The sequence below is a fragment of the Micromonospora sp. WMMD712 genome (genome assembly GCF_029581295.1).
GTDB classification, from domain to species: domain Bacteria; phylum Actinomycetota; class Actinomycetes; order Mycobacteriales; family Micromonosporaceae; genus Micromonospora; species Micromonospora carbonacea.
The window spans coordinates 1,393,141-1,450,811 of record NZ_CP120743.1 but is presented as its reverse complement, the minus strand read 5'-3'; the positions used below and the strand labels follow the sequence as shown (position 1 = coordinate 1,450,811).

Annotated in this window: 46 protein-coding genes and 1 riboswitch (2 of these 47 only partly in view); of the genes, 20 read left to right on the top strand and 26 right to left on the bottom strand. The window is 74.8% G+C overall.

What is annotated here, in order from left to right:
• Positions 1-3,122, top strand: the 3' portion of a protein-coding gene (locus O7633_RS05925; RefSeq protein ID WP_282326624.1) for a glycoside hydrolase family 2 TIM barrel-domain containing protein. 10 nt of this gene lie to the left of the window's left edge; the window shows 3,122 of its 3,132 coding nt (coding positions 11-3,132); the start codon falls outside the window, past its left edge; the stop codon is at positions 3,120-3,122.
• Between the two features lie 98 nt (positions 3,123-3,220).
• Here the strand turns inward: O7633_RS05925 and O7633_RS05920 are convergent, their stop codons facing one another.
• The 3 genes from O7633_RS05920 to O7633_RS05910 all read right to left on the bottom strand — a co-directional run bounded on the left by O7633_RS05920 (position 3,221) and on the right by O7633_RS05910 (position 5,207).
• A complete protein-coding gene (locus tag O7633_RS05920; RefSeq protein WP_282326622.1) occupies positions 3,221-3,745 on the bottom strand; it encodes a sigma-70 family RNA polymerase sigma factor in 525 nt (174 codons plus the stop codon).
• A 149-nt stretch (positions 3,746-3,894) separates the two neighbouring features.
• Entirely contained in the window at positions 3,895-4,656 is a 762-nt protein-coding gene (locus O7633_RS05915; RefSeq protein WP_282326620.1) for an SDR family oxidoreductase, read from the bottom strand.
• Between the two features lie 146 nt (positions 4,657-4,802).
• Positions 4,803-5,207, bottom strand: coding sequence for an ester cyclase (locus O7633_RS05910; RefSeq protein ID WP_282326619.1), 405 nt, complete (start codon positions 5,205-5,207; stop codon positions 4,803-4,805).
• Positions 5,208-5,449: 242 nt separating this feature from the next.
• Positions 5,450-5,661: riboswitch (cobalamin riboswitch) on the top strand.
• A gap of 136 nt (positions 5,662-5,797) precedes the next feature.
• Here O7633_RS05910 and O7633_RS05905 point away from each other — a divergent pair.
• Both O7633_RS05905 and O7633_RS05900 read left to right on the top strand, forming a co-directional pair.
• Positions 5,798-8,173 (top strand): ribonucleoside-diphosphate reductase subunit alpha, encoded by a 2,376-nt coding sequence (locus O7633_RS05905; protein ID WP_282326617.1) that lies wholly within the window; start codon positions 5,798-5,800, stop codon positions 8,171-8,173.
• 56 nt (positions 8,174-8,229) lie between these two features.
• Positions 8,230-9,207 carry a ribonucleotide-diphosphate reductase subunit beta gene (locus O7633_RS05900; RefSeq protein ID WP_278136451.1) on the top strand — a complete coding sequence of 326 codons (978 nt, stop codon included), beginning with the start codon at positions 8,230-8,232 and terminating at the stop codon, positions 9,205-9,207.
• On the opposite strand, the gene O7633_RS05895 is transcribed toward O7633_RS05900, so the two are convergent.
• Positions 9,159-10,013 (bottom strand): DUF3152 domain-containing protein, encoded by an 855-nt coding sequence (locus O7633_RS05895; protein WP_282326616.1) that lies wholly within the window; start codon positions 10,011-10,013, stop codon positions 9,159-9,161. The two genes, O7633_RS05900 and O7633_RS05895, sit on opposite strands and share 49 nt — an antisense overlap.
• Positions 10,014-10,154: 141 nt before the next feature.
• Between O7633_RS05895 and O7633_RS05890 the strand changes: the two genes are divergently transcribed.
• From O7633_RS05890 to O7633_RS05875, 4 genes are all read left to right on the top strand, one after another.
• Positions 10,155-10,658 carry a SigE family RNA polymerase sigma factor gene (locus O7633_RS05890; protein ID WP_074473131.1) on the top strand — a complete coding sequence of 168 codons (504 nt, stop codon included), beginning with the start codon at positions 10,155-10,157 and terminating at the stop codon, positions 10,656-10,658.
• Positions 10,655-11,392, top strand: coding sequence for a hypothetical protein (locus O7633_RS05885; protein WP_282326613.1), 738 nt, complete (start codon positions 10,655-10,657; stop codon positions 11,390-11,392). The genes O7633_RS05890 and O7633_RS05885 overlap by 4 nt, the downstream gene beginning before the upstream one ends.
• A gap of 187 nt (positions 11,393-11,579) precedes the next feature.
• Positions 11,580-11,903, top strand: coding sequence for a hypothetical protein (locus tag O7633_RS05880; protein WP_282326611.1), 324 nt, complete (start codon positions 11,580-11,582; stop codon positions 11,901-11,903).
• 213 nt (positions 11,904-12,116) lie between these two features.
• Positions 12,117-14,060, top strand: coding sequence for a BTAD domain-containing putative transcriptional regulator (locus O7633_RS05875; protein ID WP_282326610.1), 1,944 nt, complete (start codon positions 12,117-12,119; stop codon positions 14,058-14,060).
• Positions 14,061-14,084: 24 nt separating this feature from the next.
• Here the strand turns inward: O7633_RS05875 and O7633_RS05870 are convergent, their stop codons facing one another.
• From O7633_RS05870 to O7633_RS05860, 3 genes are read right to left on the bottom strand one after another with little or no spacing between them, the layout of a single operon-like run.
• Positions 14,085-15,965, bottom strand: coding sequence for a BTAD domain-containing putative transcriptional regulator (locus O7633_RS05870; protein WP_282326608.1), 1,881 nt, complete (start codon positions 15,963-15,965; stop codon positions 14,085-14,087).
• A gap of 49 nt (positions 15,966-16,014) precedes the next feature.
• Positions 16,015-17,715, bottom strand: coding sequence for a hypothetical protein (locus O7633_RS05865; RefSeq protein WP_282326606.1), 1,701 nt, complete (start codon positions 17,713-17,715; stop codon positions 16,015-16,017).
• Between the two features lie 46 nt (positions 17,716-17,761).
• Positions 17,762-18,556, bottom strand: coding sequence for an SDR family NAD(P)-dependent oxidoreductase (locus tag O7633_RS05860; RefSeq protein WP_282326603.1), 795 nt, complete (start codon positions 18,554-18,556; stop codon positions 17,762-17,764).
• Positions 18,557-18,887: 331 nt separating this feature from the next.
• Here O7633_RS05860 and O7633_RS05855 point away from each other — a divergent pair, with 331 nt between their 5' ends.
• Positions 18,888-19,268 carry a VOC family protein gene (locus tag O7633_RS05855; protein WP_178064996.1) on the top strand — a complete coding sequence of 127 codons (381 nt, stop codon included), beginning with the start codon at positions 18,888-18,890 and terminating at the stop codon, positions 19,266-19,268.
• A gap of 68 nt (positions 19,269-19,336) precedes the next feature.
• Here the strand turns inward: O7633_RS05855 and O7633_RS05850 are convergent, their stop codons facing one another.
• The gene (locus O7633_RS05850; RefSeq protein ID WP_282326601.1) at positions 19,337-22,180 is read right to left on the bottom strand and encodes a glycoside hydrolase N-terminal domain-containing protein; all 2,844 of its coding nucleotides are present in this window, start codon (positions 22,178-22,180) and stop codon (positions 19,337-19,339) included.
• A 796-nt stretch (positions 22,181-22,976) separates the two neighbouring features.
• On the opposite strand from O7633_RS05850, the gene O7633_RS05845 reads away from it, so the two are divergent.
• Complete coding sequence (locus O7633_RS05845; RefSeq protein WP_282326599.1) at positions 22,977-24,527, top strand: glycoside hydrolase family 43 protein; 1,551 nt, start codon at positions 22,977-22,979, stop codon at positions 24,525-24,527.
• 131 nt (positions 24,528-24,658) lie between these two features.
• Here O7633_RS05845 and O7633_RS05840 read toward each other — a convergent pair whose 3' ends face one another.
• Positions 24,659-26,062, bottom strand: coding sequence for a 2-oxo acid dehydrogenase subunit E2 (locus O7633_RS05840; protein ID WP_282326597.1), 1,404 nt, complete (start codon positions 26,060-26,062; stop codon positions 24,659-24,661).
• Positions 26,055-28,241, bottom strand: coding sequence for an alpha-ketoacid dehydrogenase subunit alpha/beta (locus O7633_RS05835; RefSeq protein WP_282326596.1), 2,187 nt, complete (start codon positions 28,239-28,241; stop codon positions 26,055-26,057). The genes O7633_RS05840 and O7633_RS05835 overlap by 8 nt, the downstream gene beginning before the upstream one ends.
• 153 nt (positions 28,242-28,394) lie before the next feature.
• On the opposite strand from O7633_RS05835, the gene O7633_RS05830 reads away from it, so the two are divergent.
• Positions 28,395-28,910 (top strand): VOC family protein, encoded by a 516-nt coding sequence (locus tag O7633_RS05830; protein ID WP_282326595.1) that lies wholly within the window; start codon positions 28,395-28,397, stop codon positions 28,908-28,910.
• Positions 28,903-29,577, top strand: a complete 675-nt coding sequence (locus O7633_RS05825) for a GntR family transcriptional regulator (protein WP_282326594.1) — start codon at positions 28,903-28,905, stop codon at positions 29,575-29,577. Before O7633_RS05830 ends, O7633_RS05825 begins: the two co-directional genes overlap by 8 nt.
• Here O7633_RS05825 and O7633_RS05820 read toward each other — a convergent pair.
• The 10 genes from O7633_RS05820 to O7633_RS05775 all read right to left on the bottom strand — a co-directional run bounded on the left by O7633_RS05820 (position 29,552) and on the right by O7633_RS05775 (position 42,766).
• Complete coding sequence (locus O7633_RS05820; RefSeq protein ID WP_282326593.1) at positions 29,552-30,928, bottom strand: NADP-dependent succinic semialdehyde dehydrogenase; 1,377 nt, start codon at positions 30,926-30,928, stop codon at positions 29,552-29,554. The two genes, O7633_RS05825 and O7633_RS05820, sit on opposite strands and share 26 nt — an antisense overlap.
• Entirely contained in the window at positions 30,928-32,277 is a 1,350-nt protein-coding gene (locus O7633_RS05815; RefSeq protein WP_278135954.1) for a M24 family metallopeptidase, read from the bottom strand. The genes O7633_RS05820 and O7633_RS05815 overlap by 1 nt, the downstream gene beginning before the upstream one ends.
• 79 nt (positions 32,278-32,356) lie before the next feature.
• Positions 32,357-33,244 carry an NAD(P)-dependent oxidoreductase gene (locus O7633_RS05810; protein WP_282326592.1) on the bottom strand — a complete coding sequence of 296 codons (888 nt, stop codon included), beginning with the start codon at positions 33,242-33,244 and terminating at the stop codon, positions 32,357-32,359.
• A complete protein-coding gene (locus O7633_RS05805; RefSeq protein ID WP_282326590.1) occupies positions 33,237-34,172 on the bottom strand; it encodes a cupin domain-containing protein in 936 nt (311 codons plus the stop codon). Before O7633_RS05805 ends, O7633_RS05810 begins: the two co-directional genes overlap by 8 nt.
• Positions 34,173-34,224: 52 nt before the next feature.
• Entirely contained in the window at positions 34,225-36,726 is a 2,502-nt protein-coding gene (locus O7633_RS05800) for an ATP-binding cassette domain-containing protein (RefSeq protein ID WP_278135951.1), read from the bottom strand.
• 15 nt (positions 36,727-36,741) lie between these two features.
• Entirely contained in the window at positions 36,742-37,917 is a 1,176-nt protein-coding gene (locus O7633_RS05795) for a substrate-binding domain-containing protein (protein ID WP_282326589.1), read from the bottom strand.
• Positions 37,918-37,986: 69 nt separating this feature from the next.
• Entirely contained in the window at positions 37,987-39,021 is a 1,035-nt protein-coding gene (locus O7633_RS05790) for an ABC transporter permease (protein ID WP_282326588.1), read from the bottom strand.
• Positions 39,018-40,403, bottom strand: a complete 1,386-nt coding sequence (locus O7633_RS05785) for an amidohydrolase family protein (RefSeq protein WP_278135948.1) — start codon at positions 40,401-40,403, stop codon at positions 39,018-39,020. The genes O7633_RS05790 and O7633_RS05785 overlap by 4 nt, the downstream gene beginning before the upstream one ends.
• Positions 40,404-40,560: 157 nt before the next feature.
• Entirely contained in the window at positions 40,561-41,214 is a 654-nt protein-coding gene (locus O7633_RS05780) for a cupin domain-containing protein (protein ID WP_282326586.1), read from the bottom strand.
• A gap of 127 nt (positions 41,215-41,341) precedes the next feature.
• Positions 41,342-42,766, bottom strand: coding sequence for a short-chain fatty acyl-CoA regulator family protein (locus tag O7633_RS05775; RefSeq protein ID WP_282326584.1), 1,425 nt, complete (start codon positions 42,764-42,766; stop codon positions 41,342-41,344).
• Between the two features lie 197 nt (positions 42,767-42,963).
• On the opposite strand from O7633_RS05775, the gene aceA reads away from it, so the two are divergent.
• Both aceA and aceB read left to right on the top strand, forming a co-directional pair.
• A complete protein-coding gene (gene aceA / locus O7633_RS05770; RefSeq protein ID WP_282326583.1) occupies positions 42,964-44,235 on the top strand; it encodes an isocitrate lyase in 1,272 nt (423 codons plus the stop codon).
• Positions 44,232-45,842 carry a malate synthase A gene (gene aceB / locus O7633_RS05765; protein ID WP_282326581.1) on the top strand — a complete coding sequence of 537 codons (1,611 nt, stop codon included), beginning with the start codon at positions 44,232-44,234 and terminating at the stop codon, positions 45,840-45,842. The genes aceA and aceB overlap by 4 nt, the downstream gene beginning before the upstream one ends.
• Positions 45,843-45,890: 48 nt before the next feature.
• On the opposite strand, the gene O7633_RS05760 is transcribed toward aceB, so the two are convergent.
• The 6 genes from O7633_RS05760 to O7633_RS05735 form a co-directional block, all read right to left on the bottom strand.
• Positions 45,891-46,673 (bottom strand): IclR family transcriptional regulator, encoded by a 783-nt coding sequence (locus O7633_RS05760; protein ID WP_282326580.1) that lies wholly within the window; start codon positions 46,671-46,673, stop codon positions 45,891-45,893.
• Positions 46,674-46,862: 189 nt separating this feature from the next.
• Positions 46,863-47,603: a CoA-transferase gene (locus tag O7633_RS05755; protein WP_348776335.1), complete on the bottom strand. Its 741-nt coding sequence runs from the start codon at positions 47,601-47,603 to the stop codon at positions 46,863-46,865.
• A 26-nt stretch (positions 47,604-47,629) separates the two neighbouring features.
• Positions 47,630-48,448 (bottom strand): CoA-transferase, encoded by an 819-nt coding sequence (locus O7633_RS05750; protein WP_282326578.1) that lies wholly within the window; start codon positions 48,446-48,448, stop codon positions 47,630-47,632.
• 205 nt (positions 48,449-48,653) lie between these two features.
• Positions 48,654-49,487 carry a hypothetical protein gene (locus O7633_RS05745; RefSeq protein WP_282326577.1) on the bottom strand — a complete coding sequence of 278 codons (834 nt, stop codon included), beginning with the start codon at positions 49,485-49,487 and terminating at the stop codon, positions 48,654-48,656.
• Complete coding sequence (locus O7633_RS05740) at positions 49,484-50,569, bottom strand: DUF916 domain-containing protein (RefSeq protein ID WP_282326575.1); 1,086 nt, start codon at positions 50,567-50,569, stop codon at positions 49,484-49,486. The genes O7633_RS05745 and O7633_RS05740 overlap by 4 nt, the downstream gene beginning before the upstream one ends.
• Positions 50,570-50,635: 66 nt before the next feature.
• Entirely contained in the window at positions 50,636-52,147 is a 1,512-nt protein-coding gene (locus O7633_RS05735; RefSeq protein ID WP_282326572.1) for an HtaA domain-containing protein, read from the bottom strand.
• 193 nt (positions 52,148-52,340) lie between these two features.
• Here O7633_RS05735 and O7633_RS05730 point away from each other — a divergent pair, with 193 nt between their 5' ends.
• The 7 genes from O7633_RS05730 to O7633_RS05700 all read left to right on the top strand — a co-directional run.
• On the top strand, positions 52,341-53,174 hold the full coding sequence (locus O7633_RS05730; protein WP_282326570.1) for a hypothetical protein: 834 nt from the start codon (positions 52,341-52,343) through the stop codon (positions 53,172-53,174).
• The gene (locus O7633_RS05725) at positions 53,171-54,289 is read left to right on the top strand and encodes an ABC transporter substrate-binding protein (protein ID WP_282326569.1); all 1,119 of its coding nucleotides are present in this window, start codon (positions 53,171-53,173) and stop codon (positions 54,287-54,289) included. The genes O7633_RS05730 and O7633_RS05725 overlap by 4 nt, the downstream gene beginning before the upstream one ends.
• Positions 54,286-55,383, top strand: a complete 1,098-nt coding sequence (locus O7633_RS05720; protein ID WP_282326567.1) for an iron ABC transporter permease — start codon at positions 54,286-54,288, stop codon at positions 55,381-55,383. Before O7633_RS05725 ends, O7633_RS05720 begins: the two co-directional genes overlap by 4 nt.
• Positions 55,380-56,300 (top strand): heme ABC transporter ATP-binding protein, encoded by a 921-nt coding sequence (locus tag O7633_RS05715; protein WP_282326565.1) that lies wholly within the window; start codon positions 55,380-55,382, stop codon positions 56,298-56,300. The genes O7633_RS05720 and O7633_RS05715 overlap by 4 nt, the downstream gene beginning before the upstream one ends.
• Entirely contained in the window at positions 56,301-56,981 is a 681-nt protein-coding gene (locus tag O7633_RS05710) for a biliverdin-producing heme oxygenase (protein WP_282326564.1), read from the top strand. It begins immediately after the preceding gene.
• Complete coding sequence (locus tag O7633_RS05705) at positions 56,978-57,343, top strand: DUF2470 domain-containing protein (protein WP_282326562.1); 366 nt, start codon at positions 56,978-56,980, stop codon at positions 57,341-57,343. Before O7633_RS05710 ends, O7633_RS05705 begins: the two co-directional genes overlap by 4 nt.
• Before the next feature lie 181 nt (positions 57,344-57,524).
• On the top strand, positions 57,525-57,671 hold the 5' portion of the coding sequence (locus O7633_RS05700) for an FAD-dependent oxidoreductase (protein WP_282326561.1). 1,863 nt of this gene lie beyond the right edge of the window; 147 of the gene's 2,010 nt are visible here — the first part of the coding sequence; the start codon lies at positions 57,525-57,527; its stop codon lies beyond the right edge, outside the window.

The window sequence follows — 57,671 nt, the reverse complement described above, 5'->3', positions numbered from 1 at the left end:
TAGCCGCTGCCCTCACGGCGCTGGTCACCGCCGCCGCGCTCGTGCTGATCGGGCCGCCGGGACCGGCGTCCGCCGCCCCCTACGTTCCGCAGGGGTCCAACCGGTCCGTGCTCAACTTCAACACCCACTGGCTGTTCTCCGGCGACGTGCCCGGCGGTGCCGGGCAGGCCGTGGGGCTGGACGAGAGCGGCTTCGTCCCCGTGACGCTGCCCTACTTCCGGACCCATCCGCACAAGGGCTTCCCCAAGGGCGACTTCGAGGCGCCCGCCTCGTGGTACCGCCGCCACTTCACGCTGCCCGCCCAGTACTCCGGCCGCCGGATCGCCGTCGAGTTCCAGGGCGTCGCGAAGGTCGCCGACGTCTACGTCAACGGCACCTTCGTCGGCCAGCACAAGGGCGCCTACACCTCCTTCACGTACGACATCACGCCGTACCTCACCATCGGCGGCGCCGACAACGTGATCGCGGTGAAGGTCGACTCCATGACCCGCAACGACATCCCGCCGGAGGGCGGCGCGATCGACTACTACGTCTGGGGCGGGATCGTCCGCGACGTCAACATGATCGTCACCGACCCGGTGCACGTGGACTGGACGTACCTCACCACGCCGAACACCAACACGGTCAACGCGCGGACCCGGGTGCGCAACGACAGCGCACAGTCCCGCTCGGTCACCGTCGTCACCCAGGTCGTCGACGCCACCGACAACGTCGTGGCCACCGGCACGGCCACCCAGACCATCGGGGCGCAGTCGGCCGTCGAGTTCGCCTACAACACCAGCACGATCGCCAACCCCACCGCCTGGCACCCGGACCGCCCGTACCTCTACACCGTCTACACCCAGGTGCGCGACGGCTCCACCTACGTGGACGAGCACAAGACCCGGATCGGCATCCGGAGCATCCAGTTCAACAAGAGCGACGGCAAGTTCTACATCAACGGCCAGGCGCTGAAGCTGCGCGGGCTCAACCGGCACGAGTCCTACCCCTACATCGGCCGGGCCGCGCCCAACCGGCTCCAGGCCAAGGACGCCGACATCATCAAGTACGAGCTCGGCGCGAACATCGTGCGGACGTCGCACTACCCGCAGGACCCGGAGTTCCTCGACCGCGCCGACGAGATCGGCCTGCTGGTCATGGAGGAGATCCCCGGCTGGCAGCACATCGGCAACACCGCCTGGCAGGACATCGCGGTGGAGAACGTCCGCGAGATGGTGATGCGCGACCGCAACCACCCGTCGGTCGTGCTGTGGGGGGTGCGGATCAACGAGTCCGGCGACAACCACAACTTCTACACCCGCACCAACAACCTGGCCCGGCAACTCGACCCGTCGCGTCCCACCGGCGGCGTGCGCAACTTCAAGGGCAGCGAGCTGCTGGAGGACGTCTACACCTACAACGACTTCTCCGGCACCGCCGAGGCGCCGACCGTGCTGCCGTGGCTGGTCACCGAGGCGGTCGGGCACACCTCCCCGCACAAGTCGTGGGACCCGGAGCAGACGCAGGTCAACACGATGCGGGTGCACCTGAACGTGCAGAACACCGCCGCCGGCAGGTCGAACATGGCCGGCGCGCTGGGCTGGGCGGCGTTCGACTACAACACCACGTTCGTCACCCCGCCGTCGTGCCAGGACTACACCTGCTACCACGGCGTCTCGGACATCTTCCGGATCCCGAAGATCGCCGCCGCCGCGTACGCCTCGCAGCGCGACCCGGCGCTGTACGGGCCGTACGTGTCGATCGCCAGCCAGTGGACGCCCGGCGTCTCCAGCGGCACCGTCTACGTCGGCGGCAACTGCCAGCAGGTCGAGCTGTTCGTCAACGGGGCGTCCCGCGGACGCATCAACCCCAACGCGTACACGAGTCTGCCGCACCCGATGTTCCAGTTCACCGGGATCACCGTGAGCAGCGGGCAGCTGCGGGCCGACTGCTGGATCGGCGGGCAGGTCGTGGCCACCGACACCCGGCACACCCCGGGCGCGGCGACCCGGCTGACGCTGACGGCCGACGACTCCGCGATCAAGGCCGACGGCGGGGACATGACCCGCGTCGTGGTCCGGGCCCTGGACAGCAACAACCAGGTGGTGCCCACCAACAGCGCCCCCGTGTCGTTCAGCGTCACCGGGCCCGGGGCGGTCGTGGGGGAGAGCCCGCTGGCCCTGGAGGCCGGCACCGGCGCGGTGTACGTCAAGAGCGCGCTGGGCCAGACCGGCGCGGTGACGCTGACGGCGTCCGCGCCGGGCCTGACGTCGGCGAACGTCACCGTGAACACGACGGCGTTCACCGACCCGATCGTGCCGGCCGGAGCGTACACGTTCGGCTTCCCGGTCGACGTCAACGACCGGCAGAGCTTCGTCTACGCGGGCAGCTGGCAGGCCGTCGGGGACAACCAGACCTTCAGCAAGGACTACACCCGCAGCGGCACCGCCGGCGACACGGCCACCCTCACCGTCACCGGCAACCGCGTGGTGCTGTTCGGGGTGCAGGACCCGTCGCACGGCTCGGCCGCCGTCTCGGTCGACGGCGGTCCGGAGCAGACGGTCAGCTTCCAGGCGTCCGCCCGCCGCGGCAACGTGGCGCTGTTCAACAGCGGTTCCCTCACCCAGGGGCAGCACGTCGTGCGGGTACGGGTCGTCGGCAACGGCTCCGTCGCGCTGGACCGGGCCACCGTCGTGTCGGCCGCGCCGGCCGTGGTCGCGCCGCCGCCCCCGGCCAACGGCGGCAACGGCCAGCAGGGCACCATCGTCGGCGCGCAGTCCAACCGCTGCGTGGACGTGCCGAACTCGACGACGACCAACGGCACCCAGGTGCAGCTCTTCGACTGCGGCGGCGGCAGCAACCAGCGGTGGACCTACACGTCGAGCCGGCAGCTCCAGGTGTACGGCAACAAGTGCCTGGACGCCTACGGCCAGGGGACCAGCAACGGCACCACGGTCGTGATCTGGGACTGCAACGGCGGCAGCAACCAGCAGTGGAACGTCAACGCCGACGGCACCATCACCGGGGTCGCGTCGGGGCTCTGCCTGGATGCCAGCGGCGCCGCCACCGCCAACGGCACGAAGATCGTCCTGTGGTCGTGCAACGGCGGCGCGAACCAGCGGTGGAGCCTGAAGACCTCCTAGCCGACGGCCACCCGGATCCGGGCCGGCCCGCGCACCCTGCGGGCCGGCCCGTCGTCCGTGCCCCCGTTGCCGGGGGTGGCCAGCGCCGACCGTGCCCGTCAGCCTTCGGTCACCGCGGCGCGGAGGGCGCGGAGCGCGTAGTAGACGCGGGAGCGAACGGTGCCGACCGGGACATCGAGGTCGGCGGCGACCTCGTGGGCCGTCCGGTCACGGAAGTAGACCTCGTGCAGCACGCGGCGGTGGTCTGCGCTGAGCCGGCTGACCGCCTGCCGCAGCGCCTCGTTCGCGATCGCGGTGTCGGCGGTCTCGTCGCCGGTCGCGCCGTACTCCTGGTCCGTCTGCGTGGCCACCTCGACCGGGCGGGCCTGCCGTCGCCGGGCCTCGTCGATGACGAGCCGCCGGGCCACGGTGAACAGCCAGCGTCGGCTTCGGCCGTCGCTGTCGGGCGGCAGCGAGTCGAGGTGACGCCACGCCCGCAGCAGGGTCTCCTGGATGACGTCCTCGGCGGTCTGCCGGTGGCTGTTGGTCAGGCCGTGGACGAACCGGGTCAGTGGCGTGCCGTGCGCGGCGAGCAGCTCACGGATGCGGGTGTCGGTGTCGTTGTCGTTGGCCAGGCAGGTCACAGGGCGGTCCAATCACTCGGGCGGCACGGCTGCCGGGAATGACGTTAGGAACGCCGGCTGACGTGTTTGTGACGATGTGGCGCGGCGGTCCGGCCCCGCACGCGCGGGGCCGGACCGCCGGACCGCGCCGCACGGCGCGGTCCGGTCGATCACCTCGCCTGGTCGAGCCAGAGGGCGTCGGGGCCGGCGGGGAAGCGCAGCTGGCCGGTGGTGTCGTGGACGGCCCGCCACACCGTCTCGGCGACGTCGCTCTCCCGGGTGAACAGGTCCTGGTTGACGAAGCCGCCGAGGGTCCTCTTCGCGAAGGGCTCGTAGGGCGCCGGGACCAGTCCCTCCAGCGAGGCGGTGAGGTCGATGTTGTTCGTCGCCCCGGCGGCGAAGTTCGTCGTCAGGCAGGCCCCCGGCTCGACGGTCCTGGCCCGCACGCCGAACTCCGCGAGCTCCAGGGCGAGGGACGCGGTGAACCCCTCGATGGCCATCTTGCTGGCCTTGTAGACGGCCGAGAGCGGCATGTGGCCGAGCACCACGCTGGAGGTCACGTTGACCACCACCCCGGACCCGCGCTCACGGAACTGCGGCAGCACCGCCTGGGTGGTCGCCATCACCCCGAAGGTGTTGGTCTCGAAGATCTCCCGGACCCGGGCCATGGGGGTGCCCTCGAAGACGCCGATCAGCCCGACGCCGGCGTTGTTGACCAGCACGTCGACGGGCCCCGCCGCGGCGAACGCGGCGGTGATCGTGTCGGGCCTGGTCACGTCGAGCTCCAGGACGCGGAGCCGGTCCGACTCGGGCAGGACGTCCGCGCGCGGCGTCCGCATGGTGGCGATGACGTTCCACCCCTGCGCGAGGAAGTGCCGGGCGGTCTCCCGCCCGTATCCGGAGGAGGCACCGGTGATGAGGATCGTCTGCATGGCGTGAATGCTCCTGTCGCCCGTTCGGATGGTTGCCGCACCAATGCTGGGCGGTGGCCGGGGGAGTCACATCTGTCATTCGACTTCCCGATCCGGGCGCCGCCGGGGCGGGCGACTCAGGCGTCGCCCCGGCGGCTGGCGTCCGGCTAGGACGGGAGGGCGCCGATCTGCTGCATGATGGTCAGCCGGTCGGGCGACACCCAGAACTCCGCGATCTTGCCGTCCTCGACGCGCATGACGCCGATGCCGACCGCCGAGACCCGTCGCCCGCTGGCGGGCACGCCCATGAGCTCCCCGTCGTGGGTGCCCTCGTACCGGCAGCGCAGCGCCACGAGGTCCCCGTCGGCGATCAGCTCGACGAGGGGGTGGCGCAGGTCGGTCATGCCGGCGAAGAAGGCGTCACCGAACTCCTTCACCCCCTGCCGGTCCATCGACGGCAGCCCGGCCGGGTGGAACCGGTAGTCGTCGGTGCACAGGTGCAGCGGGGTCGTCCGGCCGCGGTCGAGCTCCTGGAAGTAGTCGCGGACGATCCGCTTGTTCTCCTCGGACATGGGTGGTCCTCTCGGTCGAGGGGTCGGGATGGTGACGAGCCGGGGCGGGCCCCGCCGCGACGGCTCGCCGGTCAGTCTCGTGCGGCCGGCGGCGCGCGGCGTCTGTCAACCGACTGCATCTCGCCCTGCCGGCCGCCCGCGGTTCCGGCGCTCCGCTCACCCGTCGCGGTGGTGGGGTCACGCTGCGAGGCGACTCGCCCGGCACATCATCTGGTGTTGCCATCTTCGCCTTGCGCCCATATATGGTGTCACCCGTAGCTGGTTCGACCGCCGCTCCACGGTGGTCGAGGCAAGAGGGAACCCGGTGCGAATCCGGGGCTGCCCCGCAGCGGTGAGTGGGAACGACCGCCGTCAACGAAGCACTGGGCCCGGCCGGGCCTGGGAAGCGACGGCCAGTAGGCACCGAGCACGACGCCCGCGAGTCCGAAGACCTGCCAGCGTGCCGCACGCGTCGCGTGCGGCGGTCGAAGGCCGCGTGGGACGGCCGACGCCATCAGCCGGGCAGCGGCGGCGAAGCGCGCCGTCGCGGGTGCCCGGCGGCGTCCTCCCGCGCGCCCTCGACCTCGGCGACGGGCTTGAGGAGGGCGAACATGGGCGCGACGCGGGAGCTGGCGGGGCCGGGGCAACGCCGGCACGTCATGCAGGTCCGGAAGCGGGACGGCGACACCGAGCCGGTGGACGTCAACAAGATCGTCGAGGCGGTGCAGCGCTGGGTCGCCGACCTGGACGAGGTCGATCCGCTGCGGGTGGCGACGAGGACGATCAGCGGCCTGTACGACGGGGCGACCACCGCCGAGCTGGACAAGCTGTCGATCCAGACGGCGGCGGAGCTGATCGGCGAGGAGCCGCAGTACTCGAAGCTGGCGGCGCGGCTGCTGGCCGCGTACGTGGCCGAGGAGGTCCGCGGGCAGCAGGTGGACAGCTTCAGCCAGTCCATCCGGTACGCCCACGGCCTCGGCCTGATCGGCGACGACACGGCCGTGTTCGTGGCCGCCCACGCCCGCGAGCTGGACGACGCCGTCGACCCGGCCGGTGACCTGCGGTTCGAGTACTTCGGCCTGCGCACCGTCGCCGACCGCTACCTGCTGCGGCACCCGCAGACCCGGCTGGTGGTGGAGACGCCGCAGTACTGGCTGCTGCGGGTGGCCTGCGGACTGTCGCAGACGCCGGGGGAGGCGGTCGCCTTCTACCGGCTGATGTCCAGCCTGGCGTACCTGCCCAGCTCGCCGACGCTGTTCAACTCCGGCACCCGGCACACCCAGATGTCGTCGTGCTTCCTGGTCGACTCGCCGCGCGACGAACTCGACTCGATCTACGAGCGCTACCACCAGGTCGCGAAGCTGTCGAAGTTCTCCGGCGGCATCGGCATCTCCTGGTCGCGGGTGCGGGGCCGCGGCGCGCTGATCCGGGGCACCAACGGGCGCTCGAACGGGATCGTGCCGTTCCTCAAGACGCTCGACGCCGGGGTGGCGGCGGTCAACCAGGGCGGCCGGCGCAAGGGCGCGGCCTGCGTCTACCTGGAGCCGTGGCACCCGGACGTCGAGGAGTTCCTGGAGCTGCGGGACAACACCGGCGAGGAGTCCCGGCGCACCCACAACCTGAACCTGGCCAACTGGATCCCGGACGAGTTCATGCGCCGGGTCGAGGCCGACGGCGACTGGTCGCTGATCGACCCGTCCGACGCCCCCGAGCTGCCCGACCTCTACGGCGAGGCGTTCGACTCCGCGTACCGGGCGGCGGAGAAGAAGGCCGTCCGCACCGTGAAGGCCCGCGACCTGTACGGGCGGATGATGCGCACGCTCGCGCAGACCGGCAACGGGTGGATGACGTTCAAGGACGCGTCCAACCGGCTGTCCAACCAGACCGGCGAGCCGGGCAACGTGATCCACCTGTCGAACCTGTGCACCGAGATCCTGGAGGTCAACGACGACGCCGAGACGGCCGTGTGCAACCTCGGCTCGGTCAACCTGGGCGCGCACGTCGGGGCCGACGGCGTCGACTGGGACCGGCTGCGCGCGACGGTCCGCACGGCGGTGGTGTTCCTCGACCGGGTCATCGACATCAACTACTACCCGGCGGCGCAGGCGGCGGCGTCGAACCCGCGCTGGCGGCCGGTCGGGCTCGGGCTGATGGGCTGGCAGGACGCGCTGTTCACCCTGCGCCTGCCGTTCGACTCGCCCGAGGCCCGCGAGCTGTCGACCCGGGTGCAGGAGGAGATCCTGCTGACCGCCCTGGAGACCTCCGCCGGCCTCGCCGAACGGTTCGGCCCGCACCCGGCGTACGCCCGGACCCGGGCCGCCCGCGGCGAGCTGCACCCGGACCTGTGGGGCGCGGAGGTCACCCAGACGGCGCGGTGGGCCGCGCTGCGCGCGCGGATCGCCGCGCACGGCCTGCGCAACTCGCTGCTGGTCGCGATCGCGCCGACCGCCACCATCGCCTCGATCGCCGGCTGCTACGAGTGCATCGAGCCGCAGGTGTCCAACCTGTTCAAGCGCGAGACCATGTCCGGCGAGTTCCTCCAGGTCAACACGTACCTGGTCCGTGAGCTGAAGGAGCGCGGGCTGTGGACCCCGGCGGTCCGCGAGCGGATCAAGCGCGACGAGGGCTCGGTGCAGGGCGTCACCGAGCTGCCCGAGGCGGTGCGGAGCCTGTTCCGCACGGCGTGGGAGCTGCCGCAACGCGCGCTGATCGACCTGGCCGCCGCCCGCGCCCCGTACGTCGACCAGTCGCAGTCGCTCAACCTGTTCCTGAGCGCGCCGACCATCGGCAAGCTCTCCTCGATGTACCTGTACGCCTGGAAGTCCGGGCTGAAGACCACCTACTACCTGCGGTCGCGTCCCGCGACCCGGATCCAGCAGGCCACCGTCGCGGTCGCCCCGGCCACCGGGCCGGTCGTCGCGGTGAGCGCCGACGAGGCGCTGGCCTGCTCCCTGGAGAACCCCGAGAGCTGCGAGGCGTGCCAGTGACCACCGTTTCCGAATCCCACCCCGCCGGCGAGCGGTCCCTGCTGCTCGACCCCGGGATGGACCTGACCCTGCGGCCGATGCGCTACCCGCGGTTCTTCGACCGGTTCAAGGACGCGATCAGGAACACCTGGACCGTCGAGGAGGTCGACCTGCACTCCGACCTCGCCGACCTCGCCCGGCTCTCCCCGGCGGAGCAGCACCTGGTGTCCCGGCTGGTCGCGTTCTTCGCCACCGGCGACACCATCGTCGCCAACAACCTCGTGCTCAACCTCTACCAGCACGTCAACTCCCCGGAGGGCCGGCTCTACCTGTCCCGGCAGCTGTTCGAGGAGGCGGTGCACGTCCAGTTCTACCTGAACCTGCTGGACACCTACGTGCCCGACGAGCGGGAACGGTTCGCCGCGTTCGCGGCGGTGGAGAACATCCCGTCGATCGCCCGCAAGGCCGAGTTCTGCTACAAGTGGATCAACTCGATCCACGCGCTGCGGGAGCTGCGGACGCGGGACGACCGGCGGGCGTTCCTGCTCAACCTCATCTGCTTCGCCGCCTGCATCGAGGGGCTCTTCTTCTACGGCGCCTTCGCCTACGTGTACTTCCTGCGTTCCCGGGGGCTGCTGCACGGGCTGGCCTCCGGCACCAACTGGGTGTTCCGCGACGAGTCGATGCACATGGCGTTCGCCTTCGACGTGGTGGACACCGTGCGCGCCGAGGAGCCGGAGCTGTTCGACGCGGAGCTGGCGCGGCAGGTGCGGCTGATGCTGACCGAGGCCGTGGAGTGCGAGGTGCAGTTCGCCGCCGACCTGCTGGAGCAGGGGGTGTCCGGGCTGTCGCTGGCCGACATGCGCGAGTATCTCCAGCACGTGGCCGACCGGCGGCTGGCCACGCTCGGCATCGAGCCGATCTACCACAGCCGCAACCCGTTCGCGTTCATGGAGTTGCAGGACGTGCAGGAACTGTCGAACTTCTTCGAACGGCGGGTCTCGGCCTACCAGATCGGGGTGACCGGGACGGTGGGCTTCGACGAGGACTTCTGACCCGGCGTCCGCGCCGGCCGACCCCGGTCGCGGGGCGGGATCGGATCGGCGTAGGCGCCGGGCGGCCCGGAGTGGAGCCTGCCGTTCGGGTACGGCCACCCGTTGGGCGTGCAGCCGTGCAGCCCGAGCGTCTGCTGCTGCATCACCGGCGCGGGGCGGCCCCGCCCGGGGCACAGCTGGTGGCCCATGCCGAGCCGGTGGCCGACCTCGTGGTTGACCAGGTACCGGCGGTAGTGGGCGAGGTCCGTGCCGAAGCCGGGCGCTCCCTTGACCCAGCGGGCGACGTTGAGGACCACCAGGTCGCCGTTGCGGCAGGAGGTGTAGCCGTCCGGGTCGTCCTGGCAGAGCAGGTCGCGGGTGTCCGGGGTCGCCAGGTGGACGGTGAAGTCGGCCCGCTGACCGGGGCCGACCCGGCGCAGCCGCCACGTCCCGCCCGCGGTCCAGCCCTGCGGGTCGGAGAGGATCCGGGTGACCTCGGCGGCGAAGCCCGCCACGGGGACGCCCCGGATGTCGCGTTCGACCGCCACCCGGTAGCGCAGCAGCCGGCCGCGCCCCGCTCCCGGGGCCGCCTCGCCGGCGGCGACGTCCCACCGGTTGCCGCCCCCGGCGGGATAGCTGACGGGCGGGGCGGGCGGCGGCGCGGGGGGCGCGGCGGCGGCCGGCGCGCCCCCGGAGGACACGGGGGCCGGCGGGGCCGGCGCGGCGGGGGCGGGCGCGCAGCCGGCCAGCAGCACGGCCGCCAGCGTCACGGCCGACGACGTGACGGCAGCCCTGCGGGCGAGCGCAGCGGGCGGGTGCGGAACCATGGTCCTCCTTCGGCCGGCGCCCCGGTCGGGGCACGCGGCAGAGGGGACGGGCGGCCGGCGGCGAAAGTTGGTCCGCCGACGGCTCAACCTTTCCGGGGCGTCACCCGTCGGAGGAGGGCGTGAGGCAGATGAGGGACGGCGATGGCCAGAGGTGACCCGGAGTTCGTCGAGTTCGTGCAGGCGGCCTCCGGGCGGCTGGCGCACGCGGCGTTCCTGCTGACCGGTGACCATCACCAGGCCGAGGACGCCACGCAGACTGCCCTGGTCCGCACCTACGCCTCGTGGGCGCGGGTGCGCCGCGACGACCCCTACGCGTACACGCGACAGGTGATGGTCAACCACATCATCGACAACTGGCGGCGGCCGATCCGGGAGCAGCCCACCGACGAGTTGCCGCACCGGCAGCGGGGCGACGTCGCGGAGGAGGTGACCGCCCGGCGGCTCCTCCAGGTGGCCCTCGGCACGCTCACCGCGCGGGAGCGGGCGATCGTGGTGTTGCGCTACCTGTTCGACCTCCCGGAGCAGCAGGTCGCCCGCGAGCTCGGGGTCTCGCTGGGCACGGTCAAGAGCACCAGTTCCCGCGCCCTGGAGAAGCTGCGGCAGACCCTGGTCGAGGCGCCGACTCCCCCTGGAGGAAGCCGATGAACGAGGCAGACCGCCTCCGCGCGGCCATGCGCAGCACGGAGCGGGGCCGGGGGGACCGGTTCGACGTCGAGGTGATCATGCGGGAGGGCCGTCGGCTGCGTCGCCGCCGGGCGGCGCGCAGCGGGGCGGTCATGCTCGCCGTCGTGGCGGCGATCGTCGGGACCACGGTCGCGCTCCGGCGGGCCGAGCCGCCGCCATGGGGGGCCGAGCCGGCCGCGACCGCGCCGGCGACCCCACCGGCGACCCCGTCGACCGATCGGACGCCCGCCGCCACGGATCCGCCCAGCAGGCAGGCGCTCGGTGAGATCGTCCGGACCGGGATCCGGTACGGCGACGACGAGCGGGTGTTCTACTTCACCCCGGTCGCCGTGCCCGACGCCCCGGGCGTGACGGTGGGGCTCGTCGCCGGCCGGCGCGCCCCGGACGGCCGGCTGACCCCGGACCACCTGGCGAACGACATCGCGGGCGCCGACCGGCGGCCGGGCTTCCACCAGATCGGGTACGAGCCGTCGGCCAGGCTCCCGCCCGCCAACCCGGTGCCCACGTTCGGTTACTTCGTGGGGCCCGCCGCGCAGATCACCGGCACCGTCGACGGGCGCGCCGTCGCCGCGAGGCTGGCCCGGTGGAGCGAGGACCCCGACGTGGTGGTCTTCTGGTTCCCGCCGCAGGCGCTGTCTCCCGGCCGGCGGCTGGACGGCATCGTCGCCCGGGACGCGTCGGGGCGGCAGTTGTGACGAGACCGGACCGACGCCCGATCCTGCCGATCGGTGGGTGCCACGTGAGCGACGCCGCCGGATTCAACGGCGGCGGCATCCAATTCTGTCGATTAAATCACCGTGCGTGACGGTGGAGACCGCACGCGTCCCGGTGGATGGTGACCTGAGAGACACCGACAGTTGGTCGAGCACAGGAGGCAACAGCATGAGGAAGCGGATCATTCGTATCGCCGTCGGCCTGGCCGCCGTGGCGGGGGCCACCGCCGCGATGGCGCTGCCGGCGCACGCCGCGTCGGCCGGCGCGGGCCTGACCTTCTACCAGGGCACGTTCGCCACGCCGGTGCTGCACGTCGCCGAGCCCGACGGCGCCTGCACGGCGTTCCCGGCGAGCGCCGACTCCCTGGCCGCCGCCGGCGGCGTGGAGCAGGTCCTCGCGTTCCGCAGCGCCGACTGCGCGGGCGCGGCGGTGGGGCTGGGCACCCTGCGCACCTTCCCGGCCGGCGAGTACCACTCCTTCCGGGCGTTCTGAGCCGTCGCCGGGGGGGCGGACACGGCCGCCGCCCCCCGGCGACCCACCCCGGTCGGGTCCGGCCGGTCAGGAACAGCGCCGGGCCCGGCGCGAGGATCGGGCAGGAACCGGCGTCCTTTCGACAACCCGGCCACATGGAGCGGACGTACCATCGTTGATCTCTTCTCGGTCCCCGCGGTGAGGGGCACGGCACCAGGGACGGTGGCATCTGGCGTGCTGCGCTTCGAGGTGCTCGGGCCCCTGCGGGTCCTTCGGGACGGCCTTGAGGTGGACCTGGGCCCGGCCCAGCAGCGTTCGGTCCTGGCGCTGTTGCTGGCCCGCGCCGGTGAGCCGGTGACGATCGCCGAGTTCGCCGACCTGCTGTGGGGCGCGGACCCCCCGTCCCGGGCCGTGAACGTGGTGCACCGGCACGTCGGCGCGGTGCGCCGCCTGCTGGAACCGGCGCTGCCGCCGCGCTCCACGGGGCGGGTGGTGGGCGGCGCGGGCGAGTACCGGCTGACGGTGGCGGCCGACGAGCTCGACCTGACCCGGTTCCGCCGGCTCGTGACGCGCGCCCGTGAGCTGGCGGCTCAGGGCCGGCTGGCGGACGGCCTCGCGCTCGCCGTCGACGCGCTGGGCCTGTGGCGGGGGCCGTGCGCCGGCGGCCCGGAGGTCCTGCGCCGGGACCACCCGTCCTTCACGGCCGTCGACCGGGAGTGCGCGGAGGTGGCCCGGGAGGCCGCCGAGGCGTCCCTCTACACCGGCACGGTCCACCCGGTGCTGCCCACGGTGCTGGCCATCGCCGACCTGTTCCCCCTCGACGAGGCACTACAGGCGCAGACGTTGCTGCTGCTGGAGGCGGGCGGGCGGCGCGCGGAGGCGGTCGCGCGCTACGAGCGTGTCCGCGCCCGCCTGGCCGACGAACTCGGCACCGACCCCGATGCCGAGCTGCGCCAGGCGTACGACGAGGTGGCGCGCCGGGGCGGCCCGGTCGACCCGGCGGCGGGCCCGCCGGCCCGTGCGCGGGTCGCGGAGGAGCCCGCGGCGCCCCTGCGCCTGGCCGGTTCCCTCCGCCCGGCGCAGCTACCCCCGGACCTGCCCGTCTTCGCCGGCCGCGACGAGCAGATCCGGCACATGGCGCGCATGCTGCGCAGCCACCGCACCCGCACGGCCATGCCACTGCTGGCCATCGACGGCCTGCCGGGCAGCGGCAAGACCGCCTGCGCGGTGCGCCTGGCGCACCTGCTCGCCGACTCCTGCCCGGACGGCCAGCTCTACGTCGACCTTCAGGGCTTCCACCCGAGCGGCAGGGCCCTGGACCCGCTGGACGTGCTCGGCTGCCTCCTCGACCTGCTGGGCGTGCCCGACCGGGCCGTCCCCGCCGCGCTGGACGCCCGCCTGCGCCTGGCGCGCAGCCACCTCGCGGGCCGGCGGGTGATGATCGTCCTGGACAACGCCCGCGACGTGGACCAGGTGCGGCACCTCCTGCCGGGCTCCGCCGACTGCCTCGTGCTGGTGACGAGCCGGCGTCGGCTCGACGGGCTCGCCACGGCGTACGGGGCGCACCTGGTCACCCTGGACGTGCTCCCGGCCGACGAGGCACGGCGGTTCCTGCTCGCCCGCATCGGCGCGGCGGCACCGGCGGACGACGAGGCGCTGGACGAGATCGTGGAGCGGTGCGGGCGGCTGCCGCTGGCCCTGGCCCTCGTGTCGGGACGCGCCCTGGAGCACCCGGGGCGGGGACTGGCGGACCTCGCCCGGGAACTGCGGGCGGCCCAGGGCACCCTGGACGGGTTCGCGAGCCACACCATCCAGACCGACCTGCGGGCCGTCTTCTCCTGGTCGTACCGGCTGCTCGGCGAGCCGGCGGCGCGCCTGTTCCGGCTGCTGTCGCTGCGGCCGGACCGGGAGATCGGCCTGCCGGCGGTCGCGAGCCTCGCCGGCCTGCCGGTGCGGCGGTGCCGCGAGCTCGTCGGCGAGCTGGTCCACACCGGCCTGCTGACCCGGGCCGGTCCCGGCCGGTACCGCTCGCACGACCTGATCCACGCGTACGCCGGCGAGCTGTGCCAGGAGCACGACGCCGAACCGGTGCGCCGGGCGGCCCGGCGGCGGCTGCACCGGCACCACTGCCGGCACCTCGGCGACACCGTCGAGGCGTCGGCGACGCGTGGGCGCTGACGCCCCACGGCGGCCCGCCCCGGCTCAGCGCAGGCTCACGAGGTCCGGCTGTCGGTAGTGGTCGGCGAGCCGGCCCAGCGCCTCCCGACGCACCGCCTCCGGCTCCGCCTCGACGCTCAACTCGTGGGCGTACGCGCGGATCAGGTCGTGGCTGTCGTACCGCCCCGCCCCGCGCTCCACCAGCAGCCCCGCGCGCACCAGCTCGCCGACCAGCGCCCGGGCCTCGGCCGCGGACGCGCCGAGCAGGCAGGCGACCGCCGGCGCGGCGATGGCCGGCCCCGGGTGCACCGGCAGCAACCGGAACAGCCGCCGGGCGCGCGGGCCGAGCAGCCGGTACGACCAGGAGAACGCCTCGCGTACCCGACTGTCCAGGGCGTCACCGGCGGGCGGCGGCGCGTGGGCGGCGACCGCGGCGAGCGCCAGCGGCAGCCCGCCGCACCGCCGCGCGACCTGGTCCACGGCGTGCCGCCCGGCCGGCGTCCGGGCGACGCCTACCCGGGAGGCGACCAGCTCGCGTGACTGCGCCGGCGAGAGCACGTCGAGGTTCACCAGCCGCGCCCCGAACCCGGTGGCCAGCGCGGTGAGCCGGCCGCGGCCGGTCACCAGCACCGCGCAGCCGGGCGCGCCCGGCACCAGGTGCCGCGCCTGCTCCGCGTCGCGGACGTTGTCCACGAGCACCAGCACCCGCCGGCCGGCCAGCGCGCTGCGGTAGAGCCCGACCCGGGCCTGGAGCGCGGCGGGGACCTCGGCGTCGGACAGGCCGAGGGCGGTGAGGAAACCCCGCAACGCCTCGCCCGGATCCGTCGGGCCGTCCGGAGCGAAGCCGCGCATGTCCACGTGGAGCTGGCCGTCGGGGTAGGCGGCCGAGAGCCGGTGCGCCAGGTGGACCGCGAACGTCGTCTTGCCGATGCCCGGCAGTCCGTCGACGGCCAGGATCGGCACGGCGGCCGGGCTGCCGTCCGGCCCGTCGAGGGCGTCGAGGCCCCGGCGCAGCTCCTCGTCCCGGCCGACGACCCGGGGCGGATCCTGCGGCAGCTGGGCCGGGACGGGAAGCGGGGCCGCTCGGGCGCGCGTCGTGGCCGCGTCGCGGGAGCGGTGCCGTGGGGCGGCCCCGGGCAGCCCGTGCGTCCCGTCGGCGCGCAGCACCTTCGCGTACGCCTGACGGAGCTGTGCGCCGGGGCCGACGTCGAGTTCCTCGGCCAGCCGCCGGCAGATGTCCTGGTAGACGGCGATCGCCTCGGCCTGCTTGCCGTCGGCCGAGAGCGTGCCGAGGAACTGCGCGTGCAGCGCCTCGTCCAGCGGGTGCAGCTCCGTCGCCCGCCGCAGGGCCGGCAGGACGAGCCGCACGGCGCAGCCGCGGTGCGCCAGGTCGGCGGTCCTGCGCACCAGGTCCACGCACTCCCGGTCCACCGCGCCGAAGACCGCGGGCTGCTGCGACGGCAGTTCCGGCATGCTCCCGCAGGCCCCCCGCCACAGGGGCAGCGCCTCGACGTAGTGCGACAACGCCTCCTCGACGTGCCCGGCGCGCTCGGCGGCCGCCCCGCGCCGCACCAGCGCGCGGAACCTGAGCAGGTCGAGGTGCTCCGCGCCTGCCAGCAGCCGGTATCCGGCCGGGTCGCTCGCGATCCACCGGCCGGTCGACCGGGCGGCGAGGTCGGGCTCCAGGAGCCGCCGCAGCCCACCGATGTGCCGCTGCACCACGTTCACCGCGTGGGCCGGCGGGTCCTCCCACAGCGCGTCCACGATCTCGCCGACCGGCACCGTCCGCCCTGCGTGGGCGAGCAGCAGCGCCAGGACCAGCCGCTGCTGCCGGGGCCCCGGGTCCAGCTCGACGCCCGAGCGCCGCACCCGCAGCGGGCCCATCACCTCAAGCCACAGGTCCGTCTCGCCGTCGTCCACCGTCACCGGCCACCCCCACACCCGAGAATTGTCTCCGCCGTCATGTCGCGGGCCGTCAGGGGCCCGTGCCGGTCTGCCACAGCGTGCGACCGTCGAGGCCGATCCGGACGTTGCCGTCCCCGCCGAGCGTCAGGGTGGCCCCGTCGTTGCCCGGGGTGGCGGAGCTCCAGACGGTGCTGTCGTCGTGCGCGTACAGGACCAGGTTCCCGTCGGCCTGAAAGACCAGCTCGCGGACGTCGCGGCCGGTGGTGCCGCTGCTCCACACCGACCGGCCCCGGTCGCGCAGCACGACGTCGCCGGCGCCGGTCACGGCGAGGCTCAACCGGTCGGTGGACCACGCCTGGCCGGGCCGGAGCACGGCGGTGGCGGTGACGACCCGGGTCCGGCCCGTCGGCGCGGCGCTGCGGGGCGGGCCGGACGTGGGAGCGGCCGACGGCGTGCCGGCCCGGGGGGAGGCCGGCCGCCGGAGCATCGGCGTCGAGACGACCGCGCTGGGGCGCGGGCCACCGTCCGTCGGGCCGGCGGGCGGCTCCGGGGTCCCGGTCGGCGCCGGGGCGTCGGTCCCGGCCGGGCGGTCGGGCGGCGGGGCGACGACGCCGGCCCGGTCCGCCGGCGGTCCGCCGGCCGGCGGGCCGTAGCCGGCGGCGGCCCATTCGACGCCCGCCGCGCCCAGCAGCACCAGCACCGCCAGCAGGGTCGCGGGGCGCGCCAGGTGGGACCGTCGCCGCGACGGCCCCGCCTCGGCCGGCGTCGCCGGCGGCCGGTACAGCACGCACAGCGCCCGGTGCGTCGCCACGGTTCCCACCGCCGCCGGCTGGTAGGACCGTCCCCGGACGTGCGCGAGCAGCGCCGCGCCGGGGTCCTGACGCCGGGCGCGGACGGCCTCGCCGGCGGCGGCGGGCCAGATCCAGGCGCCGTCGGTGCGGTACGCCCCCTCGGCGCGCGCGCCGTGCACGTCCGTGACCACACCCAGCGGTTCGCCGGCGTCGAGGTAGGCGGCCACCCCCGGGGCGTCGGGCAGGCCGGGGTCGGCGGGCACCGCGTCGGGCGCGAGGCGGGGCGCCCGCGCCGGCGCGCTGGTCCACAGCAGCGCGGAGAAGCCGAGGGCCCGCTGCTGGTACGCCGGCAGGACCTCCCCCTCGACGAAGACCTCCACCTGGGGGTGGGCCTCGCCGGCCGCCGCCAGGGCCGCCTGGAGGTCGGCGGCCACCGCCACCAGCCCCGCCTCCTCGCGGGCCTGCACCAGGTAGAGCCGCCGGGCCGGTCCCTGCGGAGTGCCCTCCGTCGGGTACCGCCACGACCGCCACAGCGCGTGGGCGCGCCCGTCCGCCGCGCACCACCGCACCGCCGTGCCGTCCAGCGCGTCCGGCCCGCCGGGAACGTCGTGCCGGACGGACAGGTCCATCCGGAACGGGATCTCGTCGCCGTGTTCGGCCAGGACGTCGGGGCCGGTGGGGGCCATGCCGTAGGCGGGCGCGACGGCACGGTCGACCCGCCCGACGCGGTCCACCGTCCGCGCGTCCTCGCCGCCGTCGGCGAGGGCGGCGGCCAGCAGGGCGGCCTCTGCGCCGGTGACGCCCACCTGGTGGGCCAGCGCGGCCAGCACCACCGCCCGGGCCGCCCGAGTGGTGTGGCCGTCGGCCAGCCATGCCCGGCACCGGGCGGTCACCTCGTCGGGCAGGCGACCCGCGAGGGCGAGGAGCATCCGGTGCCACTCGACCGTCCGGGTGGCGCTGCCCCCGCCTGCCCCGCTCATGTCCGTGCCCCGGAGCCGACCGGGTGGCCGGGGTGGCGGTGCGGCCTCACCGGGCCGATTCCTGCGCTGCGGCGGCGGCCATGGTCCGCCCCGCGATCCGGCGGGTGAGCGAGGCGGGCAGGCGGTTCATCACGCGCGCGACGACGCCGGGGACCACCATGCCCCGGCCGGCCGCCAGCGCCCTGAGCGCCTGGGACACGCAGTCCGCGGCCGTCATCCCGACGGAGTCCGGCAGCGACCGCCGGCTCTGCAGCTCGGTGCGGGTCGGGCCGGGCGCCAGCACGGTCACGGTGACCCCGCGGGCGGCGAACTCGGCGTGTAGCCCCCGCCCGAGGGTGTTCGTGTACGCCTTCGCGGCGGCATGGGCGGCGAGCCAGGGGATGCCGTGCTCGGCGCCCGCCGCGCCGACCAGCACGACACCGCCCCGGCCGCGGTCGGCGAGCCGCCCGCCGAACACGCGGGCGAGCACCAGATGGCTGTAGGCGTTGAGCTGCAACGAGTCGACCGAGTGGCGCAGGTCCTGGCTGAGGAACTCGCCGGGCGTCAGGTCGCCGGCGTTGGAGACGAGCAGCCCCACGTCCAGGCTGGACGTCGCCTCGGCGAGGCGGTCCGGCCCGCTCGCGTCGCTCAGGTCCACCGTGACGGCCAGGTGCCGCACACCGTACCGGCTCTCGATCTCCGCTCCGAGCTCGGCGAGCGTGTCGGTGCGGCGGGCGGCGAGGACGACGTGGAGGCCGTTCGCGGCCAGTTGCCGGGCGAACTCGCGGCCGATGCCGGACGAGGCCCCGGTGACCAGGGCCCAGGGCCCGAAGCGATCGGCCGAGATCTTCACGTACGTCATCGGTTTCCCCTCGTCCGGGCTGTTGGCGCGCCTGCCCCGTGCCTCAGCGGGGAAGACGGGTGGGCGCACCTGTCGTTCAGGCGCGGCCCGCCCCCGGCGATGTGACGTGGGACACGCGGGGCTCGGATCCGCGTCGCTCTCCCGGCCTGCGGCGCGACGACTGCCGAGCCTGCGGTGTGCGCGGGGCTGGTCGGGGCCACCGCGTTGGGTAACCTGCCGGTGCAGGCGCGATCGGCGGCGACCCGGCCGCGCTGCGAGACCCGGCGGTCCCCGGCGTGCTTCGCCCGGGGAGTGCGGGAACCGTTCCCACATCAGGGGTGAGGTGGCGTCGATGGCCTGTCGGATCAGCGAACTCGTGCTCAGCTGCCGCGACCCCGAGGCGCTGGCGCGGTTCTGGTGCGCGGTGCTGGACTACGTGGTCCTCGACCGCGAGGGCGACGGCAGCATCGAGATCGGGCCGCGCGAGGGGTTCGGCGGCCCGCAGCCGACGATCATCCTCGCCCCCGCCGACGAGCCGGAGCCGGCGAAGCCCCGGCTGCACATCGACGTCAACGCCACCGACCGCGACCAGGACGCCGAGCTCGAACGCCTCCTGGCGCTCGGGGCGCGCCGGGCCGACGTCGGCCAGACCGGCGAGGAGTCCTGGCACGTCCTCGCCGACCCCGAGGGCAACGAGTTCTGCCTGCTCAGGGCCCGCCTCAAGCCACTGTAGGCGGGGCGGGGCGCGCCCCTGCGGGCGGCGCCCAAGGCCGCCCGGCGCGGGAGCGCGCCCCGCTCCGGTCAGGTGGTGGTGCAGGTGAGGTTCGTCGGCGGGTTGTTGGTCCCGGTCGTCGTGCCGATGAAGCCGAACGTGGTGGAGGCGCCGGCGGCCAGCGCTCCGTTGTAGTCGACGTTGCGCACGGTCACGTTCGCCCCGCTCTGGGTGTGCGAGCCGCCCCAGATCTGGCTGATGACCTGGCCGTTGGGGAACGTCCAGGAGACCGTCCAGCCCCGGATCGCCGTCGCGCCGGCGGTGACGGTGACCTCGCCCTGGAAGCCGCCCGACCAGGACCCCGTCACCGCGTACGTCGCCCGCGCGCCGGACGACGGCGGCGAGCTGGTCGGCGGCGGGGTCGGCGTCGGCGTCGGCGTCCCGGTGGGCGTGGGGGTGGGGGTCGGCGTGGGCGTGGGCGTGGGGGTCAGCGTCGGCGACGGCGTGACGCCGGGCCGCGCCGCCCGGTAGGTGTGGCCGGCGCGGACGGTGAGCTGCACGACGTCCGTCTCCGGCCGGGTGACGGCCGGCGTGCTGCCGTCGGTGACGTCGACGAGGGTGAAGCCGCCGGTGAGCAGCCGGGCGCGCAGCTTCAGCGTGCCGTCGCGGTCGGCGCGGATGGCGATCTCGTCGATCTGGCTGCTGGTCCAGGCCACGCCGACGGTGTAGCCGCCCCGGCCGCGCAGGCCCGCGACCTGCCCGGTGGGCCACGCCGTCGGCAGCGCGGGCAGCACGTGCAGCTCCCCGGCATGGCTGTGCAGCAGCATCTCGGCGATGCCGGAGGTGGCCCCGAAGTTGCCGTCGATCTGGAACGGCGGGTGCAGGTCGAACATGTTCGGCGCGAGCCGGTCGGTGCGCACCAGGTCCTTGAACAGCTTGTGGGCGCGGGCGGCGTCCTCCAGCCGGGCCCAGAAATTGATCTTCCAGGCGAGGGACCAGCCGGTGCCGTCGTCGCCGCGCAGCTCCAGCGTCTTGCGCGCGGCCTCGTGCAGGGCCGGGGTGCCGCGCTTGGTGATCTGGTTGCTGGGGTGCAGGCCGTACAGGTGGGAGACGTGCCGGTGGGTCCGCTCGGTCTCCACCCAGTCGGCGAGCCACTCCTGGACGTTGCCGCGCGAGCCGACGCGGCTCGGGGGCAGCCGGTCCTTCGCGGTACGCACCTGGGACCGGAAGGTGGTGTCGACGCCGAGCGCCTCGCTGGCCTTGGCCGCCGCGTCGAACAGGTCGCGCAGGATCTGGTTGTCCATCGTGGGGCCGGCGCAGACGCTGACGTTCGAGTGGTGCGGCAGCTCCGGCGAGTTCGACGGGTTCGTCACCAGGTAGCCGAGCGTCGGGTGGGCGACCAGGGTGTCGAGGAAGAACTGCGCGGCGCCCTTCAGCGCCGGGTAGTTGGCCTGGAGGAACCCGAGGTCACCGGTGAACAGGTAGTGCTCCCAGATCAGCGTGGCCAGCCACGCGCCGCCGGTCTGCCACATGCCCCACAGGGCCCCGTCGACGACCGACGCGCCCCGCCACGCGTCGGTGTTGTGGTGGGTGACCCAGCCGCCGGCGCCGTACTGGGCCTGGGCGACGCGCGCGCCGGTCACCGTCAGGTCCTTGATCATGTCGAAGACCGGCAGGAAGCACTCGGACAGGTTCGTCGTGTCGGCCGGCCAGTAGTTCATCGGCAGGTTGGCGTTGATGGTGTACTTCGAGTCCCAGGACGGGGCCAGCGAGTCGTTCCAGATGCCCTGGAGGTTCGCCGGCTGGGTGCCCGGCCGGGAGGAGGAGATCAGCAGGTAGCGCCCGAACTGGAACAGCAGCGCGGCGAACTGCGGGTCGTTGGTGCTCGCGTGCTGGGCGATCCGCACGTCGGTCGGCTGGTCGGCGGCGGCCGTGCGCCCCAGGTTGATCGTCACCCGGTTGAACAGCGCCTGGTAGTCGGCGACGTGGCGGCTGCGCAGCTGGTCGATGGCCACGCCCTTGGCCGCGTTCAGCCGGGTGCGGGCGATGCCCTGGTAGTCGCCGTTGACGGTGCGGTAGTTGACGTAGCTGGAGCCGATCGAGACCAGCACGGTCACGCTCGTCGCCCCGGAGACCCGCAGCGAGCCGCCGGAGCTGCTGACCGTGCCGCCCGACGCGATCGCGTGGGCCAGGCCGAGGAACCGCACCGACCCGTTGACGCCCTCCATGCTGCCGGAGATGCCGTCGACGGCGATCGTGGTGGCGTCCGGGCTCGACATGGTCGTCCGCTGCGGACTGTCGAAGGTGGCGGTGAACGTGATCGAGTTGGCCCGGTCGGCGGTCAGCCGCAGCACGATCACCTGGTCGGGGGCGCTGGCGAACACCTCGCGCTGGTAGCGGACGCCGCCCAGCACGTACGTGGTGGTGACGGTGGCGGTGGTGAGGTCGAGGGTGCGGTTGTACTGCGACACGCCGCTGGCCGAGCCGAAGGCGAGCCGGAGGTTGCCCACGGTCTGGTAGGCGAGCTGGCCGCCCGGCGAGCCCATCATCGTCTGGTTGATCAGGTCCTGGGCCGAGGACCACTGGTCGGCGAAGACGCGGCGGCGGATCTCGGCCAGGTTGGCCGCGCCCCGGGTGTTGGCGGAGTCGTACGGGCCGCCGGCCCAGACGGTGTCCTCGTTGAGTTGCAGCCGCTCGGTGTCGACGTTGCCGAAGACCATGGCGCCGAGGCGTCCGTTGCCGATGGGCAACGCGCGCAGCCAGTCGGTGCCGGCCCCCTCGTCGTACCACAGCGCCATGTCGCCGGCGGCCAGCGCCTGCGGGGGCGCCGTCGAGTCGGCGCGGGCGACGGCGCTCCACGCGGCCGGCGCCAGCGCGGCCCCGGCCCCCGCCGCCCCGGCCTTGAGCACGTTCCTTCGGGTCACTTCAGACATGATCACTCCAAGTCGTGCGGGTCCAGAGGCTGACGCGGGTCAGGGACGGCGTCTCGGGTGTGCCGCCGGCGGGGCAGCCGAACGTCGCGGGCGCGCCGGCGGCCGGGCCGCCGTCCCACGTCCCGACGTGGACGTTCCGGGTGCCGCCGGCCGGTGCGTGGCGGCCTCGGACCCGGGTGACGGTCCGCCCGCCGGAGCGCGTCCAGCGCCGTGACCGCGACGGATGCTCTCCGGGTATGCAGGTGGACATCAGACGTCTCCTTCATGCCGTGGGGTGGTGGTGTCGACGGCATGCCGTCGTTGCCCGGGCGGGCGCGGCCGGTCCGGCCGGGGGCGGTTTCCGGCAGGCCGGCCTGCCCATGTCGGGCCGTGCCGCGGAGATGGCGGGTCTGCCCGGTCGCCGGCGTCCGGGACCGGCGTCGTCGACCCGGCGAAGCTCGTCGCGCCGCCGACCGGTCGCCCGCGCCGGGGCGGCGCGCCGGACGGCGCTGTTAGCGTTAACAGGAGCCGCCTCGCGTGTCCGACGCCGGCCTGCGTCGATGCTGCCGGCGTCCGAGCTCCCAACGGTGCGCCAGCACTGCCCATATGGACTCTCGTGGATGCATGTGCCCGCCGTCAAGATATGACGTTTAGGTTTCGCGAACGTTTTCCGCTGGTGAGATGCCGGCCTGTCGGCCCGACGCCCGCCCGCTCCGCGGGACCGCGCCGTGGGCCTGGGGTGCTTGAGTCCGGTGGGGGATTCTCGTAGCATCCAGGGTCCGCGATGTTACCGCGAACATTCACCGGAGGTGGCGCGGTGTCCACCGACCCGCACTACCGAAACCCGGTCGTCGCCGGCTTCTTTCCCGACCCGAGCATCTGCCGCGTCGGCGAGGACTACTACCTGGTGTGCTCCAGCTTCGAATACTTCCCGGGGGTGCCGCTGCTGCACAGCCGGGACCTGGTCAACTGGCGGCAGATCGGCAACGTCCTCGACCGCCCGAGCCAGCTCGCGCTCCCCGCCGACACCCCGGCCTCCCAGGGCGTCTACGCCCCGACCATCCGGCACCACGACGGCCGGTTCTGGGTGGTCACCACCAACGTCAGCCTGGGCCGGCACCTGATCGTCACCGCGCAGGATCCGGCCGGGCCGTGGTCCGACCCGGTCCACGTCGACCTGCCGCACGTCGACCCGTCGCTGACCTGGGACGACGAGGGGAACTGCTGGCTGACCACCTCGGGGGTGAAGTCCTACCGGATCGACCCGGAGACCGGCCGGGTGCTGGAGGGCCCGATCCCCCTGTGGTCGGGCACCGGCGGCCAGTATCCGGAGGCCCCGCACCTCTACCGGATCGACGGCTGGTGGTACCTGCTGCTCTCCGAGGGCGGCACGCACACCGGCCACGCCGTCTCCGTCGCCCGGTCGCGCAGCCCCCGGGGCCCCTTCGAGCCCGCACCGACCAACCCGATCCTCACCCACCGGGGCAGCAACCTGCCGGTGCAGGCCACCGGGCACGCCGACCTGGTCCAGGCCCCCGACGGCGGCTGGTGGATGGTCCTGCTCGGCATCCGGGCCAAGGGCCAGTGGCCGCCCTACCACGTCCTGGGCCGCGAGACCTTCCTCGTGCCCGTGCGCTGGGTCGACGGATGGCCCGTCGTCGACCCCGTCGGGGAGGCCACGGCCGCCCCGGCCGGCAGCGCCCCTGCGCTCGCCGCCCCGGCCGAGACGGGCGCGTACCGCGACGACTTCGACACGGCCGTCCTCGCTCCCGGCTGGGTCTCGCCGCGCTCCCGGCCCGACGCCGCCTGGTCGCTGACCGCGCGACCCGGCTGGCTCACCCTGACCGCCACCGGGGCGACGCTGGACCGCGCCGGCGCGACGATGGTGGCCGCCCGGCAGCGGCACCACGACTGCCGTGCCAGCGCCCGCCTCGACCCGGGCGACGGCACCGCCGGGCTCACCCTCCGCATCGACGAGGCGCACCACTACGACCTGGAGGTGTCCGCCGGCCGCGTGCGGGTCGTCGGCCGGGTCGGCCCGTTCCGGCAGGTCTTCGCCGAACTCGCCGTGCCCGGCGGGCCGGTCGTCCTCACGATCGCCACCCGCACCCACGACCTCCGTCCGCCGACCGTGACCGGCGCCGCCGACCTGGCGGCCGGGGCCGCGCCCTTCGGGGTGCGCGCCGCCGCCTGCGACATGGTGTCCTTCGAGGTGGAGACCCCCGACGGGCCCCGCGTGCTCGCCGAGCTCGACGGGCGCTACCTGTCCACCGAGGTCGCCGCCGGCTTCACCGGCCGGGTCGTCGGCATGTACGTCACCGAGGGCAGCGCGGCGTTCGACTGGTTCGACTACCGCCCGGCGGGCTGAACCCCTCCGGCGGACCCGCGTGCCGACGACGCCCCGGTGCCCCGGTCGGCCGACCGCGTCCGGGGCGACCCCGGTGGACAGGCGCGCCCGCCGTCCGGAGTCCCCCTCGGCCCCCGGACGGCGGTGGCCGCTCAGCAGACGATCCGCAGCGGCTGCTCCAGGATCGCGACGAACTCCCGCATCCACTGCGCGGCGAGCGCGCCGTCGACGGCCCGGTGGTCCACCGAGAGGGTCACCCGCAGCACGGTGGCGACGGCGAGCTCACCGGCGTCGGTGACCACCGGCTCGCGGCGGGCCGCGCCGACGGCGAGGATCGTCGCCTGGGGCGGGTTGAGGATGGCGCTGAACTCCTCCGCGCCGTACATGCCGAGGTTGGTGACGGTGGCGCTGCCGCCCTCCAGCTCGTGCTGGCGCAGCGCGCCGCGCCTGGCGCGGTCGGCGAAGTCGCGGGTGGCGGCGGCCACCGCGGACACGCTCATCCGGTCGACCCCCCGCAGCACCGGGGTGACCAGGCCGCCCTCGGTGGCGACGGCGACGCCGAGGTCGACCTCGCCGAACATCCGCATCCCGGCGTCGGTCCAGCCGACGTTGACCTGCGGCACCGCCAGGTGCGCCTGGCCGACGGCCTTGACGACCAGGTCGTTCACCGAGATCTTCACCGGGGCGGCGGCGTTGAGTTCGGTACGCAGCGCGAGCAGCGCGTCCACCCGGGCGCTGCCGCGCAGGTAGAAGTGCGGCACGGTGGACTTGCTCTCGGTCAGCCGCCGTGCGATGGCCCGTCGCAGCCGGGAGTGCGGCACCAGCTCGTCGTCGCCGTCGGGCGTCCCCGCCGCGCCCTGCGGGCCGGGCACGGCCGCCGGGGCCGCCGGCTGTGCCGCCCCGGTGGGGGAGTGGCCGGCCGGGGCGGCCGGCGGCGCGGGGGCGGCGGCGGGCGGCGCGACCGCCGGGGCCGCGGCGCGGGCGGCGGCGATCGCGGCCTCGACATCGGCCCGGACCACCCGCCCCTGCGGGCCGCTGCCGCGCAGGGTGTCGAAGGGGATGCCCGCCTCCCGGGCCAGCTTGCGGGCCAGCGGGCTGGCGAAGATCCGGCCGGCGCCGGTCGCGGGGGCCCCGGCGGGCGGGGGCGTCGCCGGGGCGGCGGCCACCCCCGCCGGGGCCGACCGCGGCGGGGCGGGCGCGGGTCCCGGCGCGCCCGCCGCCGCCGTCGTCGGTGCGGGGGTGGGCCCCGGCGTCGGGCCGGTCGCGGTGCCGAGGCCGAGCCGGGCGAGGGCGGCGTCGACGTCGTCCACCGTCTCGCCGGGGGCCGCGATCAACGCGATCGGGGCGCCGACGGCGACGTCGGTCCCCTCGGGCACCAGGAGACGGACGACCGCGCCCGGCGCGGGCGCCTCGACGTCGACCACCGCCTTGGCGGTCTCGATGGTGGCGATCACGTCACCGGCGGCGAACTCGTCGCCCTCGGCCACCGGCCAGCCGGCCAGGACCGCCTCCTCGGTGTTGGCCGCGATCTCGGGCATGCGCAGCAGGTCAGCCATGGTTGCCACCGTCCGTGAGCGTGGTGAGGCCGCGCACGACGTCGTCGACGTCGGCGATGGCGGCGCGCTCCAGCACCTTGCTGATGCTGGGGGAGGCGACGCCGCCGGTGACGCGTTCGACCGGCGCGTCGAGCCAGTCGAAGTAGCGGCGCTGGATCTCGTCGGCCAGCCAGCCGCCGTACGAGGTGCCCAGCGCACCCTGCTCGGCGATGAGCACCCGGTTGGTCCTGCGGACGCTCGCGCCGATCGTGTCCCAGTCGATGCTGGCCCGGTCCAGCCAGCGCAGGTCGATCACCTCGGCGTCGATGCCGGTGCGGTCGACCGCCGTGAGCACCCGGTCGGTCATCGCCAGGTAGGTGAGCACGGTGGCCGCCGAGCCGGCACGGCGGACCGCGGCCCGCCCGACCGGCAGGCAGTAGTCCCAGTCCTCGGTGGGCCCGTCGCCGGTGCCGGTGTAGAGGTCGACGTGCTCCAGCACCACCACCGGGTCCGCGCAGCGCAGCGCGGCGTTCATCAGGCCGACGTAGTCGAAGGGGGTGGAGGGGGCGACGATGCGCCAGCCGGGGGCGGTGGCGAAGACGCCCGCCGGGTCCATCGAGTGCTGCGAGCCGTACCCGGTGCCCATGGCGACCTTGGCGCGCAGCACGAACGGCACCGCGTCGTCGCCGCCGAACATGTGCCGGGCCTTGCCGATCTGGTTGAAGATCTGGTCGGCGGCGACCCACAGGAAGTCGGCGTACATGAACTCCACGACGGGGCGGAACCGGCCGTCCAGCGCCAGCCCGCCACCCAGGCCGGCGAAGGCGTTCTCGCTGATCGGGGTGCCGAGGACCCGGTCGGGGTAGCGTTCGGCCAGCCCCCGGGTGGCGCCGTTGGTGCCCCCGGCGAGGCGGTGCACGTCCTCGCCGAGGACCACGACGCGCTCGTCGGCGGCCATCCGGCGGTCCATCACCCCGGCGACCGCGTCGATGAACTTCACCGGCGCGGTGGCGCCGTAGCTGTCGCGGTCGACGGTGCGGGCGGTGGCGAACTCCGACAGGTCGCCGCGCACGCCGACGTCGACGAACGCCGGGTCGGGCCACTCGGCGGGGCGGATGCGCCGCTCCTGCGGCTTGCCGCCGGGGGCGGGTTCGAGCAGCAGGTCGCCGCTGTCGGCGAGGAGCTGCTTGGCGCGCGCCACGGCGGCCCGCTGCTGCTCGGGGGAGAGGATGCCGCGCCGGGCCAGGTGCCCTTCGAGCTGGTCGATCGGGTCGCGGGCCCGCCAGGAGTCCTCCTCCTGGCGGGTGCGGTAGCGGAACGCGCTGCCCGGGAAGGGGCCGTTCTGGTGGTAGTAGCGGTAGACGTCGGCCTCCACCAGGGTCGGGCCCCCGCCGGCCCGCATGTGCTCCACCGCCTCCCGCATCGCCAGGTACACGGCGAGCACGTTCATGCCGTCGACCCGGTAGCTGCGGATGCCGAAGCCGGGGCCCCGGGCGGACAGGCGCGGCTCGGCGGTGGACTCCTCGACGGTGGTGGACACCGCGTAGTGGTTGTTCTCGACGAAGAAGCACAGCGGCAGCCGCCAGGCGGCGGCCAGGTTGAACGTCTCCAGCGTCGAGCCGATGTTGATCGCGCCGTCGCCGAAGTAGGTCACGGCCACGGCGTCGGTGCCGGCGCGGCGGTGCGCCCACGCGCTGCCGGCGGCGAGCGGCACGCCGCCGCCGACGATGGCGTTCGTGCCGATGGCCCCGGCCTGCTTCCACTGCAGGTGCATCGAGCCGCCCCGGCCGTGGCTCCAGCCCCGGTCCAGGCCGCAGATCTCGGCGAGGGTGCGCAGCACGACGTCGCGCACCTCGGGCGAGTAGTCGGCGCCCGGGTCGATGCCCTTCGGCTCGACGTGGGCGAGCGCCTTGGCCAGGAACTGGTGGTGGCCCCGGTGCGAGCCGTTGACGGTGTCCCCGGCGTGCAGCGCGAGCACCGAGCCGACGGCCCCGCCCTCCTGGCCGATGCTGGAGTGGGCGGGGCCGTGCACCAGCCCCTCGGCGGCGAGCTGGAGCACGTACTGCTCGAAGGCCCGGATCAGGACCAGCTGGCTGTACATGGACGTCAGGAGTTCCGGCGCGGCGGCGTCCCAGTCGGCGTCGGTGACGGCGAACTCGACCCACGGCTGGTCCGGCGCGAGTGGGCGGCGCTCAGGCATGTGGCTGCACCCCTTCCGGGCTCAGGCTGCGGCGCGGCTGGCCGCACCGCCGAAGTCTCACACTAAATGGATCCATTCTCAAGGCCAGCCTCCGCTTCTTTTGGGTCAAGGTGGGTGGTAGGAAGGAAGAAATGGATCCATTAGGGGGTTGGTATGGCACTGCCGGGGCTGCGCGGCGTCGATCACATCGGCTTCACCGTGCCCGACCTGGACCAGGCCCGACGGTTCCTGGTAGAGGTGCTCGGCTGCGAGTACCTCTACTCGGTCGGGCCGTTCCGGCACGACGACGACTGGATGGCCGAGCACCTGGCCGTCCACCCCCGCGCGGTCATGCGCCGGCTCGACTTCTACCGCTGCGGCGGGCAGGCGATCTTCGAGGTCTTCCGGTACGAGGCCCCCGACCAGCAGCCCGACCCCCCGCGCAACAGCGACGTCGGCGGCCACCACGTCGCCCTCTACGTCGACGACCTCGACGCCGCCGTGGCGCACCTGCACGCCCACGGGGTGCGGGTGCTCGGCGCGCCGACCGCCAGCTCGGGGCCGAGCCGGGGGCAGCGGTGGGTGTACTTTCTGGCCCCATGGGGAATGCAGTTCGAGCTGGTGTCCTATCCCGACGGCAAGGCGTTCGACCGGGCCGGGCCGGCGGCGCGGGACGCGCGTGGTGACTGACGACGCCGCCGACGGCGCGGCGAGCGTCCGGGTGGCCGCCTACCTGCGCCAGGCCATCCTCGACGGCGAGCTGCCCCCCGGGCACCGGATCCGCCAGCACGAGGTCGCCGAGCGGCTCGGGGCCAGCCGGCTGCCCGTGCGGGAGGCGCTGCGCATGCTCGCCGCCGAGGGGCTCACCGAGCTGGAGCCGAACAAGGGCGCCCGCGTCCCCCGGCTCGGCCCGCACGAGCTCGACGTCGTCTACCGGATGCGGGAACGGCTCGAACCGCTGGCGCTCGCCGAGAGCCTGCCCCGGCTCGACGACGCGGACCTCGCCGAGCTCACCGCGGTGCAGGACGCCATCGAACGGCACACCGACGTCACCGAGTTCCTGCGCCTGGACCGGCAGTTCCACCTGCTCAGCTACTCGCGCTGCGACACCGAGCCGCTCGCCGGGGTCGTGGTGCGGCTGTGGAACTCCACCCAGTACTACCGGCGGACGTACATGACGCTCAGCGGCGAGTCCCGCCGCTGGGTCGTCAACGCCGAGCACCAGCTGCTGCTCGACGCCGTGCGCCGCCGCGACCCGGTGGACGCCGGACGGGTCCTGGAGGGCCACATCCGGCGCACCCGGGTCGAGCTGTCCCGGCACCCCGAGATCTTCACCGACCGACCCACACCGCCTTGAGGTTGCAGAACTCGCGGATCCCCGCGGCGGCCAGCTCCCGGCCGTACCCGCTGGTCTTGACGCCGCCGAAGGGCAGCTCCGGGTAGGAGGTGGTCATGCCGTTGACGGTGACCGCCCCCGACTCCAGCTCGGCGACGCACCGGGCCCGCTCGGCCTCGTCGGTGGTCCAGACGACCGCGCCGAGGCCGAAGGCGGTCGCGTTGGCCAGGTCGAGCGCGGCGTCGAGGTCGGGCACCCGGTAGACGGTGGCCACCGGGCCGAAGGTCTCCTCCAGGTGCAGCCGCATCGACGGGTCGACGTCGGCGAGCACCGTCGGCGGATAGAACCAGCCCGGCCCGTCCGGCCGCGCGCCGCCGGTGAGCACCGTCGCGCCCCGGGCCACCGCGTCGGCGACCAGCTCCTCCAGCTCCGCCCGGCCCGACTCGGTGGCGATCGGGCCCACGTCCGTGCCGGGCTCGGCCGGGTCGCCGACCCGCAGCGCCGCCATCCCTGCGGCGAACGCCGCGACGAACTCGTCGTAGACGTCGGTGTGCACGATGAACCGCTTCGCCGCGATGCAGGACTGCCCGTTGTTCTGGCAGCGGGCCCGCACCGCCGTGGCCGCCGCCCGCGCCACGTCGGCGCTCGGCAGCACCAGGAACGGGTCCGAGCCGCCCAGCTCCAGCACGGTCTTCTTCAGCGCGTCCCCGGCGATGCGGGCGACCGACCGGCCGGCCGCCTCGCTGCCGGTCAGGGTGGCCGCCGCGACCCGGTCGTCGCGCAGCACCCCCTCGACCTGCGCCGCGCCGATGAGCAGGGTGGCGAACGCCCCGCGCGGGAAGCCCGCCCGGGTGAACAGCCCACCGAGGTGGAGCGCGGTCTGCGGCACGTTCGACGCGTGCTTGAGCAGGCCGGCGTTGCCGGCCATCAGGGCCGGCGCGGCGAAGCGCAGCACCTGCCAGACGGGGAAGTTCCACGGCATCACCGCCAGCACCACGCCCAACGGCTGGTAGACCGAGTAGGCCGTGGCGGCCCCGACGGCGGCGGCGTCCGCCGGCTCCGGGGCCAGCATCGCCTCGGCGTGCGCGGCGTAGAACCGGCAGCCGTACGCCGCCTTGCGCACCTCCGCCTCGGCCGAGGCGAGGGTCTTGCCCATCTCCCGGGTCATCGTCGCCGCCAGCGTCGGGGCGTCGGCCTCCAGCAGGTCGGCGGCGGCGCGCATCCAGCCGGCCCGCTCGGCGAAGGTGGTATGGCGCAGGGCCTTCGCCGCCCGCTGCGCGTCGGCCAGGGCCTGCTCCACCTCGGCGTCGGACATCGGCGGGTACGTCCGCTCGACGACCCCGGTGGCCGGGTTCAGCGTCGCGATGGCCATCAGGCGTCTCCCGCCGGGCGGTTGTTGACGTGCGACTGGGCGTGGCGCTGGGTCGGCAGCGGCCCGGCGGTCGTGTAGTAGCGCTGGCCGGCGACCAGCAGTTCCTCGGCGGGGAACTTGGTGATGACCTCGGCCCCGTCGGCGGTGACGACCAGCTCCTCCTCGATGCGCGCCGCGCCCACCCCGTCGGCCGACGGCCAGTACGTCTCCAGCGCGAACACCATCCCCTCCTGGAGCACCTCCGGGTGCTCCAGCGACACCAGCCGGCTGAAGATGGGCTTCTCCCAGATCGACAGGCCCACGCCGTGCCCGTACTGGAGGGCGAACGCCGCCTCCTCGTCGGCGAAGCCGAACTCCTGCGCGGTCGGCCACACGCTGACGATGTCGGCGGTGGTGGCGCCGGGCCTCACCAGCTCGATCGCCCGGTCCATGTACTCGCGGCACCGCTTGTACGCGTCGACCTGCGCCCGCGACGCGCTGCCCACCGCGAAGGTGCGGTAGTAGCAGGTGCGGTAGCCCATGAAGCTGTGCAGGATGTCGAAGAAGGCCGGGTCGCCGGGGCGCAGCAGCCGGTCGCTGAACACGTGCGGGTGCGGCGAGCAGCGCTCGCCGGAGATCGCGTTGACCCCCTCGACGTGCTCGGAGCCGAGGTCGTAGAGGCGCTTGGCGACCAGGCCGACGGTCTCGTTCTCCCGCACCCCGGGGCGCAGGAAGCCGTACAGGTCGTCGTAGGCGGCGTCGACCATCGACGCGGCGGTGGTCAGCAGGGTGATCTCGTCGGGCGTCTTGATCCGGCGGGCCTCCAGGAACACCTGCTGGCCGTCGACCACCTCGATCCCCTTGGCGCGCAGCGCCTGGAGGATGGGCATCTCCAGCACGTCCACCCCCACCGGGGAGGTGTGCAGGCCGTACCGCTCCAGCTCCTCGTAGATCTTCTGGGCGACGGCCTCGGCGACGCCCGAGTCGGGGTGGAAGGCCCCGCGCAGCACCGAGATGCCGGCCCGCGCGCCGCTGGTGCCCCGCGCGCCCTCGGCGACGTCGTCGCCGGTGCGGTAGTCCAGCCACGGCGCGTAGAGCTGGTGGTGGCGGGCCGCCGAGCCGAAGTCCCACAGCACCGGCTCGCCCCCGCGCGGCAGCAGCGCGAACCGGATCAGCTTGTCCATCGCCCAGGTGCCGATGTGGGTGGCCGTCATGTAGCGGATGTTGTGGAAGTCGAAGGTGAGCAGCGCGCCGACCTCCGAGCCCTGGAGCTGGTGCTTCAGGCGGGCCAGCCGCTCCCGGCGCAGCCGGTCCATGTCGACGCGGCTCTCCCAGTCGACGACGTTCATGCCGAACGTGGCAGTCCCCATGGTTGGTGTTCTCGCTTCCTGGTCAGGTACCGGCCGGTGCCGGCGGCTGGGTGGTGGTCCCGGGTGGGCGGCGCGGGGGTCAGCCCGGTGGGGCCAGGCCCGACGCCTGCGCCTGCACGGCGAAGAGGGAGAGCAGGTCCCGCTCGCCCAGTCCCCGGCCGATCGCCGCCTGGACGAGCTGGTGGGTCAGGCCGGCGACGGCCATCGGCACCTCGTGCTCGCGGGCGGCGGCCAGCCCGAGGTCGAAGTCCTTGCGCAGCAGCGCGGTGGTGAAGGTGGGCGTGAGGTCACCGGCGGCGAGCGCCGGCGTCCGGTCGCGCACCCAGGGCGAGCCGACGACGGTCTCGCCGAGGAAGCGCAGGAACGCCTCCCGGTCCGCGCCGCCCTTCTCGGCCAGCGCGGTCACCTCCGCCAGCGCCTGCACCAGCACCCCGAGGTAGAGGTTGTGGCAGAGCTTCACCAGCCGGCTCTGCTCGCCGTCGCCGACCCGCACGGCGGCCCGGCCGATCCGGCCCAGCAGCGGCTCGGCGACGGCGAACTGCGCGGCCGGCGCGGAGGCGACGAAGCAGGCCCGGCCGGCGGCCACCACGGCCGGGTTGCCGCTGACCGGGGCGGCCACGAAGCCCACCCCCGCGTCGGCGGCGAGCTGCCGGGCCCGCGCCGACGCGGCCGCCGACACGGTGGAGCAGTCGACCACCACCCGCAGCCCGTCCGGGCGGGCCAGCAGCCCTTCGGGGCCGTCGAGCACGGCCAGCAGGTCGGCGGAGTCGGAGACCGCCACGAACACCACCTCGCAGGCGGCGAGCGCGGCGGGCGTGGCGGCGGCCACGGCCCCGTCGGCGACGAGCGGCCCGGTCCTGGCCGGCGTCCGGTTCCAGACGGTCAGGCCGACGCCGGCGGCGAGCAGCCGCCGGCCGATGGCCGTGCCCATCCGGCCGGTGCCGAGCAGGCCGACGGACTCACGCATCGCCGGCCGCCGGGTCGATCCGGGTGCCGGCGCAGAGCCGGTCGCCCAGGTACTCCCAGTCGCGGCTGAACCGGTATGAGTGCTGCGCCGGCGGCTGCGGGGCCTGCGTCTCGATCCACCGGGTCCGGCCGTCGGTGCGGTTGTAGAAGGCGTGTTCGCAGCCCGACCCCGTCCAGAGCACGTCGCCGGGGCGCAGCACGAACCGCTCGCCCTCGACGACCGCCTCCGTCTCGCCGTGGGTGAAGACGTACGCCTCCTCGAACGGGTGGTCGTGCGGGTGCGCCACGGCGGTGGGCTGGTACTCGACCATGAACATGGTGTGCAGCTGGGCGTTGGTCCGCTGGTCGGCGAGCATCCGGATGCCGATGCCGCTGTAGGCCAGCAGCGCCGTGGCCATGCTCGCGGACACCTCCGGCGCGGCCGGGTCGCTGCCCCGGGCCAGCCGGCCCAGGTCCATCGAGCCCTCGTCGAAGCGGAAGAAGTTGCGGTTGCGCGGGTCGCGCAGGTCCACCGGCTCGGCCCGGCCGGCGGAGATCTCCTCGGGCAGGAAGAACGTGTCCCGGCGGCGGTTGCCGGGCAGCAGCCGCACCGGCGCCGACATCTCCAGCCACCGGGCGCCGGCGTCGCCGGTGGTGAGCTGGTGGGCCACCGCGACCGGCACCACCGCGCAGTCGTCGCGCCGCAGCGCGATGCTCTGGCCCAGCATGGTCAGGGTCAGCTCGCCGTCGAGCAGCCAGAGGCTCTTCTCGTACGAGTGCACCGCGGCGTCGACGCGCCCGCCCGGGTCGAGGACGCCGACGCTCATCGTCATGTGGTGCGAGCCGTACTGGCGGCCGACGAGGTCCTGCCGGCGGAATCCGGTGCTGTGCCCGAGGTGGTCGGGCGGGATGCTGGCCAGCGTGTCGTCGATGCGGGAGACGTGGTACACGGTCTGCCTTTCTCTGGCTGCCGTCGGCGGACGGCCGGGCGTGACGGTGCGGCTAGGCGGTGCCCAGGGCGAGCAGGCCCCGGCGTCGGCGGCGACCCCGCAGCAGCGGCACCAGGGCCGCGGCGACGACGAAGCTGCCCTGGATCCAGTACTGCCAGGCGAGGCTGACCGACAGGAAGCTCAACGAGCTGGTGATGGTCTGCAGGAACAGCGCCGTGGCGAGGGTGGCCAGCGCCGACCCGTTGCCGCCGAAGACGCTGGCCCCGGCCAGCACCACGGCCGTCACCGAGGCCAGGGTGAGGGCCTGGCCGGTCGAGGCGTCGCCGATGCCGGTCTGCGCGTAGAGCGCCAGCCCGCCGCCGGCCGCCAGCGTCCCGCCGAGCAGGTACGCCAGCAGCCGCGTCGGCACGGTCGCGACGCCCATCCGGGACGCCGACAGCGCGTCCGAGCCGGTGGCCCGCAGCGCCCGGCCGGCCCGGGCCCGGCGCAGCAGCAGGTGCCCGGCGACGCCGACCAGCACCACGACGACGAACACCACCGGCACCCCGGCGACCGTGGTGCCCAGCGCGGCCAGCAGCGTGTCGCCGGCCTGCCCGCCGGGCAGCGGGCGCAGCAGCTGCGCCAGCCCGACCACGCCGATCGAGGTGATCAGGGTGGCCACCACCGGTGGCAGGTTGACCCGGGTGACGAGCACCCCGTTGAGCAGGCCGACCGCCGCTCCGGCGGCGAGCGCCACCAGCACGCCCACGGCGAACAGCGCGGGCGGGCCGGCGCCGAAGAACGACACGGCGACCACGCTCAGCGCGACCACCGAGCCCACCGACAGGTCGATGCCGCCGGTCATCACCACCACCAGCTGCCCGAGGCTGACCAGGGCCAGCGAGGCGGCGGCCAGCAGGAGCTGCCCGACGGACAGCGAGCTGAGGAAGGCCGGCGCCCGGGCGGCGGTCACCGCGCCGAGCACGACGGTGAGCAGCAGCATCAGCGCGGCCTGGGACTCGCCGCCGAGCAGCCGCCGGCGCGGGCCCGGCCGGGGCCCGGCGGCCGGCGCGGCCACCGCCTGCTCGGTGGCGAGCACCGCCGCGCCGGTGATGTCCCGCTCGGAGAGCGTGGCGGCGGAGAGCTCGGCGTGGACGCGTCCCCGGGAGAAGACCAGGACCCGGTCGCAGAGCCCCTCCAGCTCCACCGCGTCGGTGGAGAGCACGACGACCGCCGTGCCCTGCCCGGCGAGTTCCCGCAGCACCCGGTAGATCTCCAGCCGGGCCCCGGCGTCGACGCCCTGGGTCGGGTCCTCCACCAGCAGCACCGCCGGACGGCCGATGCTGGCGCGGGCGAGCAGCACCTTCTGCTGGTTGCCGCCGGAGAGCGTGTTGACCGGGGTCTCCAGGCTCGCCGCCTTCACCCGCAGCGCGCCGACCGCCGGGGCGACCAGCGCCCGTTCCCGGGCGGGCACCAGGAGGGTGCGCAGCAGCGACACCCGGGGCAGCGCGAGCGCGTCGACGTTCTCCCGGATGCTGAGGTCGCCGAAGACGGCCTCCCGCAGCCGTTCCCCGGAGAGGAAGGTGACGCCCCGCCCGGCCGCCGCGGCGGGGCCGGTGAGGGCGACCGGACGGCCGGCGACGGTGACCCGGCCGTGCGAGCGGACCAGCCCGGCCAGCGCCCGCAGCGCCTGGCGCTGCCCGTTGCCCTCCACCCCGGCGAAGCCGACGATCTCGCCGGCCGACACCCGCAGGGTCAGGTCGGCGAAGCCGGCCCCGCGCAGCCCCTCGGTGGCCAGCACGACGGGCGCGCCGTCCAGGTCGGGCTTGGCGGGGAAGGTGGTGTCCAGCGACCGGCCGACGATCAGCTCGACGATCTGCTCGTCGGTGTGCGCGGCGACCGTGCCGCCGCCGACGACCCGCCCGTCGCGCATCACGGTGAGGGTCTGCGCGATCTCGCGGATCTCGGGGATGCGGTGGGTGATGTAGACGACGGCCGTGCCGGCCGCCACGAGCTGCCGGATCCGGTCGAACAGCCAGGCCGTCTCGTCGGGGCCGAGCGCCTCGGTCGGCTCGTCGAGGACCAGCACCCGCGGGTCGGTGGCGAGCGCGGCGGCGATCTCGACCAGGTGCGCCTCGCGCATGGTCAGCTCGCTGACCAGCCGGTCGGCGTCGATGTCCAGGCCGAGCCCGCGCAGGTGCGCGGCGGTCCACGCCGACGCCGCGCCGACGCGGGGCCGCACCTGCTCGGGCAGGAGCACCAGCATCGACTCGGCGACGGTGAGCCCGCCGGCCAGCGCCGGGGTCTGGTAGACCAGCGCGAGCCCGTTCTCCCGGGCGAGGGCGGGGGTCAGCGCCGGATAGTCCCGGCCGCCGATGCTGATCCGGCCCTCGTCGGGGGTGACGGAGCCGGCGGCCACCCCGACGAGGGTGGACTTGCCGGCCCCGTTCTCGCCGAGCACGGCGTGGACCTGACCCGGCGACACGGCCAGGTCCACGCCGTCGAGGGCCCGTACGCCCGGATACTGCTTGACGATCCCCGTCAGCGTCAGCGCGGCGTCCCGTACGGTCGTCATCTCGTGGGTGTCCAATCAGCCCTGGAAGAGGGTGGCGAGCTGGGCGGTGTCGAGCTGCGAGGACGGCGGGGCGTCGTTGGGCAGGTCCGCCTTGCAAGCCTTGTCCGGGGTGACCGCGCCGCCGGCCCCGCCGGTGGAGTCCTCGAAGAGGTCCAGTTGCAGCCGCGACGGCTCGGCGTCGGCCTTGCCGTTGACGACGGCGACGCCCTTGCGCAGCGCGACCCGCCCGATCCAGGTGCGGGAGGAGACGGTGGCCAGCTCGTAGCCGCCGTTCTTGGCCTTCAGCGCGGTGAAGCCGCAGCTCAGCTCGTTGTCGTCGGTGGTGGCGATCGGCACCAGCGGCCGACCGGCGCTCTGGTACGCGCGCAGCACGCCGGTGGCGGCGGCCCCGTAGTCGCTGATGACGCCGTCGATCTTGGGGTACTTGGCGAGCAGGCCGCTCATCGCCTGCTGCTCCATCGCCGGGTCCCAGTTGGTGGTCACCGGCTCGTCGGTCAGCAGCTTCACCTGCGGCGCGCCGGCCAGCACCTTCTTGATGCCGGAGAGGTGGGCCTGGGAGACGGGGTTGCCGGCGGGGCCGCCGAGCATCACGATGTTGCCGCCGTCCGGGCCGAGCCGGTCGATCATCCACTTGGCCCACACCTCGCCCAGGTACGGGGTGTCCCAGTCGACGTAGTCGAAGTAGTCGCTGCCGGGCTTGCCCTGCGGGTCGGCGGCGATCGGGAGGACGGTGACCCCGGCGTTGGCGGCGGCACGCAGCGCGGACAGGTGGGCGGGGCCCGGCCCGGCGTCGGGGATCACCAGCAGGACGTTGACGCCCTTGCTGGCCATGCTGGTGATGCCGGCGAGGGTGGACTGCAGGTCGCCCCGGCCGGCGACGTACTCGACGCCGCTGATCGCCGGGCACTTGCGGGCCTCGTCCTTGATCTCGGCCCGGACGATCTTGGACCACGAGTTGGTGCCGAGGCCGTCGACGAGGCCGACCTTGACCGGCTTGTCGCCGCAGACGGAGGCCATCGCGGCGGCGGCCGAGAGCGGGCCGGCGTTGCCGACGGCGACCTGCCCGGCGGCGCCCGGGTCGCCGCCCGGGGCGGAGGCGGTCTTGTTGGTGGTGGAGCAGCCGGTGACCGCCAGGACGGCGGCGGTGCCCAGGGCTATCGCGGTGGCGAGGGAACGCCGGTGTGTCGACATGAGGGACTCCAGGGGTGGGGGCATCGGCGGGACGGCGAGGGCCGTTCCGCGCGGGGTGAACCGGTCGGGTCAGGTGGGATTGCGGCGGATCGCCCGGCGGCGCAGCCGGGTGGCGATGCTGAGCTGCACCACGATGCCGACGCCGATGATCACGGACTGCACGATGTTCTGCACGGCCGTGGTCTGGGTGTAGGTCTGGACGAGCTGGTTGAGCTGGCCGAGGAAGAGCGCGCCGAGCGCCGTTCCGGTGAGGCTGCCGCGCCCGCCGGTCAGCGCGGTGCCGCCGAGCACCACGGCGGCCACCGACGGCAGCAGGTAGGCGTCCCCGGCGGAGCTGGTGGTGGTGCGCAGGAACCCGGCGAGCAGGACGCCCGCGCCGCCGGCGAGCAGCGCGGACAGCGCGTACGCCGAGATCGTGTACCGGCGGGTGTTGATGCCGGCGGCGTGCGCGGCCAGCCGGTTGGCCCCGACGAGCTCGAAGCGCCGGCCCACGACGGTGCCCTTGAGCACGAGCTGCGCGGCCACGATGACGACGGCGGCCACCAGCACGAGGTGGGGCACGCCCAGCGTGCGCCCGACCGCGAACTCGGTGAGGGCCGGCGGCGCCTGGGCGCTGTAGCCGCCGGAGAGGAACTGGACCAGGCCGATCAGGACCGCGTTGACGGCGATGGTGACGACCAGCGGCGGCAGCCCGAAGGCCGTGACGACGAGGCCGCTGACCAGCCCGGCGAGCAGCGTCGCGGCCAGTGCCACGGCGATCGCGGTGCCGAGGCCCCACTGCGCGGCGTCGCCGTAGCGGGCCACCACGAGGGCGCCGAGGGAGATGCCGCCGGCCACCGACAGGTCGAGCCCGGCCTGCTGGACGACGAGGGTCTGCCCCACGGCGACGATCGCGGTGAGCGCCGCGAACGGCAGCATCGCCAGCAGGGCGGTGCGGCCGACGCTGGCGCCGGAGAGCACGGCGCTCACCGCGAACAGCACGACCACGGCCGCCGCCGCCCGGCTCGTCGGCCAGCCGAGCAGGCGGGGGCCGAGCGGGTCGGTCGCGCGCACCGCGACGGGCTGCGGCGCGGCGCCGGCGAGGGGCAGTCCGAGCAGGCTCATGCCAGGTTCAGCTTCGGTTCGGGCTGCCACCGGCCGCCGATCTCGGCGCCCGCCATCGAGCCGATCACGTGGTCGCGGGACGCCTCGGCGAGGGCCCGCAGCCGGTCGAGGTCGACGCCGACGAGCCTGCCGTCGCGCTTGACGAACCGGCCGTCGACGAGCACGTCGCGGACCAGCCCGGGGTGGGCGGCGTAGACGATGGTGCCGAACGGGTTGTTGACCGGCGTGGTGGCCAGCGTGTCGCCGGCCAGGACGACGATGTCGGCGGCCTTGCCGACCTCCAGCGAGCCGGTGACGTCGCCGAGGCCGTTGGCCCGCGCGCCCTCGATGGTGGCGAAGCGCAGCACGTCGGAGCAGGCGAGCTTAACCCGCTCGGGGGCCTCGCCGGCCTCGACGGCCGCGTGGTTGTCGGTGGCCCGCTGCACGGCCAGCGTCGTGCGCATCGTGGTGAACATGTCGCCGCCGATGGAGCTGCACACGTCGACCGAGAGCGAGGGCTGGACGCCCACCGCCAGCAGCCGGCCGGTCGCCGGCCAGCCGTGGCCCATCTGCATCTCCACGTCGGTGGCGACGGAGGCGCTGCCGCCGGTGTCGGCGATCAGCTTCAGCTCGTCCTCGGCGAGGGTGTTGCAGTGCACGTAGGTCGTGGTGGGGGCGAGCAGCCCGGCGGCGTTCATCCGGTGGACCGGCCTGGTCTTGCCCCAGTGCCCGTCGCCGACGTGCACCGAGACGCGCAGGTCGAGTTCCCGGGCGAGCGCGAAGTCGGCGACGGTGACGTCCATCGTCGAGAACTGGGGGCCGCGCAGGGCCAGGCCCAGGGTGACCCGGCCGTCGTTGGCGGCGAACCGGCCGGAGCGCAGCCGGCGTACGTCGTCGGCCGGGTGCGGCACCGGCGACGGCATCACGCCGCCCCACTGCGGCGCGCCGCCGCCGTGCGAGAAGACGGCCCGCAGGCCGGCCTCCTCCAGGGCGTCGATCGCGGCGTCGGTGTGCTCCGGGGTGAAGAGGTTGTGCGACCAGTCGAGCAGGGTGGTCACGCCGGAGTCCAGGGCCTCCAGCGCGCCGATCAGGTTGCCCGCGTAGGTGTCCTCCGGGCGGAAGTACCGGCTGAGGCCGGCGTGCAGGCCGACGAGGTACTGGTCGAGGGTCCAGTCCGAGGCGATGTTGCGGACGACGGACTGCCAGGTGTGCCGGTGGGTGTCGACCAGGCCGGGCATCACGATCCGGCCGCTGACGTCGATCCGCTCGGCGTCGGGGACGTCGAGGTCGCGGCCGATCGCGGCGATCCGTCCGTCCCGGACGAGGACGTCACCGGGCCACAGCACCTCGTTGGGGCCGGCGCAGGTGACGACGATTCCGCCGGCGAGAAGCAGGTTGGGCATGTAAGGGACCTCCACAGACGCCCGCAGGGGGGTGGTGTGTGTGTCCGATCCGGGAGTGCGGGACGGTGGATCGGCGGTCCCCATGATGCGATCGCCGTCACAGGCGTGTCAAGTCTTGTTTAACATCCTGTTGACGGACACTTATCGCGGTGGATCGCTACCGGGCCGGCGGGCCGCCAAGGCCGGGGTCCCGGTGCCGCAACACCAGCCACACGGCCCTCATGTCCACGCTCCCGTTGTTCTCGAACAGGTGCGGACGGGACGAATCGATCGTCAGGCTGTCGCCGGCCCCGAGGGTGACCTCCTCGAAGCCGACCTTGCAGGTCAGCTCGCCCTGCATGACGTGGGCGCACTCCAGGCCGCTGTGCCGCTGGTAGCGCCCCGAGTCGCTGGAGCTCGCCCCCGGCGGGTAGGTGACCAGCATGAACTCCACGCCGTCCTGCTCGTTGTGGCCGAGCTGCTCCCAGACGACGCCGGTCTCCATCTCGATGCGTCGCCGGTTGCCGGCCCGGACCACGAGCAGCTCGGACCCGGTCGGCGCGGTGCCGCCGCCCCACGCGGGCGGCCCGGCCGTCGGCGCGGGGGGCTGTTCCGGGGGCGACTGGGCGCCGGAGAAGAGCTCGTCCATCGACAGGTCCAGGGCCTCGACCACGGCGTAGAGCGTGGGGATCGAGGAGCGCGACCGGCCGTTCTCCAGCAGCGAGAGCATGCTCGCCGAGACGCCGACCTTCTCGGCGAGCGCGCGCAGGGACATCCCCCGGGCCTGCCGCGCGGCGCGGATCCGGCCGCCGACGGCGTCCAACTCGGTCACGTTGAGTGCCCCTTTACAGCTCTCGAATCACGTTGAAGTGTGCTCATCTTACGGCCCGACGGGGGGACGCGGGGGCACCGGCCCGCCCCGACGGGCCTCCGCGGCCCGCGGCCGGCAGCCGGCCGGGTCAGCCCTTCAACGGGTACGGGATGAAGGTGCTGCGGTTCTCGTCCAGGTCCAGCCGGCCGGTGATCGGCGCGGCGGCGCGCTGCGGGCAGGTCATCCGCTCGCAGGTCTTGCAGCCGGGGCCGATCGACGTGGTCGCGTCGGCCGCGTACAGGTCGATCCCGGCGGAGTAGACCAGCCGCTCGGCGTGCCGGGTCTCGCAGCCCAGCCCGATCGCGTAGACCTTGCCCGGCTGGTTGTAGCCGCCGTGGTGCCGGGTGATGGTGCGGGCGATCCACAGGTAGCGCTGCCCGTCGGGCATCGCCGCGACCTGCACGACGACCCGGCCGGGGGAGCTGAACGCCTCGTAGACGTTCCACAGTGGGCAGGTGCCGCCGGTCAGCGAGAACGGGAAACCCGTGGCGGACTGCCGCTTGGACAGGTTGCCGGCCCGGTCGACCCGGACGAACGAGAACGGCACCCCCCGCGCGCGGGGCCGTTGCAGGGTGCTGAGCCGGTGGCAGACCGTCTCCCAGCCCATCGCGAAGTGCTGGGTGAGCAGGTCGATGTCGTAGCGGCGCTGCTCCGCCGCCGCCAGGAACCGCTCGTAGGGCAGGATCAGCGCGGCGGCGAAGTAGTTCGCCAGGCCGACCCGGGTGAGGATCTGCGTCTGCACGTCGTCGAAGCGCTCCTCCTCCACGATCTCGTCGATCACGTCGGCGAACTCCAGCAGCGCGATCTGCGCCGCCATCCGCATCGCCTCCTGCCCGGCCCGCAGCGACGTCGACAGGTGCAGGGTGCGGGTCTGCGGCCGGTAGCGGTGCAGCTCGTCGCCGAGCAGCGTGGCGTCGTCGCGGCGCACCTGCACGCCGTGCCGCTCGGCGAGCCGGTCCTGCAACGCGGAGCGCACCTCGCCGCGGCGCAGCCCGATGGCCGCCGCCAGCCGCTCCGCCGCCTCGTCGAGGTCCGGCACGTAGTTCTGCCGCCGGTAGAAGAACTCGGTCACCCGGTCGTGCGGGCTGCGCCCGATCGTCTCCCGGTCGCCGAGCAGCTCCGCGAGCTGCTCGTCGGCCTGCCGGGAGCGCCGGTGCAGGTCGAGGACGGCCTCGGCGACCTCCGGCAGCCGGGTCGCCAGCTCGGTGAGGTCGGCGACGCTCGGCCGCCCCGGGAGCGCCTCGCGCAGCCCGGCGACCAGCCGCGGCGTGTCCCGCGGGGCGAACACCGTCGGGTCGACGCCGAAGACCTCGGTGATCCGCATCAGCACCGGCACCGTCAACGGGCGCGCGTCGTGCTCGATCTGGTTGAGATAGCTGGGGGAGATGTTGAGCAGGCGGGCCAGGTGCGACTGGCTCAGCGCGCGGTCCTCGCGCATCCGGCGCAGCCGGGCGCCCGCGAAGGTCTTGCTGATCGCGCTCACCTCCTCGTCGCTCTTTCGGCAGCCCAGCACCGTTGGCAGGCTGCAAATATAACCCTTCGCAACTTCGCAAGACGGGGCGCGAACTTCTCAGAACTTGGCTTCTTCCGCCCCTCGACCACGCCGCCGACGCCGTGTGACCGTGGGCGACACGCCGGACGGGCACCGCGGTCACGCCGCTGGGCGGCACGACGGAGCGCCGGCGTCACGACAGCCGAGGAGACGACATCATGCAGAACGCCGTGGAGAAGTTGCGGACCGAGTGGGCGACCGACCCCCGCTGGCAGGGGGTGCGCCGCGGCTACCGCGCCGAGGACGTGGTGCGCCTGCGCGGGGCGATCCAGGAGGAGCACACCCTGGCCCGGCACGGGGCGCAGCGGCTGTGGCGGCTGCTGCACAGCGAGGACTACGTGCACGCGCTGGGCGCGCTCACCGGCAACCAGGCCGTGCAGATGGTCCGGGCCGGGCTGAAGGCGATCTACCTCTCCGGCTGGCAGGTGGCCGCCGACGCCAACCTCGCCGGGCACACCTACCCCGACCAGAGCCTCTACCCCGCCAACTCCGTGCCCGCCGTGGTGCGCCGGATCAACAACGCCCTGCTGCGCGCCGCCCAGATCACCACCGCCGAGGGCGACGGGGACGGCACCGACTGGCTGGCCCCGATCGTCGCCGACGCCGAGGCCGGCTTCGGCGGGCCGCTCAACGCGTACGAGCTGATGACCGCCATGATCGCGGCCGGCGCGGCGGGCGTGCACTGGGAGGACCAGCTCGCCGCCGAGAAGAAGTGCGGCCACCTCGGCGGCAAGGTGCTCGTCCCCACCGGGGCGCACGTCCGCACCCTGGAGGCGGCGCGGCTCGCCGCCGACGTCGCCGGGGTGCCGTCGGTCGTCATCGCCCGCACCGACGCCCAGGCCGCCACGCTGCTGACCACCGACGTCGACGAGCGCGACCGGCCCTTCGTCACCGGCGAGCGCACCGCCGAGGGCTTCTACCGGGTGCGCAACGGCATCGAGCCGTGCATCGCCCGGGGCCTGGCCTACGCCGCGCACGCCGACCTGCTCTGGATGGAGACCTCCACCCCCGACCTGGAGACCGCCCGGCGCTTCGCCGAGGCGATCAAGGCGGAGCACCCGGACCAGCTCCTCGCCTACAACTGCTCGCCGTCGTTCAACTGGCGCAAGCACCTCGACGACGCCACCATCGCCAAGTTCCAGCGGGAACTCGGCCACATGGGCTACAAGTTCCAGTTCATCACCCTGGCCGGCTTCCACGCCCTCAACTACTCGATGTTCGACCTGGCCCGCGGCTACGCCGCCGACGGCATGCCCGCCTACGTGTCGTTGCAGGAGCGGGAGTTCGCCGCCGAGCCGGCCGGCTACACCGCCGTCAAGCACCAGCGCGAGGTCGGCACCGGCTACTTCGACCTGATCAGCACCGTGCTCAACCCGGCCGCCGAGACCACCGCCCTGCGCGGTTCCACCGAGGAGGAGCAGTTCGCATGAGATACGAGATCATCGGTCCGCTGGCCGACCGGTTCGACGAGGTCCTCACCCCGGCGGCGCTGGAGTTCCTGGTCGAGCTGGACAGCGAGTTCGCCGCCCGCCGGGTGGCCCTGCTCGACACCCGCCGCGCCCGTCGGGACCGGTACGCCACCGGCCAGCTCCCCGACTTCCTCCCCGAGACCGCCGCGATCCGCGCCGACCCGACCTGGCGGGTGGCCCCGCCCGCGCCCGGCCTGCTCGACCGGCGGGTCGAGATCACCGGGCCGCCCGACCGCAAGATGACCGTCAACGCGCTCAACTCCGGGGCCCGGGTGTGGCTCGCCGACTTCGAGGACGCCACCTCGCCGACCTGGCACAACGTCGTCGCCGGCCAGCTCAACCTGATCGACGCCCTGGACCGGCGCATCGACTTCACCGACGCGCGCGGCAGGCGCTACGCCCTCGGCGACGAGCTGGCCACGATCGTCGTGCGGCCGCGCGGCTGGCACCTCGTGGAGAAGGGCATCGCGGTGGACGGGCGGCCCATCCCGGCCAGCCTGGTCGACTTCGGGCTCTACCTGTTCCACTGCGCGCGGCGGCAGCTCGACGCGGGCGCGGGACCCTACTTCTACCTGCCGAAGCTGGAGAGCCACCACGAGGCGCGGCTGTGGAACGACGTCTTCGTCTTCGCCCAGCAGCGCCTGGGCCTGCCGCGCGGCACCATCCGGGCCACCACCCTCATCGAGACGATCACCGCCGCCTTCGAGATGGAGGAGATCCTCTACGAGCTGCGCGAGCACTCGGCGGGCCTGAACGCCGGGCGGTGGGACTACATCTTCAGCGTGATCAGGAACTTCGGGCAGTGGCCGGACTTCGTCCTGCCCGACCGGGCCGAGGTCACCATGACGGTGCCGTTCATGCGGGCGTACACCGAGCTGCTCGTGGCCACCTGCCACCGGCGGGGCGCACACGCCATCGGCGGGATGGCCGCGTTCGTCCCCAGCCGGGACCCGCAGGTCAACGAGGTGGCCCTGCACCGGGTGCGGGCGGACAAGCGGCGCGAGGCCGGTGACGGCTTCGACGGCTCGTGGGTCGCCCACCCGGGGCTGGTCGCCGCCTGCCGGGAGGAGTTCGACGCGGTGCTCGGCGAGCGCCCGCACCAGCTCGACCGGCTCCGGGACGCCGTCGCCGTCGCCGCCGCCGACCTGCTCGCCGTCGACAAGACCCCCGGCCAGGTCACCGCCGCGGGCGTGCGCGCCAACATCGCGGTCGCGCTGCGCTACATCGACGCGTGGCTCGGCGGCGCCGGGGCGGTCGCCCTGTGGAACCTGATGGAGGACGCGGCGACCGCCGAGATCGCCCGCTGCCAGGTGTGGCAGTGGCTGCACCACGGCACCCCGCTGGCCGACGGCGGCTGCGTGACCGACGAGCTGGTCCGCAGCATCCTCGCGCAGGAGCTGGCCGAGCTGGTGACGGGGCGCGGGGCCGCCGACCGGGAGCGCGCCGAGCGGGCCGCCCGCGTCGTCGAGGACACCGCGTTCGGCGAGGACCTGCCGGCGTTCTTCACCACCGGCGCGTACGCCCGGCACCTCGGCCCGGGCCGTCGGCCCGCGGCGTCGGCGCGCTGAGCCGGACCATCCGCCGCCGACGCGGTGGCGGGCCGGTCCGGTGCCGGTTCACCGGCCCGGACCGGCCGCCAGGTCCTCCTCGACGCGCTTCGCGGTGGCCAGCAGGGGCGGCAGCAGCTCCGTGCGGATCGTCTCGAACGAGCCGCGGCTGGCGTGCGCGGAGACGTTGATCGCGGCGACCACCGACCCGTTGTCCGCGCGGATCGGCGCGGCCAGCGAGCGCAACCCCTCCTCCAGCTCCTGGTCGACGATCGCGTAGCCCTGCGCGGCGATCGTGGTCAGGGCGGCGCGCAGCCGGGCCGGGTCGGTGACGGTGTGCCGGGTCAACGGCCGCAGCCGCGCCGTGGCGAGGTAGTCGTCCAGCCAGTCGGCGGGCTGCGCGGCGAGCAGCACCCGGCCCATCGACGTCGCGTACGCGGGGAACCGGCTGCCGACGCTGATCCCCACCGTCATGATCCGCCTGGTGGCGACGCGGGCGACGTAGACCACCTCGTCGCCGTCGAGGACCGACACCGAGCACGACTCGCGCACCTGCGCGGCCAGCGCCTCCAGGTGCGGCCGGGCGACCTCCGGCAGGCTCAGGCCCGACAGGTAGGCGTAGCCGAGGTCGAGCACGCGTGGGCGCAGCGAGAACAGCCGGCCGTCGGTGTGCACGTAGCCCAGCTCGACCAGGGTGAGCAGGAAGCGCCGGGCGGCGGCCCGGGTCAGCCCGGTGGCCCGCGCCACCTCGCTGAGGGTGAGCCGGGGATGCTCGGCGTCGAACGCGCGGATCACGGCCAGGCCGCGCTCCAGCGACTGGACGAACTCCCCGGATCGCGCCGCGTCGGTCACTCGGTCTCCTGCCGCAGGTCTCCCGGGGCGGCCTGAGCGCCCGGTCACCGTCGGTGGCCAGCGTAGCCTCGCCGCCCGCCACGGCAGGCACCGGTGCCCCCGCGCCTCGCGCGGCCGCGCCGCCGGCCGGGCCGCCGCCGTGGCGGCCGACGGGGGTGCGGACGGCGGCGCGCACGTGCACGTCACGGGTCAGGTCGTCGCCCTCGACGTGGCCCGCAGGGCCCGCAGCGCGGCGAGCTCGGCGGGGGTGGGTGGCTCGTTGGTGGTCAGCCCGTCGGCGACGGCGAGCGGCCAGCCGGTCGCCGCCCGGGCCTGCGCGACGGTGACGCCGGGGTGCAGCCGGGTGAGGGTCAGCTCGCGGGTGGCCGGGTCGGGTTCGAGGACGCCGAGGTCGGTGATCACCATGCGGGGGCCGCCGCCGCGCAGCCCGAGCCGGGCCCGGTCGTCCGGCCCCGCGCCGTAGCCGACGGAGGTGACGAAGTCGACGCGGTCGGTGAACGTGCGCCTGCTCTGCCGGACGATGACGACCACCTCGCCGCAGGACGCGGCGATCTCCGGTGCGCCGCCGGCACCGGGCAGACGGACCGCCGGGTCGGCGTAGGAGCCGCCGATGACCGTCGTGTTGAGGTTGCCGTGACGGTCGAGCTGGGCCGCGCCGAGGAACCCGACGTCGATGCGGCCGGGCTGGAGCCAGTAGTTGAACACCTCCGGCACGGAGACGACCGCGTCGGCGGTGTCGGCGAGGACGCCGTCGCCGATGGACAGCGGCAGCCGGTCGGGCTTCGCGCCGAGGCAGCCCGACTCGTAGACCAGCACGAGGCCGGGGGCGTGGGTGACGCGGGCCAGGTTCGCGGCGGTGCTGGGCAGGCCGATGCCGACGAAGCAGACGGTGCCGTCGCGTAGCTGCCGGGCGGCGGCGACCGTCATCATCTCGTCGGCCGACCAGCCCGCCGCGCTCACGCCGGCACCTCCGTCGCCAGCACGTGCCGGGCGATCCAGGCCCGGAAGGCGTCGCGGTCCCGGCTGATCGCGTCCCAGTCGCGGTAGAACTCGTTGTCGCGGACCGAGTAACCCTGGGCGTACGACGGGTGCGCGCCCCCGGGCACCCGGGCCACCGCCGTGACCGCCCAGCCGGGCAGGACGACCTGCCCTGGCACCGGCGTCAGCTCGTCGACGAGCTCCTCGACGGTGACCAGGGACCGGCGCGCGGCCAGCACGGCCTCCTTCTGCACGCCGGTGATGCCCCACAGCTGCACGTTGCCGGCCCGGTCGGCGCGCTGGGCGTGCACCACGGTCACGTCGGGGCGCAGCGCGGGCAGCGCGGTGAGCGTCTCGCCGGTGAACGGGCAGTCGACGGTGCGGACGGTGGCGGTGTGCCGGGGCAGGTCGGTGCCGGTGTAGCCGCGCAGGACGGCGAACGGCAGGCCGGAGGCGCCCGCGACGTAGCGGTTGGCCATCCCCGCGTGGCTGTGCTCCTCCAGCTCCAGGGGCGCGGGCCAGGAGTGCTGCACGGCGTCGCGGAAGCGGTGCAGCGAGCCCACGCCGGGGTTGCCGCCCCAGGAGAAGACGAGGCGGCTGGCGCAGCCGGCCCCGATGAGCTGGTCGTAGATGACGTCCGGGGTCATCCGCACCAGGGTCAGGCCGCGCCGCCCCTGCCGGATGATCTCGTGACCGGCGGCGAACGGGATGAGGTGGGTGAACCCCTCCAGGGCCACCACGTCCCCGTCGTGCACCAGCTCCGCGATCCCGTCGGCCAGCGAGACGATCTTCGCCATCGGCCTCCCGCCTTCTGTGCCGTCGTGGCGTCCGCGCCGGCGTTCGGAATGCGGACGGGTGTGCCCATCTCGAACGTAGTGCGCGGCGGCGTCGGCCGTCAACGGGGCCGCGGCGCCGCGCCGGGCGGGCGGCCGTGCACCTCCCGACCGCGTAGGCAGGCGGCGAGCGGCGCGGTCGGCACGATCTCCGAGCTGCGGAAACGGGTCACCGGGCCGGCGCCCGACGGCCCCGTCGGGCGAGTAGCAGCGCCGCCGTGAGGACCGCCGCGGCCACCGGCAGGCCCCAGGGCCGCCGGGCGGCCTCCACCGTGAACGCGACCGGGCCGCCGGGCACCTCGATCCGACCGTCGATCTCGTACCGGCCGTACGGGGCCGCGCCCGTGGGTACCGTGACCCGGTAGTCGCGGGTCGCCCCGGCGGTGACGGTGCCGACCGCCGGGGCGGCCACGATGGTCCGGGCCCGCCCGGGGGGCCCGACCAGCAGCGTGAACGGCGGGTCGGTCACGTCCTCGGTGCCGGGGTTGCGCAGGGTGAACCCCAGCGCCAGCTCGCCCGGCAGGCCGAACCAGCCGCGTGGCCCGGACCGGTCGTCGGCGCGCAACGACTCCAGGGTTAGCGTGGCCGGGACGCCCGGCGCGGCGGGCGGCGCGTCCACCCCGGTCAGCGGCAGGTCGGCGGTGGCGGCGGCCGTGCCGGTCGGCGTCCGGACGCGCAGCACGCAGGGGCAGGCCACCGGTGGGGCGGCCAGCCGCAGCGGCAGCCGGGCGTGGCCGGACGGCGGCACCTGGGCGTGCGTGGCGTCGCCCGTCGCGCAGTCCAGCGCCCCGCGCCGGGCGGCGTTGCCGCACACCTCGGCCTGCGCCGTGCCGGCGGGCCAGCCGTCGAGGTCGACCAGCACCCGCTGCCCGACCCGCAGCGGCCCGGCGGGCACGGCGACGCCGGGCCCGCCCTCGGTCGCCCCGGCCGCGGTGGGTGCCAGCGCCAGGGCCAGGGCCACGGCTGCGGCCAGCGGGACGCCGGCGCGGGTCCGGGCGGTCATGCCGTCGCCGGCCCGGCGTCCACCGTGGCCTGTCTGCCGTCCACGGTGGGCCGCACATCGTCCGCCGTGGCCCGCCCACCGTCGCCGGGGGCGCGGCGACGCCGCCACCACCGCAGCCCGCCCCAGCCGCCGGCCACCGCGAGCAGCGCCAGCGGCACCCACGGCGGGGCCCACACCCCGGCGGAGCGCAGCACCGGCGGCAGCGCGGTGTCCGTGGTGGCCGCCGCGAGGTCGACCTCGGCGGTCAGCCGCAGCAGCGGGGGCACGCCGGTGATCCGCTCGGTGACGGTGACGGTGCCCCCGGGCAGCAGCTCCGGCAGGTCGGTGGGGGAGGTGCGGGCCTGTTCCCAGCCGAACGGCCCGGCGACGCGAACCGTGCCGCTGCCGGTGACCCGGACGTTGCCGGTGTTGCGCACCCGGTAGCGGACCACGAGGTCGCCGCCGGCGAACGGGTCGACCGGGTTGGCGTAGGAGACGTCGACCGACTCGACGGTGACGGCGGGGCGCACCGGGCCGTCGACCCGCAGGTGGACCCGGGCGGCGAGGCGCTGGTCGACCAGGACCCGCTGCCCGTCGGCGGTGGTCCGGGCGCGGGCGACCGCGCCGATCACCCCGCCGGCGTGGTCGCCCGGGGTGGCGTCGGCCGGCACGGCGAGGCGGAACGGGATGTCGACCCGTTTGCCGGGCGGGACCGTCCAGGCCCGTCGCTCGAACCGGATCCACGAGCCCACGTCGGTGGCGGGCTGGTCGGCCGGCAGCAGCGCGAACGCGCCGTCGGCGGTCGTGTACGCGTCGGTGCCGTACACGTCGAAGGTGAGCGGGCGGTCGCCGAGGTTGGTGATGCCGACGTGGTCGGTCAGGGTGCTGCCCGGGGCCAGGTCGTAGATGAAGTAGTTGCGCCCGGTGGGTCCCTTGGCGCTCGACGGCTGCACGGCCCACCGGGCCGCGCCGGTCGGGTCGGCGGCGTCGACGCTCGGCGACGGGGCGGGCGCGGCGTCGGCCGGCGCGGGCAGGGCCGTCGCCGCGAGCAGCGCGGCGGCGAGCGCGACGCTCGCCCGGGACAGGGCGGTGGGCAGGGGCATGCCGGGCTCCGCAGGTGGTCGGGCCGGTGGGACGGGCGCGGAGCCCGCCCCACCGTGGTGCCGTGATCAGGAGAGGGTGAGCGTCAGGACCGCGGTGTAGTCGCCCGCCGGGGCGGACGCCGGGATCCCGAGGTTGAGCTGGGCGCCGCAGCCGAAGGTGCCGTTGCTCGCGCCGCTGGCCGAGGTGCACAGCGCGCGCGCCGTGCCCAGGCCGGCACCGGGCGCGGCGGCCGCGCCCGGGGTGACCACGCCGGGCGTGCCGGCGAGGCCGTCGGTGACGACGGACGCGTTCGGCACCCAGCCGAGGTTGTCCGCGTCGATGCTGCCGCCGCCGGCCGAGGCGAAGTCGGAGACCTGCCCGACCAGGCTCCAGCCGGCGTTGGTGCCGCGCAGGTCGGCCACCGTGGCGGTGTTCAGCGCCCCGCTGGTGACCTGCCCGTTGCTGACCGCCGGCAGCGCGACCGTGGAGCCGGCCACGCCGAGGGTCAGCGCGCCGCCGGTGACGGTGGCGGTGATCTGCTGGTCGGCGTCGCCTCCGCCGCCGACCGGGGCGCTGCGGAACGTCACCGGGGTGAAGGTGTCCTGGCTCCGGTCGGCCGAGCCACGGGCGGCGAAGGTGATCACGTAGCACTGCACCTGTGTGCAGTCGACCTGCGCGCCGGTGCGGTCGGTGTAGACCGCGCTGATCGGCAGGGTGGTGCGGAACGTGCCGTCGGCGTTGAGCCGGTCGCGGGCCTCCGTCGGCTCGTTCGTCTTGTTCACCCACTTGGTGACCTGGAGGACGCCGGCGTTCGTCCAGTGCTCGTCGACCTTCGGACCGAAGGAGACGTAGATGCCGGCCGCCCCGTTGGCCTCCGGGTCGAAGCCGCTGCCCTCGACCGTGATCGTCGCCCCGGCGGGGTCGACGCCGGTGGACGGGGCGACGGCGACCGACGGGCCGGCCGGCTCGCCGCCGCCACCTGTGGAGAAGGTGAACGACAGCGGGTCGAGCGCGGCGCCGGCGGCGTAGAAGCCGTTGAACGCACTGGCGCCCTCGGCGGTCAACGTCGCCGCCAGGCCGGTCGCGGTCACCGTGCCGCCGCTGCCGCCGGGGTTGCCGTCGGTGACGGCGATGGTGGCGATGGTGGCCTGGCGGACCGAGACCGGCTCGGCGGCGGTGGTGGCCAGGTCGACGTCCGCCTTCAGGGCGGCGGTGCCGCCGGAGACGGCGACCGTCGGGTTGGCCAGGGTGATGGTGAACATGTGCGCCGGGTACGAGAAGACGACCGTCCCGCCGTACCTGGCGTCGATGGCGCCGGTGCCGGCGTCGTACGTGCCGCCCGTCGCCGGGAAGGTGAAGGTGCCGTCGGCGTTGATGCTGGCCCCGTTGCTCGCCGCGATCGGCGGGTTGCCGTTGCCGGTGTTGACGTAGCTGCGGAACGACGCCTTGAAGCCCCAGGTGAGGCTGCCGGTGCTGATGTCGGCCCCGGCCGCCGAGGCGGGGGTGACGCCGACGAGGGCGGCCGAGGCGCCGAGGAGGGCGACCGCGGCCCACCGCAGCGAACGCCACCGGCCGGCACCGGTTCTGGATCGGACCATGCTGTTCCTTTCTCACGCCCAATACGGACAGTGGTTGAGGTTAGGCAAACCTAACTACCGCGGCACAGGGGCGACGGGTTGAAGATCTTGACCCGAAGAACCCCTTGTGAACTGCAGATCCATCGCTTAGGTTAGGCAAACCTTAGTCACGGTCGGTGTGTCAACCGACCTGATCCGTCATGTGGGGAGCCTGATGCGAGCACTGCGTCGCGCCGTCCTGACCGCAGCACTGATCACCCTCGGTGTCGCCGCCGGCGCGGCACCGGCCCACGCCGGCACCGGGCGAGGGAGCGGCGGCCAGGCGCTCACCGTCACGCCCAGCGGCGGCGTCGCCCGCTCGGGCGCGAGCGTCACCGTCTCCGGCACCGGCTACGACGTCACCAAGGGCATCTACGTCGCCTACTGCGTGGACAACGGGGCCGGCGTCGCGCCCAGCCCGTGCGGTGGCGGGGCCGACACCACCGGGAGCACCGGCGCCTCGCACTGGATCTCGTCCAACCCACCGTCCTACGGGGAGGGACTGGCGAAGCCCTACGGCACGGGCGGGTCGTTCCGGGTCACGCTCACCGTCGGCACCCGCATCGGCGACGTGGACTGCACCGTCCGCCGGTGCGTGGTGGCCACCCGCGCCGACCACACCCGCCCCGCCGACCGGTCCCAGGACGTCCGGGTGCCGATCACCTTCGCCGCGGCGGCCACCCCGGCCCGCACCAGCGCCGCCCCGGCCACGACCGGAGCCGCCGGCCCGGGCGGCGCCGGACCCGCCGCGCGCACCACCACCAACACCGCGCCGCCCGCCGCCTCGGCCGCTGCCCCGGTCACCGCCGCGCCCGCCGCCAACGCGGCACCGGCCCCCACCGGCACGGGCGGTGCCGTCGCCGCGGGCACCGACCCCGCCGCACAGGTCACCCGGGTCAGCGCCGCCTCCGGCATCGGCGGCTGGTGGCTCGCCGCGCTGGCCCTGCCCCTGCTCGGGCTGACGCTGCTCGCCGGCCTGCGCCGACGCCGGCGGAGGGCCGCCCCGTGACCCACGGCCCCGTGACCGACCGGGCGTCGACCCGCCGCCCCGTGACCGACCGGGCATCGACCCGGCGCGCCCTGACCCGGCGGGCCGGGCCGCCCGGCCCGGGCCGCGCGCTGCTGGCCGTCCTGCTGCTGCTCGCCGGCGCCCTGGCCGGCTGCGCCGGCGCGCCGGCCGCCGGCGGGACGACCCCGTCGGCCACCTCCTGCGGCCCGGTCACCGCCGCCCTGCCCGACACCGACGTCACCCCGCTCGACCCCGCTCCTGAACCGGCCCTGCCGGTCACCGTCGCCTCCGCCGACGGCGTCGCCACCACGGTCACCGACGCGACGCGGATCCTGCCGGTCAACCTCTACGGCTCGATCGCCGAGATCGTGTTCAGCCTCGGGCTCGGCGGCAACGTCGTCGGCCGGGACACCTCGACCACCTTCCCGGCCGCCGCGCGCCTGCCCGTGGTCACCCCCGCCGGGCACGACCTGTCCGCCGAGGCGGTGCTCGCCCTCGCCCCCACCGTGGTCCTCGCCGACGACAGCATCGGTCCACCCGAGACGCTGCGCCAGCTGCGGGCCGCCGGCATCCCCGTCGTCCTCGTCGCCGCCGAGCAGACCCTCGACGCCGTGCCCGCGCACGTGCGGGCGATCGCCGCCGCGCTCGGTGTCGGCGAGGCCGGCGAGCGGCTCGTCGCCCGGGTCCAGGGGGAGATCGCCGCCGCCCGCGACGGCGTGCCCGACGCTGCGTCGCCCCGCGTCGCCTTCCTCTACCTGCGCGGCACCGCCGGGGTCTACCTCATCGGCGGCCGGGGCGCCGGCTCCGACGCGATGATCGAGGCGGCCGGCGGGGTGGACGCCGGCACCGCGATCGGCCTGGCGAAGTTCCGGCCACTGACCAGCGAGGGCCTGATCAACGCCGCCCCCGACGTGATCCTGGTGATGAGCGGCGGGCTGGCGTCCGTCGGCGGCGTCGACGGCCTGCTCAGGCTCCCCGGGGTGGCGCAGACCCCCGCCGGGGCCGCCCGCCGGATCGTCGACATGGACGACGGCGTCCTGCTCACCTTCGGTACCCGCTCCGGCCGGGTCGTGCGGGCGCTGGCCGACGCGCTGCACTGCCGGGGCCGGTCGTGACCGCCACCGACACCCCACCGGCCGCCGTGGAGGCCGCCCCCGGCGGCGCCCGCGGACGCCGGCCCCGGCGCGGGGCGCTGCTGCTCGCCGGGCTCACCGCCGGCCTGCTGCTGGCCGCCCTGTTCGCCGCCGGCCGGGGGCAGGTGGCGATCGCCCCGGCGGAGGTGCTCGGCTCGGTGCTGCACCGGCTCGGCCTGGACGTCGGCCCCCGCCCGGCCGCCCCGCACGGCGAGAGCGCGTTGTGGCTGGTCCGCTTTCCCCGGGTGGCGCTCGCCGCCGTGGTCGGCGCGGCGCTCGGCTGCTCCGGGGCGGTGATGCAGGGCGTCTTCGGCAACCCGCTGGCCGAGCCCGGCGTCATCGGCGTGTCCGCGGGCGCGGCCCTCGGCGCGGCCCTGGCGATCGTCACCGGCGTCACCGTCCTCGGCGGTTGGACGGTGCCGGCCGCCGCGTTCGCCGGCGGGCTCGTCACCACCTGGCTGGTCTACGCGCTCGCCCGCTCCGGCGGCCGGACCGAGGTGGTCACCCTCGTGCTCACCGGCGTCGCCGTCAACGCCGTCGCCGGCGCCGCGATCGGGCTGCTGATGTTCGTCGCCGACGAGTCCGGCGTGCAGGCCATCGCGTTCTGGAACCTCGGCAGCCTCGCCCAGGCGAGCTGGTCGGCCGTCGGGCTTGCCGCCCCCTGCCTCGCGGTCGGCCTGGTGGCCGCCCTCGCCGACGCCCGCCGGCTCGACCTGCTCGCCCTCGGCGAGCCGGCGGCCCGGCACCTCGGCGTCGACGTGGAGCGGCTGCGCGTCCGGATGATCGTGGTCACCGCCCTGCTCGGCGCGGCGGCGGTCGCCTTCACCGGCATCATCAGCTTCATCGGCCTGGTCGTGCCGCACCTGGTCCGGATGGTCGCCGGCCCCGGGCACCGGCTGCTGCTGCCGGCCAGCGCGCTCGGCGGCGCGATCGTGGTCATCGCCGCCGACCTCGCCGCCCGGACCCTCGTCGACTACCAGGAACTGCCGCTGGGCGTGCTCTCCGCGGTCGTCGGTGGGCCTGCGTTCTTCTGGCTGCTGCGGCGCACGCGGGACCGCGCGGGGGGCTGGGCGTGACCGGCCGGGGCACGCCGACCCCCTCCGGCGGCGGAGCCGTCCCGCGCGGGCGGGCCCGGTTGCGCCTGCTCGGCCGGCGGGCGGCAGCGCAGCCGCCGGCCCCGGCGACGCCGGGCAGCGTCCGGATCCGGGCCGCCGGGCTGCGGGTCGAACGCGCCGGCCGGCCGGTGCTCGACGGCGTCGACCTCGCCGTCCGCGCCGGTGAGGTGCACGCCCTGGTCGGCCCCAACGGCGCGGGCAAGTCGACCCTGCTGGCCGCCGTCAGCGGCGACCTGCCGGCCACGACCGGGAGCGTGGAGGTCGACGGCCGTCCCCCGGCCGGGTGGTCGGCCGTGGAACTCGCGATGCGCCGGGCGGTGCTGACCCAGCGGCACACGCTGAGCTTCCCGTTCGCCGTGGTCGACGTCGTCCGGATGGGGCGCGCGCCCTGGGTCGGGCGGCCCGAGCAGGCGTACGACGACGCGGTCGTCGCCGAGAGCATGCGGCGCTGCGACGTGATCCGGTTCGCCGCCCGGCCGTTCCCCACCCTCTCCGGCGGCGAGCAGGCCCGCGCGGCGCTGGCCCGGGCGCTGGCACAGCGGGCCGGGGTGCTGCTGCTCGACGAGCCGACCGCCGCCCTCGACCTGCGCCACCAGGAGCTGGTCATGCGGATCGCCCGCGACCGCGCCGAGGCCGGGGACGCCGTCGTGGTGGTGCTGCACGACCTCGCCCTGGCCGGGGCGTACGCCGACCGGATGACCCTGCTCGCCGACGGGCGGGTCCGGGCCACCGGCGCGCCGGCCACCGTCCTGACCGCACCGCTGCTCAGCGAGGTCTACCGGCACGACGTCGAGGTCGTGCCGCACCCGCGTACCCGCCTGCCGCTGGTCGTGCCCCGCCGTCGGGGCCCGGCCCACCGCACCCCTCCGGAGGAATAGATGAGCACAGTCCCGTTCTCGGCCCGGCTGCGGGCCGCCAGCCAGGGCGCCCACGCCGCCGCCGAGGGCCAGCACTACGTCACGGCGCTGGTCGCCGGGCACGTGGACCTCGCCGGCTACGTCGACCTCGTGGTGCAGCACCACGCCCTCTACCAGGCGTTGGAGTCGGCCGCCGAGGCGATGCGCGACGACCCGCTCGCCGGGGGATTCGTCGACGACGCGTTGACCCGGCTGCCCGCGCTGGAGGCGGACCTGACCCACCTGGTCGGGCCGGACTGGGCGCGGCGGAGCGCACCCCACGCGGCGACGCTGGCCTACGCCGACCGGATCCGCGCCGTCGCCACCACCTCCCCGGAGCGCTTCGTCGCCCACCACTACACCCGCTACCTCGGCGACCTCTCCGGCGGCCGGCACATCGGCCGGGCCGTCGCCCGGCGGTACGGGCTGAGCGCGCAGGCGGGGGCCGCCTTCTACGCGTTCGACCGGATCACCCGGCCGAAGGCGTACAAGGACGCCTACCGGGCACGGCTGGACGCCCTGCCGCTCGACCCGGCGGCCGAGGCCGCCCTGCTGGAGGAGGTGCTGCTGGCGTACCGGCACAACACGGCGGTCTTCGCCGCGCTGGCCCGGCACGTGCCCGACGCCGTCGCCGACGCCGGGGCGACGGAGGCCGTGGCGTGAGCGGCCGGTCGCACCGACCCGCGCCCGACGGCACCGGGCAGCCGCCCGACGCGGACGCCGGGCAGCCGTTCGACGCCGACACCGTGCGCGCGGTCTGCGGGCACATGAACGCCGACCACGCCGACGACTCGCTGCTGATCTGCCGCGCCCTCGGCGGCTGCCCGGACGCCACCCGGGCGCGGGCGACGGGGCTGGACGCCGACGGCATGGACTTCGCCGTCGCCGTCGACGGCATCGAGGTGCCGGTGCGGATCCCGTTCGCCCGGCGGATCAGCGAGCGGGCCGAGATCCGCTGGGAGGTGGTCCGGATGTACGAGCAGGCGTGCGACGCGCTCGGCGTGCCGCCGCGCCGCGCCGGCTGAGCCGCCCCGTTCGGCTGAGAGAAACAGCAGGTCAAGGCCCGGTCTCAAGTGATGTTACTGATCGGTAAGTCATTGACGGAAGGTGAACGGCGGTCCTAGCGTTCCTCTTGTTCGAACGGCGTACGGTTCACCCGAACGGTCTGCGGTCGGGGGTCGGTAGGTCCAGACAGGAGGCCCGCGCATGGCGGACGAGAAGCTGCGGAAGCTCCTCTCGCCGGTCCGCCTCGCGTCGCTGACCCTGCGCAACCGGGTCTTCGTCCCGGGCCACACCACCAACTTCGGCCTGCACAACGAGCCGACGGCCCGGCTCGCCGCCTACCACGCCGAG

Bases quoted from the DNA above. Each gene is read 5' to 3' on its own strand.
- O7633_RS05915 (WP_282326620.1), bottom strand. From the start codon at position 4,656: ATGCAGACGATCCTCATCACCGGTGCCTCCTCCGGATACGGGCGGGAG.
- O7633_RS05910 (WP_282326619.1), bottom strand. From the start codon at position 5,207: ATGTCCGAGGAGAACAAGCGGATCGTCCGCGACTACTTCCAGGAGCTC.
- O7633_RS05905 (WP_282326617.1), top strand. From the start codon at position 5,798: ATGGGCGCGACGCGGGAGCTGGCGGGGCCGGGGCAACGCCGGCACGTC.
- O7633_RS05900 (WP_278136451.1), top strand. From the start codon at position 8,230: ATGGACCTGACCCTGCGGCCGATGCGCTACCCGCGGTTCTTCGACCGG.
- O7633_RS05895 (WP_282326616.1), bottom strand. From the start codon at position 10,013: ATGGTTCCGCACCCGCCCGCTGCGCTCGCCCGCAGGGCTGCCGTCACG.
- O7633_RS05890 (WP_074473131.1), top strand. From the start codon at position 10,155: ATGGCCAGAGGTGACCCGGAGTTCGTCGAGTTCGTGCAGGCGGCCTCC.
- O7633_RS05885 (WP_282326613.1), top strand. From the start codon at position 10,655: ATGAACGAGGCAGACCGCCTCCGCGCGGCCATGCGCAGCACGGAGCGG.
- O7633_RS05880 (WP_282326611.1), top strand. From the start codon at position 11,580: ATGAGGAAGCGGATCATTCGTATCGCCGTCGGCCTGGCCGCCGTGGCG.
- O7633_RS05865 (WP_282326606.1), bottom strand. From the start codon at position 17,715: ATGAGCGGGGCAGGCGGGGGCAGCGCCACCCGGACGGTCGAGTGGCAC.
- O7633_RS05860 (WP_282326603.1), bottom strand. From the start codon at position 18,556: ATGACGTACGTGAAGATCTCGGCCGATCGCTTCGGGCCCTGGGCCCTG.
- O7633_RS05855 (WP_178064996.1), top strand. From the start codon at position 18,888: ATGGCCTGTCGGATCAGCGAACTCGTGCTCAGCTGCCGCGACCCCGAG.
- O7633_RS05850 (WP_282326601.1), bottom strand. From the start codon at position 22,180: ATGTCTGAAGTGACCCGAAGGAACGTGCTCAAGGCCGGGGCGGCGGGG.
- O7633_RS05840 (WP_282326597.1), bottom strand. From the start codon at position 26,062: ATGGCTGACCTGCTGCGCATGCCCGAGATCGCGGCCAACACCGAGGAG.
- O7633_RS05835 (WP_282326596.1), bottom strand. From the start codon at position 28,241: ATGCCTGAGCGCCGCCCACTCGCGCCGGACCAGCCGTGGGTCGAGTTC.
- O7633_RS05830 (WP_282326595.1), top strand. From the start codon at position 28,395: ATGGCACTGCCGGGGCTGCGCGGCGTCGATCACATCGGCTTCACCGTG.
- O7633_RS05820 (WP_282326593.1), bottom strand. From the start codon at position 30,928: ATGGCCATCGCGACGCTGAACCCGGCCACCGGGGTCGTCGAGCGGACG.
- O7633_RS05815 (WP_278135954.1), bottom strand. From the start codon at position 32,277: ATGGGGACTGCCACGTTCGGCATGAACGTCGTCGACTGGGAGAGCCGC.
- O7633_RS05810 (WP_282326592.1), bottom strand. From the start codon at position 33,244: ATGCGTGAGTCCGTCGGCCTGCTCGGCACCGGCCGGATGGGCACGGCC.
- O7633_RS05800 (WP_278135951.1), bottom strand. From the start codon at position 36,726: ATGACGACCGTACGGGACGCCGCGCTGACGCTGACGGGGATCGTCAAG.
- O7633_RS05795 (WP_282326589.1), bottom strand. From the start codon at position 37,917: ATGTCGACACACCGGCGTTCCCTCGCCACCGCGATAGCCCTGGGCACC.
- O7633_RS05790 (WP_282326588.1), bottom strand. From the start codon at position 39,021: ATGAGCCTGCTCGGACTGCCCCTCGCCGGCGCCGCGCCGCAGCCCGTC.
- O7633_RS05785 (WP_278135948.1), bottom strand. From the start codon at position 40,403: ATGCCCAACCTGCTTCTCGCCGGCGGAATCGTCGTCACCTGCGCCGGC.
- aceA (WP_282326583.1), top strand. From the start codon at position 42,964: ATGCAGAACGCCGTGGAGAAGTTGCGGACCGAGTGGGCGACCGACCCC.
- aceB (WP_282326581.1), top strand. From the start codon at position 44,232: ATGAGATACGAGATCATCGGTCCGCTGGCCGACCGGTTCGACGAGGTC.
- O7633_RS05755 (WP_348776335.1), bottom strand. From the start codon at position 47,603: ATGATGACGGTCGCCGCCGCCCGGCAGCTACGCGACGGCACCGTCTGC.
- O7633_RS05750 (WP_282326578.1), bottom strand. From the start codon at position 48,448: ATGGCGAAGATCGTCTCGCTGGCCGACGGGATCGCGGAGCTGGTGCAC.
- O7633_RS05745 (WP_282326577.1), bottom strand. From the start codon at position 49,487: ATGACCGCCCGGACCCGCGCCGGCGTCCCGCTGGCCGCAGCCGTGGCC.
- O7633_RS05740 (WP_282326575.1), bottom strand. From the start codon at position 50,569: ATGCCCCTGCCCACCGCCCTGTCCCGGGCGAGCGTCGCGCTCGCCGCC.
- O7633_RS05735 (WP_282326572.1), bottom strand. From the start codon at position 52,147: ATGGTCCGATCCAGAACCGGTGCCGGCCGGTGGCGTTCGCTGCGGTGG.
- O7633_RS05730 (WP_282326570.1), top strand. From the start codon at position 52,341: ATGCGAGCACTGCGTCGCGCCGTCCTGACCGCAGCACTGATCACCCTC.
- O7633_RS05710 (WP_282326564.1), top strand. From the start codon at position 56,301: ATGAGCACAGTCCCGTTCTCGGCCCGGCTGCGGGCCGCCAGCCAGGGC.